The organism is Arthrobacter sp. UYP4 (genome assembly GCF_057291175.1).
Genome location: NZ_JBXAVU010000001.1, coordinates 453,447 through 510,437, shown reverse-complemented (window position 1 = coordinate 510,437; position 56,991 = coordinate 453,447). Strand labels below are relative to the sequence as shown.

General features: G+C 69.2%; 50 protein-coding genes and 1 riboswitch (2 of these 51 running past the window's edge). Of the genes, 10 read left to right on the top strand and 40 right to left on the bottom strand.

Going from position 1 to position 56,991, the window contains the following annotated elements:
- From AC0Z9V_RS02360 to AC0Z9V_RS02325, 8 genes are all read right to left on the bottom strand, one after another.
- Window positions 1–1,251, bottom strand: the 5' portion of a protein-coding gene (locus AC0Z9V_RS02360; protein WP_485140599.1) for an acyl-CoA dehydrogenase family protein. It extends 54 nt beyond the left edge of the window; only the first 1,251 of its 1,305 coding nucleotides appear in the window; it begins with the start codon at window positions 1,249–1,251; its stop codon lies beyond the left edge, outside the window.
- Window positions 1,252–1,259: 8 nt separating this feature from the next.
- A complete protein-coding gene (locus tag AC0Z9V_RS02355) occupies window positions 1,260–2,699 on the bottom strand; it encodes an NtaA/DmoA family FMN-dependent monooxygenase (RefSeq protein WP_133080528.1) in 1,440 nt (479 codons plus the stop codon).
- Window positions 2,696–4,435, bottom strand: a complete 1,740-nt coding sequence (locus AC0Z9V_RS02350) for a dipeptide ABC transporter ATP-binding protein (RefSeq protein WP_485140598.1) — start codon at window positions 4,433–4,435, stop codon at window positions 2,696–2,698. Before AC0Z9V_RS02350 ends, AC0Z9V_RS02355 begins: the two co-directional genes overlap by 4 nt.
- On the bottom strand, window positions 4,432–5,355 hold the full coding sequence (locus AC0Z9V_RS02345) for an ABC transporter permease (protein ID WP_485140597.1): 924 nt from the start codon (window positions 5,353–5,355) through the stop codon (window positions 4,432–4,434). The genes AC0Z9V_RS02350 and AC0Z9V_RS02345 overlap by 4 nt, the downstream gene beginning before the upstream one ends.
- Window positions 5,352–6,284, bottom strand: a complete 933-nt coding sequence (locus AC0Z9V_RS02340; RefSeq protein ID WP_208739420.1) for an ABC transporter permease — start codon at window positions 6,282–6,284, stop codon at window positions 5,352–5,354. Before AC0Z9V_RS02340 ends, AC0Z9V_RS02345 begins: the two co-directional genes overlap by 4 nt.
- On the bottom strand, window positions 6,285–7,946 hold the full coding sequence (locus AC0Z9V_RS02335; protein WP_485140596.1) for an ABC transporter substrate-binding protein: 1,662 nt from the start codon (window positions 7,944–7,946) through the stop codon (window positions 6,285–6,287).
- Between the two features lie 140 nt (window positions 7,947–8,086).
- Window positions 8,087–8,215, bottom strand: a riboswitch (SAM riboswitch).
- 149 nt (window positions 8,216–8,364) lie between these two features.
- A complete protein-coding gene (locus AC0Z9V_RS02330; RefSeq protein WP_459268324.1) occupies window positions 8,365–8,790 on the bottom strand; it encodes a VOC family protein in 426 nt (141 codons plus the stop codon).
- Between the two features lie 196 nt (window positions 8,791–8,986).
- Window positions 8,987–9,532 carry a DUF427 domain-containing protein gene (locus tag AC0Z9V_RS02325; RefSeq protein ID WP_485140595.1) on the bottom strand — a complete coding sequence of 182 codons (546 nt, stop codon included), beginning with the start codon at window positions 9,530–9,532 and terminating at the stop codon, window positions 8,987–8,989.
- 53 nt (window positions 9,533–9,585) lie between these two features.
- Between AC0Z9V_RS02325 and AC0Z9V_RS02320 the strand changes: the two genes are divergently transcribed.
- Window positions 9,586–9,882: a hypothetical protein gene (locus AC0Z9V_RS02320; RefSeq protein WP_485140594.1), complete on the top strand. Its 297-nt coding sequence runs from the start codon at window positions 9,586–9,588 to the stop codon at window positions 9,880–9,882.
- Here AC0Z9V_RS02320 and AC0Z9V_RS02315 read toward each other — a convergent pair.
- Window positions 9,874–10,365, bottom strand: coding sequence for a pyridoxamine 5'-phosphate oxidase family protein (locus AC0Z9V_RS02315; RefSeq protein ID WP_485140593.1), 492 nt, complete (start codon window positions 10,363–10,365; stop codon window positions 9,874–9,876). The two genes, AC0Z9V_RS02320 and AC0Z9V_RS02315, sit on opposite strands and share 9 nt — an antisense overlap.
- Window positions 10,366–10,635: 270 nt before the next feature.
- On the opposite strand from AC0Z9V_RS02315, the gene AC0Z9V_RS02310 reads away from it, so the two are divergent.
- On the top strand, window positions 10,636–12,318 hold the full coding sequence (locus tag AC0Z9V_RS02310) for a GAF domain-containing sensor histidine kinase (protein WP_485140592.1): 1,683 nt from the start codon (window positions 10,636–10,638) through the stop codon (window positions 12,316–12,318).
- Here AC0Z9V_RS02310 and AC0Z9V_RS02305 read toward each other — a convergent pair.
- A complete protein-coding gene (locus AC0Z9V_RS02305; protein WP_485140591.1) occupies window positions 12,284–12,955 on the bottom strand; it encodes a response regulator in 672 nt (223 codons plus the stop codon). The genes AC0Z9V_RS02310 and AC0Z9V_RS02305 overlap by 35 nt on opposite strands.
- Window positions 12,956–13,231: 276 nt before the next feature.
- Between AC0Z9V_RS02305 and AC0Z9V_RS02300 the strand changes: the two genes are divergently transcribed.
- Complete coding sequence (locus AC0Z9V_RS02300) at window positions 13,232–14,101, top strand: universal stress protein (RefSeq protein ID WP_485140590.1); 870 nt, start codon at window positions 13,232–13,234, stop codon at window positions 14,099–14,101.
- A 65-nt stretch (window positions 14,102–14,166) separates the two neighbouring features.
- On the opposite strand, the gene AC0Z9V_RS02295 is transcribed toward AC0Z9V_RS02300, so the two are convergent.
- From AC0Z9V_RS02295 to AC0Z9V_RS02260, 8 genes are all read right to left on the bottom strand, one after another.
- Window positions 14,167–14,622, bottom strand: coding sequence for a universal stress protein (locus AC0Z9V_RS02295; RefSeq protein WP_485140589.1), 456 nt, complete (start codon window positions 14,620–14,622; stop codon window positions 14,167–14,169).
- Between the two features lie 772 nt (window positions 14,623–15,394).
- Complete coding sequence (locus tag AC0Z9V_RS02290) at window positions 15,395–15,964, bottom strand: DapH/DapD/GlmU-related protein (RefSeq protein ID WP_485140588.1); 570 nt, start codon at window positions 15,962–15,964, stop codon at window positions 15,395–15,397.
- A gap of 248 nt (window positions 15,965–16,212) precedes the next feature.
- Window positions 16,213–16,788 (bottom strand): signal peptidase I, encoded by a 576-nt coding sequence (gene lepB / locus AC0Z9V_RS02285; protein ID WP_485140587.1) that lies wholly within the window; start codon window positions 16,786–16,788, stop codon window positions 16,213–16,215.
- Window positions 16,775–18,385 carry a multicopper oxidase family protein gene (locus AC0Z9V_RS02280; RefSeq protein ID WP_485140586.1) on the bottom strand — a complete coding sequence of 537 codons (1,611 nt, stop codon included), beginning with the start codon at window positions 18,383–18,385 and terminating at the stop codon, window positions 16,775–16,777. Before AC0Z9V_RS02280 ends, lepB begins: the two co-directional genes overlap by 14 nt.
- Window positions 18,386–18,514: 129 nt before the next feature.
- Window positions 18,515–18,907 carry a hypothetical protein gene (locus AC0Z9V_RS02275; RefSeq protein ID WP_485140585.1) on the bottom strand — a complete coding sequence of 131 codons (393 nt, stop codon included), beginning with the start codon at window positions 18,905–18,907 and terminating at the stop codon, window positions 18,515–18,517.
- Between the two features lie 92 nt (window positions 18,908–18,999).
- Window positions 19,000–19,434: a cupredoxin domain-containing protein gene (locus tag AC0Z9V_RS02270; RefSeq protein ID WP_485140584.1), complete on the bottom strand. Its 435-nt coding sequence runs from the start codon at window positions 19,432–19,434 to the stop codon at window positions 19,000–19,002.
- 195 nt (window positions 19,435–19,629) lie between these two features.
- Window positions 19,630–20,184 carry a COG4315 family predicted lipoprotein gene (locus tag AC0Z9V_RS02265; RefSeq protein ID WP_485140583.1) on the bottom strand — a complete coding sequence of 185 codons (555 nt, stop codon included), beginning with the start codon at window positions 20,182–20,184 and terminating at the stop codon, window positions 19,630–19,632.
- Window positions 20,185–20,494: 310 nt separating this feature from the next.
- Window positions 20,495–21,058 (bottom strand): hypothetical protein, encoded by a 564-nt coding sequence (locus AC0Z9V_RS02260; protein WP_485140582.1) that lies wholly within the window; start codon window positions 21,056–21,058, stop codon window positions 20,495–20,497.
- Window positions 21,059–21,216: 158 nt separating this feature from the next.
- On the opposite strand from AC0Z9V_RS02260, the gene AC0Z9V_RS02255 reads away from it, so the two are divergent.
- On the top strand, window positions 21,217–23,550 hold the full coding sequence (locus AC0Z9V_RS02255) for a fibronectin type III domain-containing protein (RefSeq protein ID WP_485140581.1): 2,334 nt from the start codon (window positions 21,217–21,219) through the stop codon (window positions 23,548–23,550).
- Between the two features lie 349 nt (window positions 23,551–23,899).
- On the opposite strand, the gene AC0Z9V_RS02250 is transcribed toward AC0Z9V_RS02255, so the two are convergent.
- The 3 genes from AC0Z9V_RS02250 to AC0Z9V_RS02240 all read right to left on the bottom strand — a co-directional run bounded on the left by AC0Z9V_RS02250 (window position 23,900) and on the right by AC0Z9V_RS02240 (window position 29,284).
- The gene (locus AC0Z9V_RS02250; RefSeq protein ID WP_485140580.1) at window positions 23,900–25,306 is read right to left on the bottom strand and encodes a sensor histidine kinase; all 1,407 of its coding nucleotides are present in this window, start codon (window positions 25,304–25,306) and stop codon (window positions 23,900–23,902) included.
- A 22-nt stretch (window positions 25,307–25,328) separates the two neighbouring features.
- Window positions 25,329–26,678 carry a response regulator gene (locus AC0Z9V_RS02245; protein ID WP_485140579.1) on the bottom strand — a complete coding sequence of 450 codons (1,350 nt, stop codon included), beginning with the start codon at window positions 26,676–26,678 and terminating at the stop codon, window positions 25,329–25,331.
- A 209-nt stretch (window positions 26,679–26,887) separates the two neighbouring features.
- On the bottom strand, window positions 26,888–29,284 hold the full coding sequence (locus tag AC0Z9V_RS02240; RefSeq protein ID WP_485140578.1) for an ATP-binding cassette domain-containing protein: 2,397 nt from the start codon (window positions 29,282–29,284) through the stop codon (window positions 26,888–26,890).
- Window positions 29,285–29,443: 159 nt separating this feature from the next.
- Here AC0Z9V_RS02240 and AC0Z9V_RS02235 point away from each other — a divergent pair, with 159 nt between their 5' ends.
- Window positions 29,444–30,100, top strand: a complete 657-nt coding sequence (locus AC0Z9V_RS02235; RefSeq protein ID WP_485140577.1) for a peptide deformylase — start codon at window positions 29,444–29,446, stop codon at window positions 30,098–30,100.
- A 22-nt stretch (window positions 30,101–30,122) separates the two neighbouring features.
- Here the strand turns inward: AC0Z9V_RS02235 and AC0Z9V_RS02230 are convergent, their stop codons facing one another.
- Window positions 30,123–32,165, bottom strand: a complete 2,043-nt coding sequence (locus AC0Z9V_RS02230) for a S9 family peptidase (protein WP_485140576.1) — start codon at window positions 32,163–32,165, stop codon at window positions 30,123–30,125.
- A 68-nt stretch (window positions 32,166–32,233) separates the two neighbouring features.
- Between AC0Z9V_RS02230 and AC0Z9V_RS02225 the strand changes: the two genes are divergently transcribed.
- The 4 genes from AC0Z9V_RS02225 (at window position 32,234) to AC0Z9V_RS02210 (ending at window position 35,273) form a co-directional block, all read left to right on the top strand.
- Entirely contained in the window at window positions 32,234–33,106 is an 873-nt protein-coding gene (locus AC0Z9V_RS02225) for a putative RNA methyltransferase (protein WP_485140575.1), read from the top strand.
- Window positions 33,107–33,207: 101 nt separating this feature from the next.
- Window positions 33,208–33,684: an NfeD family protein gene (locus AC0Z9V_RS02220; RefSeq protein WP_133083114.1), complete on the top strand. Its 477-nt coding sequence runs from the start codon at window positions 33,208–33,210 to the stop codon at window positions 33,682–33,684.
- Between the two features lie 80 nt (window positions 33,685–33,764).
- Window positions 33,765–34,697, top strand: coding sequence for an SPFH domain-containing protein (locus AC0Z9V_RS02215; protein WP_133083113.1), 933 nt, complete (start codon window positions 33,765–33,767; stop codon window positions 34,695–34,697).
- 228 nt (window positions 34,698–34,925) lie between these two features.
- A complete protein-coding gene (locus AC0Z9V_RS02210; RefSeq protein WP_043445375.1) occupies window positions 34,926–35,273 on the top strand; it encodes an RNA polymerase-binding protein RbpA in 348 nt (115 codons plus the stop codon).
- A 54-nt stretch (window positions 35,274–35,327) separates the two neighbouring features.
- Here AC0Z9V_RS02210 and AC0Z9V_RS02205 read toward each other — a convergent pair whose 3' ends face one another.
- The 18 genes from AC0Z9V_RS02205 to AC0Z9V_RS02120 all read right to left on the bottom strand — a co-directional run bounded on the left by AC0Z9V_RS02205 (window position 35,328) and on the right by AC0Z9V_RS02120 (window position 56,134).
- Entirely contained in the window at window positions 35,328–36,053 is a 726-nt protein-coding gene (locus tag AC0Z9V_RS02205) for a polyprenol monophosphomannose synthase (protein WP_485140574.1), read from the bottom strand.
- A 428-nt stretch (window positions 36,054–36,481) separates the two neighbouring features.
- The gene (locus AC0Z9V_RS02200; RefSeq protein WP_485140573.1) at window positions 36,482–38,122 is read right to left on the bottom strand and encodes an amidohydrolase; all 1,641 of its coding nucleotides are present in this window, start codon (window positions 38,120–38,122) and stop codon (window positions 36,482–36,484) included.
- A gap of 44 nt (window positions 38,123–38,166) precedes the next feature.
- A complete protein-coding gene (locus AC0Z9V_RS02195; RefSeq protein WP_485140572.1) occupies window positions 38,167–40,986 on the bottom strand; it encodes a DEAD/DEAH box helicase in 2,820 nt (939 codons plus the stop codon).
- Between the two features lie 103 nt (window positions 40,987–41,089).
- Window positions 41,090–41,875, bottom strand: a complete 786-nt coding sequence (gene tatC / locus AC0Z9V_RS02190; protein ID WP_485141264.1) for a twin-arginine translocase subunit TatC — start codon at window positions 41,873–41,875, stop codon at window positions 41,090–41,092.
- A 60-nt stretch (window positions 41,876–41,935) separates the two neighbouring features.
- Window positions 41,936–42,292, bottom strand: a complete 357-nt coding sequence (tatA, locus tag AC0Z9V_RS02185) for a Sec-independent protein translocase subunit TatA (RefSeq protein ID WP_485140571.1) — start codon at window positions 42,290–42,292, stop codon at window positions 41,936–41,938.
- Between the two features lie 36 nt (window positions 42,293–42,328).
- Window positions 42,329–42,679, bottom strand: a complete 351-nt coding sequence (locus AC0Z9V_RS02180) for a hypothetical protein (RefSeq protein WP_485140570.1) — start codon at window positions 42,677–42,679, stop codon at window positions 42,329–42,331.
- 9 nt (window positions 42,680–42,688) lie between these two features.
- The gene (locus tag AC0Z9V_RS02175) at window positions 42,689–44,677 is read right to left on the bottom strand and encodes a helix-turn-helix transcriptional regulator (protein WP_485140569.1); all 1,989 of its coding nucleotides are present in this window, start codon (window positions 44,675–44,677) and stop codon (window positions 42,689–42,691) included.
- 109 nt (window positions 44,678–44,786) lie between these two features.
- The gene (locus tag AC0Z9V_RS02170) at window positions 44,787–45,182 is read right to left on the bottom strand and encodes an FKBP-type peptidyl-prolyl cis-trans isomerase (protein ID WP_133083106.1); all 396 of its coding nucleotides are present in this window, start codon (window positions 45,180–45,182) and stop codon (window positions 44,787–44,789) included.
- 45 nt (window positions 45,183–45,227) lie between these two features.
- The gene (locus AC0Z9V_RS02165; protein ID WP_485140568.1) at window positions 45,228–46,163 is read right to left on the bottom strand and encodes an FKBP-type peptidyl-prolyl cis-trans isomerase; all 936 of its coding nucleotides are present in this window, start codon (window positions 46,161–46,163) and stop codon (window positions 45,228–45,230) included.
- Window positions 46,164–46,306: 143 nt separating this feature from the next.
- Window positions 46,307–47,668: a Pup--protein ligase gene (gene pafA / locus AC0Z9V_RS02160; RefSeq protein ID WP_133083104.1), complete on the bottom strand. Its 1,362-nt coding sequence runs from the start codon at window positions 47,666–47,668 to the stop codon at window positions 46,307–46,309.
- Window positions 47,668–48,417: a proteasome subunit alpha gene (prcA, locus tag AC0Z9V_RS02155; RefSeq protein WP_459268296.1), complete on the bottom strand. Its 750-nt coding sequence runs from the start codon at window positions 48,415–48,417 to the stop codon at window positions 47,668–47,670. Before prcA ends, pafA begins: the two co-directional genes overlap by 1 nt.
- A gap of 3 nt (window positions 48,418–48,420) precedes the next feature.
- Window positions 48,421–49,245: a proteasome subunit beta gene (gene prcB / locus AC0Z9V_RS02150; RefSeq protein ID WP_133083102.1), complete on the bottom strand. Its 825-nt coding sequence runs from the start codon at window positions 49,243–49,245 to the stop codon at window positions 48,421–48,423.
- A 3-nt stretch (window positions 49,246–49,248) separates the two neighbouring features.
- Window positions 49,249–49,452: a ubiquitin-like protein Pup gene (locus tag AC0Z9V_RS02145; protein WP_133083101.1), complete on the bottom strand. Its 204-nt coding sequence runs from the start codon at window positions 49,450–49,452 to the stop codon at window positions 49,249–49,251.
- A gap of 46 nt (window positions 49,453–49,498) precedes the next feature.
- Entirely contained in the window at window positions 49,499–51,064 is a 1,566-nt protein-coding gene (gene dop, locus AC0Z9V_RS02140; protein ID WP_133083125.1) for a depupylase/deamidase Dop, read from the bottom strand.
- A gap of 77 nt (window positions 51,065–51,141) precedes the next feature.
- Window positions 51,142–52,899, bottom strand: a complete 1,758-nt coding sequence (arc, locus tag AC0Z9V_RS02135) for a proteasome ATPase (protein ID WP_485140567.1) — start codon at window positions 52,897–52,899, stop codon at window positions 51,142–51,144.
- A gap of 156 nt (window positions 52,900–53,055) precedes the next feature.
- Window positions 53,056–54,129 (bottom strand): tRNA (adenine-N1)-methyltransferase, encoded by a 1,074-nt coding sequence (locus AC0Z9V_RS02130; RefSeq protein ID WP_485140566.1) that lies wholly within the window; start codon window positions 54,127–54,129, stop codon window positions 53,056–53,058.
- 74 nt (window positions 54,130–54,203) lie between these two features.
- Window positions 54,204–55,358, bottom strand: a complete 1,155-nt coding sequence (locus AC0Z9V_RS02125; RefSeq protein ID WP_485140565.1) for a site-2 protease family protein — start codon at window positions 55,356–55,358, stop codon at window positions 54,204–54,206.
- On the bottom strand, window positions 55,355–56,134 hold the full coding sequence (locus AC0Z9V_RS02120) for an HAD family hydrolase (RefSeq protein WP_133083097.1): 780 nt from the start codon (window positions 56,132–56,134) through the stop codon (window positions 55,355–55,357). Before AC0Z9V_RS02120 ends, AC0Z9V_RS02125 begins: the two co-directional genes overlap by 4 nt.
- Before the next feature lie 105 nt (window positions 56,135–56,239).
- Between AC0Z9V_RS02120 and AC0Z9V_RS02115 the strand changes: the two genes are divergently transcribed.
- Window positions 56,240–56,991: the 5' portion of a PAC2 family protein gene (locus AC0Z9V_RS02115; RefSeq protein ID WP_485140564.1), read on the top strand. It continues 136 nt past the right edge of the window; 752 of the gene's 888 nt are visible here — the first part of the coding sequence; the start codon lies at window positions 56,240–56,242; its stop codon lies beyond the right edge, outside the window.

Below are 56,991 nucleotides of genomic sequence, written 5' to 3'. Positions count from 1 at the left end.
GAACCGTGCCTTGTAGATGGCGGGATTGTGCGAGGAGATGGTCCTCGCATTGCGCCAGTGCCGATCGAGCGCCCTGCCCGCCGACGTCGCCGAGGCACCGCCGACCTCGAAGAGGTGGGTGGCCGCACGGAGGACCTGGTCGACGGAGACCACCTGTGCCTGGCTCACGGCGACCTCCGCCTCGTCCACGGAAGCCCGGGCGGCGTCCTCCCCCGGATCCTCGCCGGCAGGTCGGGCATCCGCCGTCCCGCCGTCGGGAGACCCGCCCTGGCGCACCTCGGTGACCGCCGTGAAGGCGGTGTCGAGCGCGTCGGCAGCCGCCAGTACGACCGCCCGGGCGGAGAAGGCCAGACTGGAGACCTCACCGAGGACCTGCAGCACCTGCGGGTCCTCGCGCGGCAGGGGGGTCGGTGCGTTCACGTAGGAGCGTGTCCGCGGCCGCACGAAGGCCGCTGCATCACCTGCCGCCGCGTGGGCTATGCCGGCGAGGGACGCCACGAGCACCAGCTGGAAGAAGGCATGGACGTGGCTGGGGGCGTCGGGGGAGTAGGAACGCACGTCGCGTGGGTCCACGCGTACGTCCGTGAAACGGGTGGTGCCGCTGCCGGTCAGTCTCTGCCCGAAACCGTCCCAGTCGTCGATCCGGTCGACTCCCGGAGCCGTGGCCCGGACGGCGTACCCGACGCGCTCGCCGTCGCGCACGGCGCTGCCGGCGATCCAGTCCGCGTAGAGGCTGCCCGTGCTGTAGTACTTCGTCCCCGTCAGGGTCTGCATGTCGCCGGTTGTCGACGGGGTGAGGGACGTCCGGATATCCCGCAGGGACGTGCCGGACAACTCGCTCGAGGCGTTGCCCACCATGGCCCCGGCGGCGATGTCCAGCAACCAGCGGTCGCGGTGCGCCGAACGGGGCTGGATCAGTGTGCCCTCGACGTAGGCGAAGTGCCCCCGCCACAGCTGGGTCAGGTTGGAATCCGCGGCGGCGAGTTCCGTCAGCAGGACGAACAGCTGACGCAGACTCGCCCCCGATCCGCCGTATTCCACCGGCACCCGCAGGGCGCCGAACCCTGCTTCCTTCAGGGCGTCCACTTCCTCGAAGGGCAGTGTCCGGTTCCGCTCACGTTCGGCGGCGCTCCCTGCGATGCGGGCGAAGACGGGGCGGAATCTGTCGAGCAGCACCTCGGTGGCGGGTGCCTGGTGCGGGCCGGACGGGAACCCGCCGTTGCGCGGCTGGGCGTTGATGATCGTGGACACCGGCGCTCCTAGGCGTAGGACGGGGCCGAGGCCCCGGTAGCGGCGGCCGCGATGGTGCCGGCATCGGGACCGAGGTGGGCACCGTTGCGGTACCTCGCCCCTGGGTGCTGGTCGAAGAGCCTCGTGGTACCGCGACCGAACAGGCGCTCGCGGAGGGTCGACTCCTCGTAGGACCTGCGGTAGAGGCCGCGCTTCTGGAGTTCGGGGATCACGAGTTCGATGAAGTCCTCGGCCGTCCCGGGCGTGAGGAACTGCCGCAGGTTGAAGCCGTCGAGGTCGGTGCCTTCGACCCATCGCTCGATCTCGTCCGCGACCTCGCCGGGCGTCCCGATCGCCACGAAGGGGCCACGGTCGAACCTCGTGATGCGTTCGAGGGCCTGACCGACCGTCGTACCCGCCGGGTGCCGCCTGTTGCTCGGCTGCCGGTCGCGGCCGGGCCGGTCCTCACGCGCGAGGATGTCGTCGATCACCTCGTCCGGGCGGTAGGCGGCCAGATCGATGCCCCCACCTCCGGCGTGGGCGAGATAGCCCTCGGCACTCGAGAGGCGCCGGTACTCGTCCGCTTTCCGCTGCGCCTCCTTGTGCGTGCGGCCGACGATGACGACGGCGCCGGCGAAGGCTTTGATGTGGTCCGCCCGGCGGCCGTTCTCCACCGCGAGCCGGCGGAGGTCCTGCACGTTCTCCCGGTAGGCGGCGGCATCACGTCCGCCGACGAAGACCCCCTCGGCGTGCCTGGCGGCGAACGCCTTGCCCGCCGTCGAGCTTCCTGCCTGGAACAGCACGGGTGTGCGCTGGAGCGACGGCGCGCTGAGGTGCGGTCCGGCGACGGAGAAGTGGGGACCGCGGTGATTGATGTAACGGACCTTAGTCGGATCCGTGTAGACGCGGCGGTTCCGGTCCTCGACCACGGCGTCGTCGTCCCAGGAACCTTCCCACAGCTTGTAGAGCACCTCGAGGTACTCGTCGGCGATGGCATAGCGCTGGTCGTGCTCGACCTCGTCCGCGAGACCGAAGTTGCGCGCGGCGTTGGGCAGGTACGAGGTCACGATGTTCCAGCCGAACCGCCCCTTCGTGAGGTGGTCGAGTGTCGAGGCGCGGCGCGCGAACGCGAACGGCGGCTCGTAGGTCGTGGAGAACGTCGCCGCGAAACCGAGGTGTTCGGTCACCGCCGCCATGGCCGGGATGATCAGCAGGGGATCGTTGCTCGGGATCTGCACTGCTTCGCGGAGTGCCGTCTCCGGTCCGTTGCGGTAGCCGTCGTAGGTCCCGATCACATCCGCGAGGAAGACGCTGTCGAACAGGCCTGCCTCGAGGAGTTTGGCGGTCTCCACCCAGAAGTCGAGGTCGTTGAAGCGGTGCCTGTTGTTCTCGGGGTGGACCCAGAGTCCGTGGGAGATATGGCCCACGCAATTCATCTCGAACAGGTTGAAGGCGATCTGGCGTGTCATGGGTGGACCTGGTCCTTCCGGAATGCGGGGAGCTGGGGGATGGCGTTGATGAGCTGTCGCGTGTAGTCGTGCTGCGGGGCATCGAAGACGTCGTCGACGGGGCCGTGGTCGAGGATGGCGCCGTCCTTGAGGACGAGGACCTCGCTGCTGACGTGCTGGATGACGCCGAGGTCGTGGGAGATGAAGAGGTAGCTCAGGGAGAAACGGTCCTGCAGGTCCGTCAGGAGGTCGAGGATGCGGGCCTGGACGGTGACGTCGAGGGCGGACACCGGCTCGTCGCAGATGATGACCTCGGGATCGGCCGCGAGGGCACGGGCGATGGCGACGCGCTGCCGCTGGCCCCCCGAGAGGTCCAGTGGGCGGCTGCGTGCCCTGTCCGCGGGAAGGCCGACGAGGTCCAGGAGTTCGAGGACCCGCGCCGCGAGGGCGCCCCGGGGAGTGCCGGCGGCGGCAGCTGCCTGCCCCACGACCTGACGGACCGTCTTGCGCGGGTCGAACGACTGCAGCGGATCCTGGTAGATCATCTGGACGGACCGTCGCGCCGGGAGGTCCCGGGAGGCGCGGTGCTCCTGCCAGGTACGGCCGTGCAGTCGCACGGCACCCGTGTCGGGCGCCTCGACGCCCAGCGCGATGCGCGCCACCGTGCTCTTGCCGGAGCCCGACTCGCCCACGATGCCCAGGGTGGTCCCAACGCGGAGGGCGAAGGACACGTCGTCGACCGCTGTACGTCGGCGCCCGTCGGGCCCGGGGTAGCTCTTGCCGATGCCCTCGACCGTCAGCAGTCCCGGCGGGGACGTGGCTGCGTCGTCCCGGCTGCCGACCTCCGTGGACGTCGTGGCCGGCGTTCCGGGTCCGGGGACGGACCGGGCACCTCGCGTGAGTCGGGAGCCGCGCGACGTCCTCGACGGGATGGCGGCCAGCAGCCCCTGCGTGTAGGGATGCCGGGGATCCTGCAGGACGGCCTGGACGCTGCCCTCCTCCACGATGACGCCGTTGCGCATCACGGCGACGCGGTCGGCGAGGTCTGCGACGACCGCGAGGTCGTGACTGACGACGAGCATCCCGGTCCGGGCGCCCTTCAGCTGTCCGAGCAGCCGCAGGACCTGGGCGGCGATCGTCGCGTCCAGCGCCGTCGTCGGCTCGTCCGCGATGAGGAACCGGGGCCCCGCCGCGATGGCGGAGGCGATCAGTGCCCGCTGGCGGAGGCCGCCCGACAACTGGTGCGGGTACTGGCTCGCGCGGACCTCGGGTTCCGGGACACCGACGGACGCCAGGAGCTCCACGACGCGTCGGCGACGCCCCGTGCGGTCGAGGGTGCTGTGCAGGCGGAGGACCTCGCCCACCTCAGCGCCCACGGTCCGCAGGGAATCGAGTGAGGACAGCGCGTCCTGCAGGATGAAGCCGGCCTCCCTGCCCCGCACGCGGCTCCACTGCCGTTCTCCCCACCCCGACGCGTCCCGGCCGTCGAAGCGCAGGCTGCGGGATCCGACGTGGGCGCCGGGTCCGGTCAGTCCCACCAGGGTCCGGGCTGTCACCGACTTGCCGGATCCGGACTCGCCGACGAGCGCCAGGCATTCACCCGGCCGAATCGCCAGGCTGACGTCCCGGACGACCTCCCGCCGGTGGACACCACGGCCGAAGGAGACCGTCAGTCCGTCGAGTTCGACGACGGGCGGCGCCGCTCCGGCCGGTGCGGCGATGGCGGCGGCGGGTGTGAGGATCGGTGTGGAGCTCATGCGAGCCTTCCTTCGGAGCGGCGCCGGAGTTCACGCCCGACGACGGTGATGGACAGGACGGTGGCGACGAGGAACGCTGCGGGGATCGTGATCATCCAGGGGGCGTTGGAGATGAAGTTGCGCCCCGCCGAGAGCATCGCACCCCACTCGGGGGCCGGGGGAGGCGTGCCGAGTCCGAGGAAGCTGAGGGACGCACCGGCACCGATGGCGGATCCCACCCCGATGGTCGCCAGAACCAGCACCGGCTTGATGACGTTCGGGACGATGTGCGTCAGGACCACGCGCCAGGCGGGCAGCCCCAGCGTACGGGCCGCCTCGACATAGCCGGAGCGCCGGACGAGGTGCGTCTGCGCCCTGGTGATCCGGGCGTAGTAGGCGATGCTGCCCGCCCCGATCGCGAGGATCGCATTCTCCGTGCCGCCGCCGATGATGCCGATGACCACCAGAGCGAGCAGGATCTCCGGGATGGCGAGGGTGACGTCGAGGAAGCGCATCACCGATGCCTCGACCAGGCGCCCGTTGAGCCCGGCGAGGAGACCGATGGCCGTTCCGCCCAGCACGCCGATCGCCGTCGCGCCGAGACCGATGTACAGCGAGGTGGCAGCACCGTGCACGATCCGGGAGTAGTTGTCCGCGCCGGAGTCGTCGGTACCGAACCAGGCCGTCCCGTTCGGCGCTTCGAAGCTCCGGGAGGGATCCACCGCGTACGGATCGGCCGGGGAGAGCAGACCCGGTGCCAGGACCGCCGCCGCGAGCCACAGGAGGAAGGCCGAGGCCAGCAGGATGCCGGGCCTGATGCGTCGCGCTCGCCGGGCGCGGACCCCGCGGTGGACGGGGTGGACGGGGACCGTAGGAGAAGCCGGAGGCATCGGCGCCAGGGGAACCGCGTCGGGGGGAGCAGTGCGCGAGGTGATGCTCATGCCGTCACCACTTTCGGGTCGATGAGCGTGTAGAGGAGGTCGATCACCAGGTTGACCACCACGTACACCGCGGCGGAGAGCAGCACGATGCCGATGATGACGGGGAGGTCCTTGTTGTAGACGGAGGCCAGTGTCAGCGAACCGATGCCCTGCCGGCTGAACAGGGTCTCGACGATCACCGATCCGCCGAGGAGCGCGGCGACGACGAATCCCGACATCGTCATCACCGGGATGGCGGCATGCCGGAGTGCGTGCCGCACACGCACCGGGAGGTCGCGCATCCCGCGGGACCTCGCCGTGAGGATGAAGGGTTGCTCCAGGACGTCCTCGAGTTCGTTGCGGAGGACCTGCGAGAGCGTCCCGAAGACGGCGAGGCCCAGCGTGAGCGCCGGCAGGACCAGTGCCGCCACGCCCTGGTTGCCGCCGATCGGGAACCAGCGCAGCGAGAACGAGAAGACGATCAGCAGGGCGAACCCGATGATGAAGGTCGGTGTCGCGGCGAGGACCACTTCGACGCCGGAGACGATCGACCGGATCCAGTTCGCCCGCTGCGCGGACAGGACGGCGACGGCGAGGGTCAGCGGGAGGGCGACGGCGACGGCGGCTGCCGCGAGCGCTGCCGTCGCGCCGATCTGCTGGCCGATGGCATCCGTGACGGGCAGCCGGAGCCGGTAGGACTGGCCCAGGTCACCCTGCAGCAGGTTGCCGAGGTAGCTGCCGTACTGCACGATGAACGGCTGGTCGAGGAGGTAGTCGCTGCGGACCTGGGCAAGGGTCTCGGCCGTGGGCCGCGCGTCCGGACCGCCGAGGATCAGCAGAGCGGTGTCGCCCGGGATCAGGTAGACCGCGAGGAAGGTCAGCGTTGCCGCGCCCCAGAGCACGCCGATGCCGACCAGCAGGCGCGTGAGGATGCGTCGGAGGATCGGCACCTACTCCGCCTTCCACGCGTAGGTCAGGACGGGCACGGGGTGGGACGTGTCGACGGCGACATCATGGACCGTCTTGGCGTACGCGAACTGGCTCGGATTCTCGTAGAGGGGCACGCCGGGCACGATCTCGAGCAGCCGGTGCTGCGCCTTCGAGTACGCTTCCTCAGCCTCGGCTCCGTCGTCGGACCCGCGGGCCGTCAGGAGCAGTTCGTCCAGGGCCGGATCGTCGACGTAGGACGAGTTCTGGCCGATCCGTTCGCCGGTGATCTCCGAGGAGTGGTACCGGATGAACAGGACGTCGGTGGTGTTGGTGTGCCACACGCCGGCCAGCGCGTCGTAGTCACCGGCGTAGCGCAATTCGCTGAGCTGCGCCTGCGGCAGCTGGATGATCTGGAGGTCGAAGCCGACCTTGCGGGCCTCGCCCTGCAGTTGGACCAGCAGGGGACTCGGCGTCGAGCTCTCCACCGTCGGTACCTCGACGACCAGCCGTCGGCCGTCCTTCGTGCGGAAGCCCTCGCCGTCGCGCTCGGACCAGCCTGCGTCGTCGAGCAGCTGGTTCGCGCGCTCGGGATCGTGGGTGAGCGTCCCCTCGACGGTCGGGTCGTAGTACTTGCTCTCCTTCGAGAGGAACCCGTCGATCGGCGTGTAGGTGCCGAAGCCCAGGCTCTCGGTGACCGCAGCGGTGTCCACGGCGGCGGCGAAGGCCTGGCGGACGGCGAGGTCGTCGAACGGCGCGCGGCTGAGGTTGAAGCTCAGCACGTAGGGGCTGCCGGTGCGGGGGAGGTTCTCGTAGGTGAAGTTCGGGTCTGCCTGGACAGCCGCCGCGTTCTGGGGCGCGAGGTTCTCGGTCAGGTCGTACTGCCCGGAGACGAGGGACTGGTGCCGGATCACCGGCTCGCCGACGAGGGTCACCTCGACGCCGTCGAGATATGCCTCGCCGTCACCCTCGAGCCACTCCGGCGCCCAGTCGTAGCCCTCGCGCTTCGTGTAGGTGATGCTCTGGCCCGGCTGGTAGTCCGCGACGGTGAAGGGGCCGGTCCCGATCGGCTGCTGGCACAGGGTCTCGGGAGCCTCCGCGATGGCCTTGCCCGAGTTCATCCCGAGCCAGGACTGCGCGAGGGTGTAGAGGAACGGGGTGTAGGGGTATTCGAGGTGGGCCTCGAAGGTGTACTCGTCCAGGACCGTGCCGTCCACGTAGGGGGCGATGTACGCGGCGGCGAGCGGTGACTTCGTCGCGGGGTCCCGCATGTGCTCGAAGTTCTGGCCGAGGACCTCCGCGTTCCACGGCGAGCCGTCGCTGAAGGTGACGCCCTCCTTGAGGTGGAAGGTGTAGGTCCTGCCGTCCTCCGAGATGTCCCATGATTCCGCGAGGTAGGGCGCGATGTCCCCGTTCTCGTCCAGCGTCACCACGTTGTCGTAGATCAGGCGTCCCAGGAACTGCTGCTGGGTCGCCGAGATGCCGTGGCCGTCCAGGCACCCCGGTTCGGCCGAGATCGACACGTCCAGGACCCCTCCGGACACGGGCTCACCGGCCGTCTCCGAGGTGGAGGCCGCCGGTCCGGCGCAGCCACTGACAAGGGCCACCAGGGCAACGGCCGATAACGTGGTGAGCCGGCGGACCGGCCGGTGATTCCGGGCAGGGGGAATTACGGATGCATTCATGGAGAATTCCTCTTGAGGGGTCCGGTGCCGCGCACGGCGGAATTCACCGGAAAAGGGGAGAAAGGAGCAACAGGATGCGCTGGACGCGCAGGGCCTGCTAGGGGAGGGGGAGGGCGTTACAGCTCACGGGAGTGCCTTTCGGTGTGCTCTTGCCCGCGCCGGACGGGCACTCACGTGCCATGGCGAAGGCCGCTTCGTCATCCGAACCACCCAGGAACATGGGGTTGGTGTGCGGTCCAGTCGGAGCTTTCCGACCGCATCTCTTGAAGCTGAATTCAATATAGGCAGGGAGACGGGCGGTCCTGCGAATAAGAAGAAATATGACCGGGACGTGCGATACCCGCGCATTGTCCCGTCGAATACCTGGCGGACAGGGAATACGACAGCAGGGGAGCCGGTGCCGCACCTGATTCCGGCATCAGCCGATGACGACGGCCCCGTCGTCGTCGATCCGCCAGCCGGGGTTGAAGGCGATCTCCCAGACGACGTCGTTCGGGTCCCGGACCAGGGCGTGGAAGATGCCCCCGAAGGAGCCGTCGCGGGGCTCCTTGAGGATGGTTCCGCCGGCGTCCGCCATCCTGGCCACCAGCCGGCGGACCTCGTCGGGGCTGCCGACATTGTGCGACAGCGTCATCCCGGACGGTCCGGGCGCCGCATCGAGCCCGACGTCCTGCGCGAACTTGTCGGATCGGAACAGCCCCAGGAGCAGACCGGGCGCCACCTGGTAGAAGATGATCTCCTCCGGGACGTCGAGCGCAGGGGACCAGCCCAATCCGCTGTAGAACGATCGCGCGGCGTCGAGGTCGCGGGTGGCGACCGTGACGAAGTGCAGTTGCTGGTCCATGGCGCGAGCATAGTCGGCACGGCCGGTGCCCTGGGCCTTTTCGGACAGGACCGGGGGGTGCGGAGACACTTGACGCCGCGGCAGGCCTGAGACCGCGACGGTTCTCGGCGGGGAAGCCCACGTCACCCCGGGTGCTCAGGTCACCGCCGACGCCACGTGCCGGCGTCGATCACCGCCCGTGACACGACCACCGATGTCACGACCACGGGGTGAGGGCACGTTCCTGCTGCTCGCCGTCGATGACGAGATCGAGCCGCTCGTCGAGGAACGCGACGTAGTCCTGCACCTCGGCCGCGTCACTCAGGGGGTGTTCGTACTGCCACGCGATGTCATCCACCCTCTTGTCTCCCAGCAGGGCGGAGTACCAGGTCGCGTAGCCCTTGTACGAGCACATGGACCGTGTCGAGCTGGGCTCGAGCGGCGCCACGACGTCCTCGACCGGAAGGTAGTACCGGGCGGGCAGGGTCGTCTCGAACAGCATCCGCGCCCGGGTGGTGTCGGCGAGGATGTGTCCGTCGAGCATCAGCTGCACGTGTCGGGAGGTGCCCCGGATGTCGATGCGGCCGTACGGGTCGTGCGGATGGCTGATGATCTCGTCGTCCTCCTCGAACCAGCTGTCGAAGTCGGCGAATGCGAGGATCACGTAGTCGTCGAGGCCGGGGTCGCGTGCGCGGAATCCGGACGCGACGGCCTCCGTTCCAGCGACGCGTATCCCCACCGGCTCGCCCGCGGTCGTGCGCACGTCGAAGGGGGATCCGCGGGTCCAACACGGGAATCGTCGACAGGTCGGGCAGCATGAATCCGACCGGACCGTTCTCGGGTGGCGGTGGGATGCGGGGCGAGATCTCGGCGCGGATGTCCTGGTACGGGACGGCGTACCCGGGCACGACCCTGCGCGGCTCCCACACGAGCATCGCGTGCGTCGTGTCCACGACGGTCTGTCCGCCGAGCGTGGCGCGGACGCGCTTCGCGGTCGGCTCGTATCTCAGCTTCTGGAGCAGTTGCCCCATCACGTCCCGCATGAGCACACCGGTAGCATCGGTGTCGTGGTTGGCCGGGGGTACGGGAGGGCTCGACATGCACTCACGGTAGACCTGCGTCGCCGCTGCCGATAGAGGCCGATGGCGGCGGCCGCAGCAGGCGCACCGGGACCGAGTACGGCGGATCGGGTGAGCGTCGGACAGGCTGCCCGTACCCGACAGCGACTAGTGGGTGGTGTGCAGGCGGCGCCCGCGCACATGGGCGGGCGGTCAGGGCGAAGAACAGGTCGCGCAGGCCGGGCGCCCACGGCTCCTCGGCTGCTGTACCCCACAACGTGGTGAGGAGTTCAGGATCTTCGACGCGGGCCGCCGGCCCGTTCACCAGGACGGTCCAACCGCTCTGCGTGGTCCTGTCCGTGGAATGGGTCTGGACTGCAGCGTGCTCCAGATGGCTGGTGGCGATGATGCCGTCGGCCCTGGTCCTGACGTACACGCGTTCATCGAGCACGAAGTAGTTGACGGGGAAGATATCCGCAGCCCCTCCCGGAAGAATCCCAGCCGCCCCGTCGACTGCGTGGTCGCCAACGCCCAGCATTGCGACGGCGTGAGTGCGTCCGCGGCATGCATCAGGGCCGAAAACCCCTGATGTGCCCTCCATCAGCCGGACCGGCGGCGGCATCCGCCCAGCACCCGACGAAATCACCTCTGAGCAGATCCCAGCATTCGTGAGCAGCACGAGCTTCCGTCCGTGCAGGTCCTGCGTCCATGGACCGGGAGTACGAAGCGGGCGCCACGCCGACCGGGGTCCGCCGACCCTGTTATCGTCCAACGATGAGGTCTCGTCCTGATCGACGGAGCGTGCGGCATGGTCACCTACCCTGAGGAGCCGCCCCTGGGTGCGGTTGTGCAACCGCCGGCTCCGGCGGGGGTGGAGAACCTCCTGGCTGCCTTCGCCGCCATCGCGGACGACCTGGGGCTCGACACCGTCCTGGAACGTGTCATCGAAGCGGCGTGCCAGCTGGTCGATGCACGCTTCGGTGCCCTCGGCGTCGTCGGTCCGGACCGGAGGCTCAGCCACTTCATCACCGTCGGTCTCCAGGAGGGGGAGATTCGACGGATCGGTCCGCTCCCGACGGGGCACGGCGTCCTGGGATTGCTGATCACCGAGCCGCACCCCGTCCGTCTCTCGGATCTGCGCGAGCACCCCCTCGCCTATGGATTCCCGGCCCATCACCCTCAGATGACGTCGTTCCTGGGCGTGCCGATCCGCATCCATGACCGGGTGTTCGGCAACCTGTACCTGACGGAGAAGAACGGGGGGACGGATTTCTCCGCCGCAGATGAGCAGCTCGTGGTCTCGCTCGCCTCCGCCGCGGGCGTCGCGATAGAGAACTCGCGCCTCTTCGAGGAATCGAACCGGCGGACACGATGGCTGGAAGGCGGGCTCAACGCGGTGAGGGAACTCCTCGGGGAGCACGACGGATCCAGCAATGACCTCGAGATCACCGCTACCCATGCACTCGACGCCTCGCACAGTATCCTCGCCGCCGTCCTCAGGACGTTCGGCAACGAACGGGAGATGATCTGCGAAGCCGTCGACGGCGTCGAGGCCGCGGCCCTCCTGGGACGACGAAGCCACGATGCCGGACTGATGGACCGGCTGCCGACCACCCTGTCACCGGTCCTGCTGGATGCTGAGGACGTCGCGGCGGTACTCCCCGGGGCTGCGGCAGGCACCATCGGGACGGCACTGTGCTGCAGGCTCGCCGGCGCGGGGGACCGGCGTTTCCTCGTCATCGGCCGCCCGCCCGGCGCGACGCCCTTCTCGGATGTCGATCACGGGATGATGCGCACCTTCGCCTCCCATGTGTCCCTGGCCCTCGAACTGCTGCGGATCCACCGGCAGCGGGAACAGGAAGCTGTCTTCGGCGACCGGGACCGGATCGCCCGGGACCTGCACGACCTGGTCATCCAGCGGCTCTTCGCGGCCGGCCTGAGCATCCAGAGCCTGCGGAAGTACACTCCGGATGCGGAAGCGCTGAACCGCATCTCGGCAGTGACGAAGGAACTGGATGCGACTATCAGGGAGCTGCGCGACACCATCTACTCGCTCCGCTCCGTCCCGCAGGTCGCCCCGACCTTCACCTCCACGGTGTTCTCCCTCGTCGCCGATGCCTTCGACGGCCACGACCTCGACCCGGTCCTGCAACTCTCCGGCCCCCTGGATACGTCAGTGGACGACGAGCGAGCCGACCATGTGCGGGCCGTGCTGCTCGAGGGGCTGGCCAATGCGCTGCGTCATGCCGAGGCGCGCACGATCACCGTGATCCTGCGTGCACGGTGCGGACGCCTCGAGTTGAGGATCACCGACGACGGCCGCGGGTTCGAGAACCCCGGCCGGACGAGCGGACTGGCCAACATGAAGCGTCGCGCCGAACTGTGCGAGGGCACGGTGTCCATCACCAGCACCGTGGGTGGAGGGACCGACGTCCACCTCGAGATCCCCCTGGCTGCTAGCGGTATCTCGGTTCCGCCGGCCTCGAGATGAACACCGCCGCCTGCGTGCGGCGCTGGAAGCCGAGCTTCGACAGCAGCGACGACACGTAGTTCTTCACGGTCTTCTCGGCCAGGAACAGTTCTGCGCCGATCTCCCGGTTGGTCAGGCCGGCGCCGATGAGAGCCAGGACCTTCTTCTCCTGGCTCGTCAGTCCCGCCAGCCGCGGATCCTCGACCGGAGCATCACGAAGCCCGGCGATGATCCGTTCCTTCACGCCTGCTGCGAACAGGGATTCACCCGACGCTGCGCGACGGATCTTCTCGATCAGGTCCGAGCCCAGGATCTCCTTCAGGATGTAGCCGGACGCCCCCGCCAAGACGGCGCCGCGCACCGCCTGATCGTCGTCGTAGCTCGTCAGGATCACGCACGACAGCGAGGGATCGATCGAGCGCACGTCCCGGCACACCTCGATCCCCGTACCGTCGGGCAGCCTCGCGTCGAGGATCGCGACGTCCGGTGACAGGGCGGGGATCCTCCGGGCAGCCTCCTCTGCGGAGTCCGATTCACCGACCACGGTGAAGCCCTCGCCCTCGAGCAACTCCCTCAATCCCCGTCGCACGAGTTCGTGATCGTCGAGGAGGAACACCGTGATCCGTCGGTCCTGTATGTCACCTTCGGCCTTGTCCATGTCCGACTCCTCTGAAAGGCCGGGCTCCGACCGGCTGAGCGCGTCCTGCACCCGCACCATCATCACCTGCCGCCCCCTGTCGCAGCAGGGTCCAAGGACCCGGAAGAGGAGATGGGACTTTCGGCCCTATCTCTGCGCACCGGCCCGGCCGACGATGAACGCCTAGGAGATTGCCGCACCCAGGGAGCAGGACACCACCATGGACACGCCCACTTCACCCCGTCTGCCTCGAGTCGACGGTGAGCCCTCCGCTTCGCGACCCCTCATGGTGCCGGCATGATCCGGGGCACCGAGGATGCCGACACCAGCGCGGGTCAGGTCCAGCGCAAACCCGTGGTCGTCGGGTACGACGGCTCGGACGGCGCGAAGCGCGCGGTCCTCTGGGCGGCCCACTACGCCTCGGCGGCACAGCTTCGGCTCGTCGTCGTGCACTGCTGGGTGTGGCCCCTCTTCACCCATGACCTCGGGCCCGTGACGGGCGTTCAGGACAGCGGCCTGCGCCGGGAGGCGGAGAAGCTCGCCGACGAGGGCCGCGATCTCGCCGCGGAGGCGGAACCACACCTGGATGTGCGGAGGCGCCTGATCGTCGGACTACCGGCCGGGAACCTCACCGCGCTCTCTCAGCAAGCCTCGCTCCTGGTCACCGGAACCCGCGGACTCGGCGGTTTCGCGGGCCTGTTGGTCGGATCGGTGAGCTTCCATCTCGCGTCCAGCGCGTCCTGTCCCGTCGTCGTCGTCCGCGAGGCCCGCACCGACCACGACGCCGTACTGGTCGCCGTCGATGGATCGCCGGAGAGTGAGAGAGCCGTGGCCGTGGCGGCCGATCTCGCGGCAAGCCTGCGGACGTCGGTGCGGCTCCTGCACGTCCAGCAGCACCGCAGGCACGCACCCTCCGGCCCGGTGTCCGCGGTGGGGGACGAGGCCTTGGAGCGGGCCTCCGCCCTGCTCAGCGAGCATACGGGTATCGCCGTGACCCGGGACCTCGTCGTGGCGCGTTCCGTGCCGGGACTCATCCTCGAGGAGGCACGGAACGCCGCCGTCGTCGTCCTCGGCGCAAAGGGCACCAATACCCTGGGAGTACGGCTCGGTTCCACGGTCCATGCCGTCCTGCACCATGCGCGAGGCAACGTCGTCGTCGTCCGGTGACGCGCCTGCATGCTTCGCTTTCAGCCGTGCCGGACGTACTGCGGTCGACAGCCGGAGGAAGCACATCACGCCTCGGACGCTGCGTGATGCGCGTCCTCGCGGATGACGAGGACAGGGCAGTGCGCATGGGATACGCAGGCACTGCTGACGGACCCGAGCAGAAGGCCGCGGAAGGTGCCGTTGCCCCTACGGCCGACGATGAGCAGCACTGCGGACTCGGAGGCCTTGACGAGGGCCTTGGCCGGGTGGGCGAACACAACCGTGCTCTCGAAGCCTGCCGGCCGGTCCTCGCCATACGCAGCGGAGAGGGCCTTCTCCAGGTCGCTGCGTGCGGACTCCGAGAACTCGCTGCTGCCGAGCGGCATGAATCCCGGATCCGCTGCCGGGTAGTCCCAGGCCGCGACTGCGAAGATCGTCGCGCCGAAGGTGGGGGCGAGCTTCTCGGCATACCGCAGTGCTTCGACGGACTGCTCGGATCCGTCGACTCCGACAACGATCTGAGGAACATCCCTTCTGGTCACGGCAACTTCTCCTTCTCCGATGCGATGATTCCGGTGAATCGCGCTGTCCTAGAACGATGCCTCCTGGTCCACGTCCCGGGTAGGGTCATTCGTCCCGACCCGGCGCAGCACGCCAGATCTCCGGAAGACCGGGGAGATGCGGTCGGGGCGCGTCGTCCGGGTCCGGTCCCTACCGGCGCCTCGGGCGACGGACGGCGGGGGAGGAGGGTCACCGCACGTCCGCCTGCGGGCCGTCGGAGGACGATCCCCGACGTGAACGGCTCGGTTCCGCGCCTCCTACCGACCGAAACAGCCTCAGCCCGATGGTGGCACGGGCCGGAGTCGAGCCCCGCACTGTGGTGTCCTCGACGCCGGAGCACGACCGATCGCGCTGTTGGTCGCCATAGATCCTCGGATGACCCTGTAACCGGCAGCTGCGCATCGGGATGGGCAATGCTGCTCAGCGGGCGACCGGAATGCCTGCCCCCGGGATGATCGTGTGCACCCCCATGCCGGGCAGCCTGCAGATCGACGAGCATCGTTCCCGGCCGGCGGTGCCCATGGACGTGAATGTGCCGGGGAGTGACGGGGAGGGGTTTTTGCCCCTTCCCGGACCGTTACCTGACATAATGTAGATTATCGGCAAACTTGGTGTACCGGCGAGAGGGGCCGTTGAGACGCAGTTCCTCGAGGTCCTGTCCGGGCGTGGATGCCTCCTCGCGAACGGATACGGGTGGTCCGCGTCAGGGACTGCTTCCGGGCCCATTCGGTGGGTCGGATGTCCACGGCTGCGTCAGTCCGAGACGTATCGGACGACCTTTGCCGGTGACCCGACGACGATCGCGTTGTCAGGCACGTCCTTCGTCACGACCGCGGCAGCCGCCACGACGGCGTTCCGTCCGATGGTCACCCCTGGCAGGATCGTCGCATTCGCTCCGATCCACACGTTGGCCCCGAGGACGATCGGTGCCGGGAGCAGGTCGGCACGGCGGCTCGGAGCGAGATCGTGGTTGAGCGTCGCGAAGACCGCATTATGTCCGATGAGGCAGTCGTCCCCGATGGTGATCCCGCCCTGGTCCTGGAACATGCACCCGGCATTGATGAAGACCCGACGTCCGATGGTGATGTTCCTGCCGAAGTCGGCGTGGATCGGAGGGAAGACAGTCACCGACTCGTCGACCGGTGTGCCGATCAGCCGGGACAGGAGCCGACGGACCTCTGCCGGGTCTTTCCACCCGCTGTTCAACTCCCCCGTGATGCGCAGGGCCTCCTGACTGGTCCGGTGCATGACCGCGTGGAGAGGTGAATCTCCCGGAATGGTTCTGCCGGCGTTCAGTTCGATCAGCAGGTCATCCAGTGTCACGTCGTCCTCTTCCGGTACCGGTCATGGGATGGCCACGGTAACAGGCCACCCTGTGACCTCGCAGTCCCGTCTGCCCGCAGATTCGGCAGAAGCATGACGTCGTCCGCGGTGGTGCGGCGCCAGTGCCACTCCCCTGCCGACGTGTGGACGGTGTCGCCGGGGTGGAGTTCGGTGAGGTCCTCGCCGCAGGCGTGCGCCGGATGCCGGACCGATGCGGGAATCGAGTTGCTCCCCCTGCGGGAGCGCGCCTATTTCCGGCCGGTGAGCAGAGTGCCCCGGATCGAGGTGAGAGGCACGGCTCCGAAATCCCGGGAATCGATGGAGACGCCGCGGTTGTCGCCCAGCACGAAGACACTCCCGGTCGGCACCGTCACAGGGCCGAAATAGGTCGCGTCGATGCGGCTGTGGTCGACGAACGGCTCCGCTATCGCGACGTCGTCGACGTACAGTTCAGCATCACGGATGGCGACGGTCTGCCCCTCCCCTGCGATGACCCGTTTGATGGCGGTCCGGCCGTCGAGTGGGTTGGTGAAAGCGACGACGATGCCGGGCCGGATCGAGTCCGCACCGGCGGAGGGTTTGTAGAGGAGCACCACGGCACCGGATGCGATGGTCGGTTCCATGCTGTCGGAGGACACGGTGACCGGTTCCAGGACCCATGCCCGCAGGGCAAGGACGAGGAGCAGGGGAATCAGTGCCACCACCAGGACGCGGGGTCGGCGTCTCTCCACCGCTTCCGCCCCCGGCGACAGCTCCGGCGAACGCACCAGGATGGGGCGTCTCCTGTCCTGGGGCATTCCGTCGCCCGGCTCAGTCGTCGTCATCGTCCCATTCGGCTCGGGCCGCCGTCATCGGATCGTTGGGGTCGTAGTCGGTCTCCTTCAGGCCCACGCGGAACTGGGCCATCATGTCGTGGTCCTCGTGCGGCAGGTTGTGGCAGTGCATCATGTAGACGCCGGCGTGGGGGGAGAATTTCATCAGGAGCCGGACGGTCTCGCCTTCACCCACGTACACGACGTCCTTCGGGCCACGCTCGTAGGAGAACGCTGCGCTCCCGTTGCGGCTGAGGATCTGGAAGTCGACCAGGTGGATGTGGAGGGGGTGGAACCACCCGCCCGAGCTGTTCTCGACCTCCCAAATCTCCACGGAGTCGACCGCCGGATCGGCGACGACCTTCTTGTACCCGCTGGCGATGACGTCCTGCCAGCTGTCATCGTTGATGGTCCACATATTGGTGACGTCGTTGCGCTTGACCCGGAACCTGCGGGTCCTCACCGACTGCGCGGCCGTCAGTGACATGGCTTCACTGCCGACCAGGGTCGTGGGGATGCGGTTCCACGTCGGGTCGGTGGTGTCGACGGCTTCGTCGGTCACGTCGAACGCCATGATCTTCCCCGTGTAGTCGTAATCCACGTTGTTCTTGTTCGAGAGGTTGCGGAGCTCGATGCGCTGCCCCGTCCTGTACTTGCGGAAATCGATGAGGACCTCGTACCGCTCCGCGCCTGCATGGCGGTAGTTCGCCACGCCCTGTGCCTTCGGGATCAGGCCACCATCGGTCCCGACGATCACGAGGGGGTCCCCCGTGCTGAGCGTTGGTCGTAGGGAGCGTGAGATGGAGCAGTTGAGGATCCTGAAGCGGTACACGCGCTTCTGTACCTTCATGACGGGCCATGGCTTCCCGTTGACCAGGATCACGTCCCCCCACAGCCCGGAGTGGGTGTTGTCGTCGTAGCCCAGGGAACCGTTCTCGGCGAACATCGCGTCGCTGACGGTCAGGGCAACGTCGTACCGGCCCTGCGGCAGCAACTGGCGTTCGAGGGGATCGTGCATGTGGTACTGCGCGGCGAGGCCGGAGTACGCGTTCTGAGCGGTGAAGTGGACGCCGTGGTCGTGGTACCAGAGCGTGCGGGCCGGCTGGAAGTTGGGATACCGGTAGTCCTTGTAGAATCCCGGATTCGTGATGTCGCTGGCGTAGCCGTCGTACTGCGGGAGCGACGCGGACCCGTGCAGGTGGGTGGACGTGGACAGGGCGTGACCGTCCAGAGGGTGCTGGGCCGGCAGCTGGTTGCGGACCCTCACGACCGCCTTCGTGCCCTGGTCCAGGCTGATGGTCGGGCCCGGGAATATTCCGTTGTACCCGAGGATGGGCGTCGTCAGCCGCGGCAGGATCTGGGCCGTCGCGGCCTTCTCCGTCACCTGGTAGTAGTTGACGGGCAACCCGTCGGCCGGGTCGATCCCTGTCGTGTACGGCTGGAGGAACGGGGCCTGGACGAAGGGCACCTGGAACGGGCGCGGCATCTGGCTGTCGCTCAGCCGGCTCGCCGACTTGGCGTCCACCGACCCGGTCGGAAGTGTGGCGGCGCCTGCCCCGAGGACTCCGAGTCCCCCCAGCAGCAGAACCTGACGGCGTGTGGTTGACATTGCGTTCCCTTCGTTCAGTACGACGACTGTCCCGCACCCACGTTGGAGATACCTCGCGCCGGGCCTCCGATTACTTGGAGAAACCCTTGAATCCGCTGCGATGTCCCAAGGAACGGCACCTGCCGTGTCTCACAGGGTCCGGTGTCGGTGCAGGAGGACGAACCCGAGAACCGCTGAAGCGCCCGCGATGGCTTCTGCTCCTGCGGTCAGGCTCTTTTTCGCATACCACACGGGTTCGTACATCGACGGGATGAATCCGATGTCCGGGACCTGCATATACCGGTAGAGGACGACCGCGCCCAGCGCGGAGAGTGCCACCACTGCCGCGAGCGCGAACGCTGCTCGGCTGCTCCTCATGAGCACGTACAGTGCGGCGAGCATCGCGACGACGGCCTGGATCCGGAAGAGGGTGCCCCCGCCGATTCCTGCCGGTGCAGCCTGCTGGAACCCTGGTGCGAGTTGGAAATGGATGACGGCGCTGACGATCAGACCGGCACCGGCCAGGGTGCGTAGGGCGATCATCGGCAGGCGACGTCGCGCCGATCCCCCGGTGGTGGACTCCTGCCGCCTGGAGGGTGCACCTCGCCTGTTGCCGGACGGAGCTCCTGTCCCGCTCATCCGACGACCAGGGTTCCGGACATCGCGGGGTGGTAGACACAGATGACCGCGTACTCGCCGGCTTCGTCGGGTGCGGTGAACGTCGCCGTCCCACCGGCGGCGACATCGACGTCGAACCCGCCGTCGTCCTTCGCCGTGACCGTGTGCGGGGCGTCGTCCTCGTTGACGACGGTCACCGTGGTGCCGGGGGCGATGGCCTCGGGCATCACGTATTCGAAGTCCGCGATGGTGATCGTCGCTCCTTCGGTGGGCACAGTGTCCGCCGAGCCGGCGGGCGTCGGACCTGTGGCGGCCGGTGGTGCGGGCGCTGCGGCCTCGCTCGATGCGCCGGCCGCCGCCGTGGCGCGGGGCTCGGCGTCGGAGCCGCAGGCGGTGACGCCGATGAGCGCAGCGGCGACCATCAGGACCGACAGTCGGTGACGTGCTTTCATGGCATTTCTCCCAGTCGAAGGGGTGGGCTGTCCAGGCAGAGGGGACGTGGTCGTGGCGGGAGGCGGGAGGGACAGAAGTCGCCGGCAGCTCCGGGCCGGTTCTGCGAAGGAGAACCCGCAGCGGATGAGCTGCCCGACGACTTCCGGCACCCGGCGGCCCCGCTGTCGCGAGGTGCCGCCGTCACCGCGGAGGATCTACTGGATCATCGTCCCGTCGGGAGCGACGACGTACCAGACGTCTCCGACAGCCTGTCCATTGGTGTCACCAGCGGCCAGGTCCTTGTTGAAGTAGTAGATCGGCATGCCGTTGATGGTCATCTGCAGTTCGCCCTCCGGGGTCTCGATGGTGCCGACGTCACCGGTGACACCCTCCACCTCCGGAGTGTCGGTCTCGCTGATCACCGGCGGCCAGGCGACGAGGCAGTCATCCGTACAGGCGCTGACCCCCGACTCGGCGACATCCTTGGTGAAGTAGTAGACCGACATGCCGTCGGCGTCGACCACGATCTCACCCAGGTCACTCGTGGCCACGCCCAGCGTCGTCGGACCGGTCGCCGCAGGCGCGCTGGCCGTTGCCTCGGTCGTCTCCGCCGCCTCCGTGGTCTCCGCCGCCTCGGGGGTCTCTGCCGGCGCCTCCGTGATTTCTGCCGCCACTGATTCAGTGGCTTCCTGGGCGGACCCGGAGCAACCGGTGAGAGCCATCATGGTCAGGGCGACCCCGGCCACTGAAGTGGAAAGTTTCCTACCCATGAGTTCGATCCTCCTGATCATCCCGGCGGGGCCGGGCCCGATGGAGATGTCCTACTGCCACCCCCACTCAGGAGAACACTGCAACTCCATTCTTGGATAAACCTTTGGACGCCTCTGTCAAGCGGAAGCCCGATGAGCGTCGAGCTCCCAGCATGCATTTCGCCGTGCCAGGGATTCCGATGCTGGGATGTCTCTTCTTGTCGGGCGGATGAGCGAATGCGGATCGATCGCGACCGCATTCCAAGGTTCTTGCACGACGAGGACCGCGCAGCCCTCCACGTCCCGTGCCGGTCGGGATGACGACTGCCTGCTACTCGCCCCGGTGGTGGCCCTCCCCCAGGGACAGCCCGGGTCCGCCCGGCACCTGCAGGGTCAGATCGATGGCTCGATCCGGCAGCTCGAACACGAGGACGGCGTCGATGGTCTCGCCCTGTCGAGCCGTCGAAGGAGCGGGAGAGGACCAGACCGCTTCCCAGGTCTCCGCGCCGAGCGCAGAGACGGTGTACCGGGACGGGTCGAAGGACAGCCCGTCCTCCTCCATCGCCGTCAGCTCCAGCAGGATCCGGACACGATGACTCCCGTCAGTGGCCGGCTCAGCGAGCGCAGCGGACGGTGACGGAGGTGACCAGCCGTCGACCTCGATCGGTAGGACTCCCTGGATGCGCCCCAGACCACCATCGACGGTGGCCGATGCGCCCAACAGGGCCGGAGGCGTCCGCGGAGCAGCCATCAGAACACTCCCGACCACCGCCCCCACAAGCAGGAGCAGGGCGACCGGCATGAGAAACCTGATGCGCCGGCGCGATGACGGGGAACGGGGCGGTGAGGCAGGACCGTGCAGCGGCGCGGGGCGGGACCGGGTTGTGGATACCATGCCCGCCAGTCTTCATCGGACTCCTAGGGAATCCCTAGGAATCGGCATTCCCCCTATCCGTCGGAGAGGACAGGCGACCCACCCGGGGTCCGACCTCGGCACGGATCGGGAAGGGGGCCAGCAGTATTTCCCCAAGGTGGTCGACCTAGCTTGTGTCCATGAGTGAACCCCTTACTCACGCAACGAGGATCAGTGAGGCCGTCATGAAATCTGCATTCCACGAAAAGGGACAGCCGAAGTCCCGCGTCCAGCATTACGGGCGGACCGCGGTTGTCGCGACGGTTTCCGCCGTCCTCGGCACCACGTCCCTTCTGGCGGTCCCCGCCGCCAACGCGGCCGTCCCGACCTTCCCGGACAACGTCGTGGTCTTCCCCGACCGTGATTTCGTCACCATCGAGGGCTACCAGGACTACGTAGGACAGACCGCCACGGTGGAGGTCCGCCGGCCCGGCGTCGGCATCGTAGGCTCCGCGAAGAGCGTCGTCGCCGCCGGTGACGTGGCTTTCGAGATCAACCACCCCGGCGGGGTGTGCTGGGGCGCGGGGACCGGACTCAATGTCACCCCTGACATCCTGCCCGGCGACAACGTCTCCATCACGTTCGCCGGCACCGAGGCAGGAACCACCACGGTCCAGGACGCCTTCGTCACGTCCGACTCCACCCTGGAAGGCAACACCCTGACCGTTCGGGGCCACGTCGGGTCGGGCGTCAACACGAGCCAGATGGAACAGCGGATCGTCGAGCCCGCGCTGAAGGACACCCCGGTCGGGCGCCGCGATGTCCGTGCGGCCCCGGGAGAACTCGCCCAGGAGGACGGCTACCAGTCCCGCCTCCAGTTCGGCCTGGACGGCCCGGACACCTTCACCGCCACCTACATCTTCGCCGACCGGGCGACGGCCGAGATCGCGGGAGACGCCGGCGGCGAGCGCGCGATGTCCTGGCAGGTGGAGGACGCCGATGCCAACCGGCAGGGCCTGACCATCGCCGAATTCGGGGAGCTCGGCGGCCCCGGGATGGGCGGCTGCCCGAACGGACCCCTGCAGTCGGGCCCTGCAGGACCCACCAGCATCATCGCTGCGAAGGTCGGTGGCGACCTCAAGGTGAACTGGACCCCCGCTCAGGCCGTCCCCGGCACGCCGGCCATCACCGGTTACCGCGTCACAGCGGTCGCCAAGACCGTGTCCGGGAGCGAGCAGGCCGAATCCGGTGTGCGCATCAGCAACCCGAAGGCCTCCAGCACGACCATCCGGGGCCTGAAGGCCGATGAGGAGTACGACGTCTACGTGGCGTCCGTCAGCAGCGTCGGCGAGACCTTCCCGGCCAGCCACGCCATCCCGGCAGAGGACACCGACGCTCCGACCGTGACGGCCACGCCCAATGGTGGGACCTTCCCGACCGCGCAGAAGGTCACCCTGACAGCCAGTGAAGCAGGCAGCGACATCTACTACACCCTGGACGGCACGGACCCCGTCTCCGGCGGCGTGAGCGCCCCCCACGCGCTCCTGTACACCGACCCGATCGACGTCGCCCGCACCAGCGCCGTCACGTTCGCCGCGATCGATCCCTCCGGAAACGTCTCCGAGAACGGGAACGTCACCTTCACCATCACCGACGATCCCGTACCTGCCGCTCCGGTCTTCACCGCAGCACCGAAGGCAGGGCAGGGAACAGCGGAAGTGTCCTGGGCAGCACCCGACGCCGGGGCACCGGGACTCACCATCGACGGCTACTCGATCCAGGCCTACACCGCCGACGGCGTAGCCTTCGGCGCTCCCAGGACGGTCGCCGGGACCGTCACCACACTGGTCTACGACGGGCTGAACGGCGACACCGCCTACCAGTTCACCGTCAGGGCCACGAACATCAACGGCACCGGACCGGAATCGGCCAAGAGTGACCCGGTCACCGTGCAGGGCGCCCTGGTCGCCAACGCCGGACCGGATCAGACCGTCGCACGAGGCACCAGCGCCACTGCCGTCACCCTGGACGGCACCGGCTCCACCACCACCGGCGCGACCTACCTCTGGGAGCAGGTCCTCACCGGACCCACCGATCCGGACAAGGTCACCCTGGACGCCGGCACGACCCTGAAGCCGACGTTCAGCCTGCCGGTCTACCGGACGCCGATGACCAACAAGCCGCTCACGTTCAAGCTGACGGTCACGGCGGGCGGAAGCACCAGGACCGACGAGGTCAAGGTGACCCCCGTTCCGGACAGGGTCACCATCGGCCTGGCCCAATGGAAGACGGGCGACCTGCGCATCGGAGGCACGAGCAACGTCGTCGGCGGGACGATCACCGTCCGGGTCGGCGGCCCCACCGGCCGGATCCTGGGGACAGCCCCGGTCACCGCTGCAGTCGCTCCGGAGACCGGTGGGGTCTACAGCCTGCGGCTGCGCAATGCCGCTGCAGGCACCACGAACCCGGGCAGCGTGTGGATCGAGTCCACGGTGGGAGGTACCGCCGGTCCGACGACCGTCGCGAACAGGTAGACCGGTGGGATAGACCATCGACCGTCCACCACCGGGGTCCGGTTGCTCCCGCAGTCTGCGGGCAGCAGCCGGACCCCGATGCGTCGTCCTCGAGGTGGCGCCCGAGGGTTCCCGCACTGCGAGCGCGGAGCGGACTGGCACGACCTCCGCCACGAAGGTCGGAGGACCCTTGCCGCCGGCCCCCACTGCAACCGACCGTCCGGGGCGGGTGCACCGTGAGGAGGCCTGGATCCGGCAACGGGCCGGACGATCACGGGAGGCACCGGGGCGCCCGGCCGGGAGACCACCCGCCCGGCACAGAGGCACGGGCGGGACAGGCACCTCTGGGTCGAACGATCGGGAGCGGGAGTCAGGTGGCCGGCAGCCGGGCCGTGCCCTGGCTCGGGGATCTGACGGGACGCCTGCGCGCGCGGCGGACTCCAGGCGCCGTTCCACCGAATGCCGCGGTGACGCAGGTTCCGACCCCGAGCGTCGAGGTGATGTCGAGGGAGCCGCCCGCCTGCCGGATGGTGTCGCCGAGGATCCTCAGGCCGAAGTGGCCCTCCGGGCGTGCCTCGTCCGTATCGAAGCCGACTCCGTCGTCCGACACCGTGATCTCTGTCCGCTGGCTGGACTGCCGGATCCGGATCTCCACCGATTGTGCCGAGGAATGCCTGGTCGCGTTGACCAGGGCTTCGCGCGCGACCCGGTAGACCAGGACCGTCTGATCCCGGTCCAGCACCAGCTCGTCCGGGATCTCGACCAGAAAGGCGATCCCGCGCTCCACCAGGGGCGTCTCCAGCCTCATGAGGGAGGCCTTCAGCCCCAGTTCTTCGAGGTCCGGCGGGTAGAGTTCCGTGGTCATGGCACGGAGGAGACGGACGTCGTTCTGCAGCATGGTGCGGGCGTTCGTGAAGACGGGGCCCATCGACGGCGGGCCCCGGCGTTCCTCCGATTCCAGGGCGTACGCGAGTCCGGACAGGTCCTGGATCACTTCGTCGTGGAGTTCGCTGGCGATCTGCCGGCGCTCCTGGTCGGAGGCCTCTATCGCGCAGCGCAGCAACGCGGTGCGCGTCGCCTGGTGGTCCTGGATCCTGCGGGCCAGGCGCACGGCCGGGATGAGTTGCGCCAGTTGCAGGACCGCCAGGGACAGCAGGGTCGGCGGGATCATCCCCATGAGCACTGCGTACTGCTCACGGCGCACCGCCTCACCGGAGGAGTAGGTCTCGAAGATCATCGGGTCACCGGTCTGCGAGGTCGAGCGCACATAGACCTCCACGAGTTCACCCGAACCGTCCTCGAACTCGTTCTCCTCCCCGGTCTGGGATTCCAGCGTGGCAGTCGCCGGCCCGCCGTCGAGCAGCAGGCGTGCCCATTCCTCCTGCTCGAAATCCCGTCCGATGAGCGATGCGGCGTCCGAGTAGACCACCCTGCCCTGCTCGTCCCACACCTTGATCCTCGTCACATTGCCGTTGGCAAGCCAGGGCGCCAGTCGCCGGTCGAGCCGTTCCAGCGCGACGGGATCCCGGGCGAGGAGCTCACGGGTGATCAGGGGCCCGACCACGTTGTCGGCCAGACGCTGGGTCATGTCCCGGGCATTCATGAGAGCGTGGCGTTCCGCCTCGGCGCGGATCCAGAAGGCCACGGGGGTCGCGACGAGGACGAGCGCCAGGAAGCCGACCGTGAGGAAGCGCGCGACGGCGGACTGCACCTCGCGTCGTTCGACGACGCCAGGGGCTCTCGTCCCGTCGTCGTCGGCCCTGCCGGGGCGGAGCACGCGCACGGCTTCGGGTGCCCGGCTATCTACCGGCGGGATCCGGGGCGGAGCCCGTCATGCTGCCGAGCCGCGCCACCAGCGACGGGTGCACGATCATGTTGCCCGGGCGGGCATGCCGCAGGGTGTCGAGCATGACTCCCAGGGCGCCGTCCTTCGGCAGGAACCCGCAGATTCCCATGCGGGCGGCTTCGCGCAGCGCTTCCTGTGACGGGTTGCCCGTCAGCATGACGATCCGTGCTTCCGGTGTTTCGGCGAGGATGCGCTCGGCTGCGTTGAGTCCGGAGCCGTCCGCGAGGTACAGGTCCATGACGACGACGTCGGGCCGCAGTTCCCGGAACATCGACGCAGCCGAATCCACCGATGTCGCAGCCCCCACGCTCGTGAGGTCGGGTTCGCGGTCCAACGCACCCGCCAGCAGGTCCGAGAAGGTCGTGTGATCGTCGACGATGAGGATCCGCAGACGTCCCGTCTCCTGCCGGGTGGCCGGCGGTGCGTCGGGGTGGCTCTCCGTCGTCGGATGGACGGGTGCAGGGCGTGCCGGCGGCCCGCTGGACGGCGCAGTGCTCGTCAGCAGCCTGGCGTGTGCCTCCTTGAGGAGTCCCGTGGGTGCGCAGCCCAGTTCCTCATCCATGATCCGGCGGCATCGATCGAAGGCCCGCAACGCTTCCGTGTTTTCCCCGTTCTGCTCCAGACCCAGGACCAGCGTGGTCCATGCCCGTTCGTTGAGGGGGTCCTCCCGTGCGGCGGCACCGCTCCAGGCGATCGCCCTGCCCACCTCGCCCACGAGGAGCGCCGACTCCGCGGCCAGCACGCGGGCACGGCCCACCCGCTCCTCATGCAGGGCGCGCTCCTCTTCGGCCCAGCCCGGCAGCAGCTCGTCCCCGAGCAGCGGAGAGGCTGCCAGTTCGAGGGCTTCGGTGAGCAGTTCCAGCGCTGCATGGGGCGCTGCCACGGCGGCCTGCTCGGTCAGCGTCGTGAAGCGCTCCAGATCGAGGTCCACCATCGTCCGGTCGATCACGTAGCCGCCCGTGACCGTCCGCAGGGGACCCGTCCGGCCGGCTCCTGGCTGCAGGCGCCGTCGGAGGACGCTGACATAGCTCTCGAGGGTCGGCAGGGCGACGGCCGGATGATTGCCGTTCCACAGCAGATCGATGATGCGGGTCTTCGACACCGCCGATCCGAAGTTGAGCAGGAGGATCTCGAGCACCTGACGGGGCTTGGGGCCACCGAGATCGCCTGCCGTGAGCTCTACGTCTCCGCGGCGGATGGTCAGCGGGCCCAGCACCGAGATCTCGAGCGTGGACGACTCTGCGGCGGCCTCCGGAACGTGATTGGAAACGCCTGGTTCCTTCGCCAGCTCCAAGGTGATCACAATGTCCTCCCCCAGCTCGTTGAGTACTATGCCTCCATTGAAGGGGAGGGAGAACCGGACCGACACGAGTGGTGGCTACGCATTACGCGGGTCCGGCTACCCGCATTCGGAGTGCTCGCCGGCGGCAGCACGTCCCGGCGTCGCCGCCCTGCACCGCCTGCTCGCTACCCGCCCGGAACCCCGTCCGGCCACCTCGGGCGCGACCTCGTTCACCCGGCCGGACGGCCCACGTACTCGGCGAGGTGCCGTCCGGTGAGCGTCGCCCGGGAAGCGACGAGTTCTGCCGGCGTTCCTTCGAAGACCACCTTCCCGCCGTCGTGCCCCGCTCCGGGTCCGATGTCGATGATCCAGTCCGCGTGCGCCATCACCGCCTGATGGTGCTCGATGACGAGAACGGACTTGCCGGCGTCGACCAGGCGGTCCAGCAGGCCCAGCAGATTCTCGACGTCGGCCAGGTGCAGGCCTGCCGTGGGTTCGTCGAGGACCAGGATGCCGCCCTTCTCCCCCATGTGGGTGGCGAGCTTGAGGCGCTGGCGCTCGCCGCCGGACAGCGTGGTCAGGGGCTGGCCGAGGCTCAGGTACCCGAGCCCGACGTCGGAGAGCCGGCTGAGGATGGCATGGGCGGCGGGCACCCTGGCCTCGCCGGCCCGGAAGAACTCGGTGGCCTCGGTGACGGGCATCGCCAGGACCTCGCTGATGTCCTTCCCGCCGAGCGTGTACTCGAGCACCTCGGCCAGGAACCGCTTGCCGCCGCAGACCTCGCAGGTGGTCGCGACGCCGGCCATCATGGCGAGGTCCGTGAAGATGACGCCTGCGCCGTTGCAGGTGGGGCAGGCGCCCTCGGAGTTCGCGCTGAACAGGGCCGGCTTGACGCCGTTTGCCTTCGCGAACGCCTTCCGGATGGGCTCCAGCATGCCGGTGTACGTGGCGGGGTTGCTGCGGCGTGAGCCCTTGATGGCCGTCTGGTCCACCGCGACGACGCCGTCCCTGCCGGACACGGAGCCGTGGATCAGTGAGCTCTTGCCCGAGCCCGCCACGCCCGTGATCACGCACAGCACGCCCAGGGGTATGTCGACGTCGACGTCCTGCACGTTGTGCGACGTCGCTCCCCTGATCTCCAGTGCGCCGTTGCGGGCGCGCACGCTCTCCTTGAGCGAGGCGCGGTCGTCGAGGTGCCGGCCCGTGAGCGTCCCGCTGTGGCGCAGGCCCTCGACGGAACCCTCGAAGCAGACCGTGCCGCCGGCGGTCCCGGCGCCCGGACCGAGGTCGACGACGTGGTCGGCGATCTCGATCATCTCCGGCTTGTGCTCGACGACCAGCACGGTGTTGCCCTTGTCCCGCAGGCGCAGGAGCAGGTCGTTCATGCGCTGGATGTCGTGCGGATGCAGGCCGATCGTGGGCTCGTCGAAGACGTAGGTGATGTCGGTGAGCGACGAACCGAGGTGGCGGATCATCTTGGTGCGCTGGGACTCGCCGCCGGACAGCGTCCCGGACGGGCGGTCGAGGCTGAGGTAGCCGAGCCCGATCTCGACGAACGAGTCGAGGGTCTCCCCCAGCGCCGTCAGGAGTGGCGCCACCGAGGGTTCGTGGAGGTCCCGTACCCAGGCGGCGAGATCGCTGATCTGCAGGGCGCACGCGTCGGCGATGCTGAGCCCGGCGATCTTGGAGGAGCGCGCGGCCTCGCTCAGTCGGGTGCCGTCGCACTCGGGGCACGTGGTGAACGTGACGGCCCGGTCGACGAAGGCGCGGATGTGCGGCTGCATCGCCTCGCGATCCTTGGACAGCATCGACTTCTGGATCTTGGGTACCAGGCCCTCGTACGTGATGTTGATGCCGTCGACCTTGATCTTGGTCGGTTCCTTGTGGAGCAGGTCCTGCAGTTCACGCTTCGTGAAGTCGCGGATGGGCTTGTCGGCATCGAAGAAGCCGCAGCCGCCGAAGATCCGGCCGTACCACCCGTCCATGCTGTAGCCGGGGATGGTCAGCGCGCCCCCGTTCAGGGACTTCGTGTCGTCGTAGAGCTGGGTGAGGTCCATGTCCGTCACCGAGCCCATGCCTTCGCACCGTGGGCACATGCCGCCGGTGATGGTGAAGCTGCGCCGCTCCTTCACCGTGGTGCCGCCACGCTCGAGGGTCACCGCGCCGGCACCGCTGATCGAGGCGACGTTGAACGAGAAGGCCTGCGGAGACCCGATCCGGGGGTTCCCCAGCCGGGAGAAGACGATGCGCAGCATCGCATTGACATCGGTGGCGGTACCCACGGTGGACCGGGGATTGGCGCCCATGCGTTCCTGGTCCACGATGATCGCCGTCGTCAGCCCTTCGAGGACGTCGACCTCGGGGCGCGCGAGCGTCGGCATGAAGCCCTGCAGGAAGGCGCTGTAGGTCTCGTTGATCATGCGCTGCGACTCGGCGGCGATGGTGTTGAAGACGAGGGAACTCTTGCCGGAGCCGGAGACGCCCGTGAAGACGGAGAGGCGGCGTTTCGGGATGTCGATCGAGACGTCCCTCAGGTTGTTCTCGCGCGCCCCCTGCACCCGGATGAGGTCGTGCGTGTCGGCTGTGTGGAGCTGGGGCTGCTGGACGTCCGTGGTGGCCGTGGTCATCGTGTCTCCATCGTTCGGGGGCCGCTTCCGCCGGTGGTCTGCCGGGAGCCGCGGCACAGGAACCAGCCGCGGGCAGCACGTCTGATTGTCCGTCGTCGATGCGGAACCGGCAATGGGGTGGGCACCCGTTGCTGTCCGCGATTGTGCTTTGCTGGTGGGATGAGTACCGATACCTCACGCAACCAGGTCCGGCCCGAGCTCCCGGCCGGAGCCCTCCGCGAGCAGGTCGAGGCCGTCCTGTCGGTGGACCAGCCCCGGATCGTGGCCGCGGGCGACCCGGTGCTGCGCCGGCCGGCGGTCGACGTCGACGGACAGCTCGACGACGACACCCTGGGCCGGCTCATCGCCACGATGCGCCGCGTGATGCACGCCGCGCCCGGAGTGGGTCTCGCCGCCCCGCAGATCGGCATCCCCCTGCGGATCGCAGTCCTCGAGGACGAGGGCGTCCAGGACCCGGTGGTCGCCCAGGCCCGTTCCCGCACCCCCCTGCCGTTCACCGTGCTCATCAATCCCGCCTACGAGGCCGTGGACCACTCCCTGCACGCGTTCTACGAGGGCTGCCTGTCGGTGCCCGGCTACCAGGCCGTCGTCGAGCGCCATGCCCGTATCACGGCCACCTACACGCAGCCGGACGGCGTCACGGTCACCGCCGGGTTCGAGGGCTGGCCCGCGCGCATCGTGCAGCACGAGACGGACCACCTGGACGGCCGGCTCTACCTGGATCGGGCGATCACCCGATCCCTCAGTGCGAACTCGGAGCACGGCCGCTGGGCGCAGCCGACCGTCGACGACGCGCGGCGGGGCCTCGGCTTCTGAGGCCCCGCCGCGCCGCCGCCGGCTACTGCACCGCCGTGGCGGGCGGGTTCGCGTCGGTCGGCAGGTACCTGGCCCACCACCTCAGGATGTGGTCGAAACGCTGCCTGCGGTGCCACGGCGATCCCGACCTCGAGAGTTCGTGGGTCTCGCCCGGGAACACCAGCATCTCGGTCTCCACGCCCTGCTTCTTGAGCGCCGTGTAGTACCGCTGCGCCTGTTCGATGGGGCAGCGGAGGTCCTCCTCGGAGTGGATGACGAACGCGGGGGTCCTCACCTGCCCGATCTTCGCGAAGGGGTTCTGTGCCTCGACACGCGCCGGGTCCGTGCCGGTGTATGCCTCCGAGAAGAACCAGCCGATGTCGGAGGACCCGACGAACGACGGCGGATCCAGGTAGCCCCGCTCGACGATCGCCGCCTCGAAGCGGTGGTCGTGCGCGATCGTCCATGCCGTCAGGTACCCGCCGTAGGATCCGCCCATCACACCGAGGCGGGTGGCGTCCATGGCCCCGAAGTCGGCGAGCGCGCCGTCGAGGTACGCCAGGACGTCGTCGAGGTCCACGGTGCCCATGGCCTCCTTGATGACCCGCCCGTGGGCCTGGCCGTAGCCGGCGGCACCGCGGGGATTGCAGAGCAGCACCGCGTAGCCCGCGGCGGCGTAGACCTGGGCCTCGTCGAAGTAGCCCCAGCCGTACTGCGCGAACGGCCCGCCGTGGATGACGAGCAGCACCGGGTGCGGTCCCTCCCCTTCGGGCAGGACGACCCACCCGTGGACTGGCGTGCCGTCCGGCGCCGGGTAGGTGCGTTCCTGCAGCTCGCCCACCCTCGTGTCGGAGCGCAGGGCGGCCGAGAAGTCCGACAGCGGCCGCAACCCCGACGGCTCGACGACCGCGACGTCACCGGAGGTCGAGGGGTCCGTGTAGGAGACGACGACCGCCTGTCCGGACGCCGCGGCGCCCGTCACCACGGTGGGACCGGTGACCAGGATGGAGGACTCCCCCGACGCCGAGACGCGCAGCAGCTCGCCTCTGCCCTGCGCCCGGTTGAAGACGAGGACGGACTCCGGCCCGTCGGCGACGATCTCCTGGACGTCACCGAGGTCCACGGTCTCGGGATCGGTGAGTCGCCGGACGTTCTGCGGCTCGTCGGTCCGCAGGACGTACAGTGCCGTGTTCCGGGCCACGAAGTCCAGGCCCGACGGCGAGAGATCCGAGGCCAGGAAGAACAGCCAGGCACCGTCCGTGCTGGGCCGGGGAGCACCACAGCCGAGCCGGGTGCCACCGCCGTCGTTCGTCAGCCGTCGGTGGTCGCCCCCGTCGGGCGAGATCGAGTGGATGTCCGAGACGAGCGTGGTATCGGCCTCGGCCCCCAGCGCGGCGGTGAAGTAGATGCGGTGGCCGTCCGCCGAGAAGACCGGCTCGAGGTGGTCCGCGTCGGCCGTGGTCAGCTGGGTGGCCGACGGCACCGCGCCCTGCTCCTCGAGGGCGCCGGGTCCGTCGGCCTGCTCCTCCTTGAGCCGTCCGACAGCGGGGATGTAGGGCTCGGCGTCGAGATCCGGGACCGCCACGGTGAAGAGCTGTGAACGCTTGTCCGTGGTGTAGCCGAGCCCGTTCATCCGGTACTTGTACTGCGTGACGAGCCGCGGATCCTCGAGCCCCGCGCTGACGCCGTCCAGCGTCCCGTAGCGGCCGTGCTCGGGGACGCGCGCGGCGAAGACGACCGTCCGCGAGTCCGGGGAGACGTCGAAGTGGGCGACGCCCAACGGCTGGTCGGTGAGCTGGACGGGCTCCCCGCCGGACGCCCGTGCGGCGAACAGCTGGGGCTTCCCGCCCGGCGCCGCCCGCAGGAACAGGAGCAGTTCGCCATCGGGTGAGTAGCGGGGCGCGGTGTCGCGGAACCCGCGGGTCAGCCGGCGGCGCCCGCCGTCGAGCGTGACCTCCCACAGCTGGCCGACATAGGCGTCGGCGCGGAGGTCGGGGCGGGTCGCGGCGACGACGAGACGGGAACCGTCGGGGTGGAGTGTCGGGGTACCCGTGGTGGTCAGGAGTTCTATCTGGTCTGGTTTCACCCTCCGACTAGACCCGAAACAGTGGCCTGAGTCAACGGTGCGCAGGTACTTCTCCCTAGGATGGGAGGATGCCCGACCTCCCCGACCACCTCCTGCTCTGTCCGGTCTGCGGACAGCCGCTCGGACGGGCGGCCCGCGCGCTCGCGTGCGGCCACGGCCACCGCTTCGACGCCGCCCGCCAGGGCTACTACAACCTGCTGACCGGGAAGGGGACGCCGTTCGAGGGCGACACGGCAGCGATGGTCGACGCGCGGGAGGAGTTCCTGGCGTCGGGCCACTACGCGCCCCTGCGGGAGGCGGTCGTGGCAGCCGCGCTCCGCCATGCCGCGCGGCCGGCGGTCGCGCTGGACGCCGGGGCCGGGACGGGCTACTACCTCGAGGGGCTCGCGGACGCCGCGCCGCACATGGTCCCCGTCGCGCTGGACATCTCGAAGGTCGCACTCCGCCGAGCGGCGCGCCGCCTGCCCGGTGGCATCAGCATCGTGTGGGATGTCTGGCGCCCGCTGCCGGTCGCGGACGGTGTGGTGGACGTCCTGCTCAACGTCTTCGCCCCGCGGAACGCGGACGAGTTCCTGAGGGTCCTCGCGCCGGGCGGCCGCGTCGTCGTCGTGACACCGCGACCCGGGCACCTGGCCGGCCTCGAAGCCGTGGGATCCCTCCTGTCCGTCCCTCCGCAGAAGGCGGACGACGTCCTCGCGGCCTTCGCCGGCGCGCTGGACGAGATTGCACGGCAGGACCTCGACTACGTCATGCACCTGCCGCGGGACCTGGCGCGGTCGGCCCTGACCATGGGGCCCGCGGCCCACCACGCGCGACCCGCCACCGCCGGGACCGCGGCCGGAGCCCCGGACGACCTCCTCGCGGTCGAGGCCCGTTTCACCGTCCAGGTGCTGTCGGCGCGGGGGCCGTCCCGATCCCCCGCGGACGGCACGGAAGGGTAACAACTCGCCCTGCAGGTCCGGCCGACCTAGGTTATGTCACACCCGTTTGCCAGAATGGACGCAAGCGCTGCCGACCGCGGCGGACACGAGGGGGATGCTCGATGGAATGGTTGCTCGCCAACGGCTGGGTCCTGTGGCTCGCCCTGTTCCTGGGGCTCGCCGCCGTGGAGACCCTCACGCTCGACCTGTTCTTCATCATGCTGTCCGTCGGCGCGCTGGCAGCCCTCGTGGCCACCGTGACCGGTGCGGGGTTCGTGCTGCAGATCGTGGTCTTCGCCGTCGTGTCGCTCCTCATGATCCTGCTCGTGCGGCCCGTGGCCGTCCGCCACCTGGAGAAGGGACCGGCAGACCAGCGGAACAACATCGACCGCCTCATCGGCGCCGCCGCCCTCGCCCTGGAACCCGTGACGGCCCACTCGGGCACGGTCAAGATCGGCGGTGACACGTGGACGGCCCGCTCCGCCGACGGTGTGGCGCTTCCCGCCGGCACCCGCCTCTCCGTCGCCAGGATCGACGGCGCCACCGCCGTCGTCGAACCGGTCGCCGACCGTCCCCTGCCTCCGGTCACCGAGGCATAGCGCGCTCCGCCCACGCCTTTTCCGCGTCCTGGCCGCACCTCGGCCCCCGAGGGGCGCACCCACCACAACAAAGGGGATCCATGAACGGCACCGCCGGGACGATCGGACTCACTCTGGTCCTGATCGTCCTCATCATCTTCGTCCTGGTCGTACTCGTGAAGTCCGTCAGGATCATCCCGCAGGCGCGCGCAGGCGTCGTCGAACGGCTCGGCAAGTACCAGCGGACGCTGAACCCGGGACTGACCATCCTCATCCCGTTCGTCGACCGGCTGCTGCCGCTCCTCGACCTCCGCGAGCAGGTGGTGTCCTTCCCACCGCAGCCCGTGATCACCGAGGACAACCTGGTGGTGTCCATCGACACGGTCGTCTACTTCCAGGTGACCGACCCGCGCGCGGCGACCTACGAGATCGCCAACTACATCCAGGCCGTGGAGCAGCTCACGACGACCACCCTGCGCAACGTGGTGGGTGGACTCAACCTCGAGGAGGCCCTCACCTCACGGGACCAGATCAACGGTCAGCTCCGCGGAGTGCTCGACGAGGCGACCGGCCGCTGGGGTATCCGCGTCGGACGCGTGGAACTCAAGGCGATCGATCCGCCCCACTCCATCCAGGACTCGATGGAGAAGCAGATGCGCGCCGAACGTGACCGCCGCGCCGCGATCCTGACCGCGGAGGGTACCAAGCAGTCCCAGATCCTCACGGCGGAGGGCCAGCGCCAGGCCGCAATCCTCGCCGCCGAGGGTGACGCGAAGGCCGCGATCCTGCGCGCCGACGGCGAGGCACAGGCGATCCACAAGGTGTTCGACGCCATCCACAAGGGCAACCCGACGCAGAAGCTGCTCGCCTACCAGTACCTGCAGACATTGCCCAAGCTCGCGGACGGCTCGGCGAACAAGCTCTGGATCATTCCGAGCGAGGTCGGCGAGGCATTGAAGGGCATCGGCAACGTCCTCGGCACCACCACCCCGGACTCCCCCTCCGACGGCCCCGAGGCGGTCACGCGCACCTGAGCCACGACCGATCCCACCCGGAGCTCACCGGTGCCCGGAGGCCGGCTGTATACTTAGGTGTTTACCCCTCCCCCGGCAGGAACATCTGCGCGGTACGGAGTGTTATACGGACAGCTTCCCTTTCGCCCGACGGCGATCGCGGGTACCGGAGCCCGGGTAGGACTTCGGTGAGAAACAGCGGTAACGGCCGACCGGTAGACGGGAGGCCACGGTGACTAGGAGAGAATCATGAGCGATCGCAGCCTGCGCGGCATGCGCCTCGGTGCGCAGTCCATGGAAACGGAATCCGGCGTCGAGCCTGCTCCCCGTCAGCGGGTCGAGTACCGCTGCGAGGACGGCGAGCGGGTCTTCGTGACCTTCTCCTCGGAAGCGGACATCCCGGCCACCTGGGTCTCGAAGACCGGCAAGGAAGCCCTCCTCGTCGACGGGGAGAAGCCGGACACCTCGAACGACAAGCCCGTCCGCACCCACTGGGACATGCTCCTCGAGCGCCGGTCGGTCGAGGAGCTCGAGCAGATCCTCCAGGACCGGCTCACGATCCTGCGTGAGCGTCGCGGAGAGCGCCGCTCGGCGTAACCCGAGACAGCAAGGAAAAAGGCACCCGCCGCGGCGGGTGCCTTTTTCTTGCTGTCAGGCACGCCCGGTCAGCGTGGCCCACCGGGCGGCGAGCCCCCAGCGGGTGACATTGGCGATGGCCTCGAACACGATGTTCCCGCTCATCTTGGATGCGCCGAGCTCGCGCTCCACGAAGGTGATGGGCACCTCGACGATGGTGAGGCCGGCGCGCGCCACCCGGAAGGTCATGTCCACCTGGAAGCCGTAGCCCACGGACTCGACGGCGGCGAGATCGAGGCTCTCCAGCGTCGACCGGCGGAAGGCCCGGAAGCCGGCGGTGATGTCGCGGACGGGTAGTCCGAGCATCAGGCGGGAGTACGTGCTGCCGCCACGCGAGAGGAGCTTGCGGTGGGCCGGCCAGTTGACAACGCTGCCACCGGCGACCCAGCGGCTGCCGATCACGAGGTCGGCCCAATCCACGGCATCGAGGAGGTCCTGCAGCTGCTCGGGTTTGTGGGAACCATCCGCGTCCATCTCCACGAGGACGTCGTAGTCCCGGTCCAGGCCCCACCGGAAACCGGCGATGTAGGCCGCACCGAGGCCCTCCTTGCCCTTCCGGTGCAGCACGTGCACCTGGGCGTCGGCGGCAGCGGCACGATCCGCCAGGTCACCCGTGCCGTCGGGGCTGTTGTCGTCCACGATGAGGACGTCGGACGCGGGGACGGCTGCCCGGAGGCGGGCGAGGGTCAGCGGGAGCGATTCGATCTCGTTGTAGGTGGGGATGATCGTGACGACTCGCACGCAGGTGGGCCTTTCCATCGGGACGCGCATCGCGCAGGGACCGACTCCGTACCGGAGCCAGTCTGCAAGTATAGGCGACCGTCGCGGCACGCCCGGAAAAGGAGAGGCCCGGCTCCCGGGTGGACGGGTCGGCAGATCCACGCATCTTCGTACCGATGCCGTCACGCATGGCGACACCGTTTTCTACTGATGCGTGGACCTGCCCTTGGAAGTGCCGGCTCCGCCTGGAGGGGCAACACGCGCCATTGGAAAGGCCGATGCGTTGCGCTCGTAGAGGCCGGCCAGGTTTCCTCCCGTGGGAGTTCCTCCAACCCGTAGGGCAAAAGCTTACGTGCTGTGGAGGAGGTGTCAACAGCACTCTGACCTGCGACGACAGGCCTTTGCGCAGGTCAGACGACGGTCGTCGACGGGCCGCGGATTCGGTGGTCCTACGCCGCCGCGAACTCCTCGGCGGCGAACAGACGGCGCCCGTCGTGCACGGTCTCCAGGCACGACGGCGCGTTCTCCGTGTCCAGTGCCGGCAACAGCGGGGTGCCCGCCCGGGGGTCCGTGCTCCAGGACTGGACGCGGTTGTCCGGTGTCTGCACCATGAGCTCGTCCACCTTCCAGACGGCGAAGGACGCCGGGGTGCCGGGCGCGAGCTGTCCCATCATGGGGCTGCGGCCCGAGAGGCGCCAGCCGGCCCTGGTGTGCGCGATGAACGCGGCGCGGGCTGAGATGTTCTCCGCGGCGGTGCTGTGCTGCAGGCAGGCACGCACGGACGCCCATGGATCGAGGGGTGTCACCGGGCTGTCCGATCCCAGCGCCACGAGCACGCCCGCGGACAGGAGGGAGGCGAACCGGTTCATCCCGGTCCTGCGCTCCCCCAGCCGCTGGTCGTACAGTCCGCCCTCCCGGCCCCACAGCGCATCGAAGGCGGGTTGTCCGCTGACGGCGACGCCGTAGTGCACCAGCGCGGCGATCGCGGCATCGTCGGCGAGCTCCACGTGTTCCAGGCGGTGGCGTGAGCGGCGCACCGCCTCGACGCCGAGCTCGCGCGCGGTCGCCTCGAGGCCGCTCAGGACGACGTCGAGCCCGGCGTCGCCGATGACGTGGAATCCCGCCTGGACGGTCTCGGCGGTGGTCGCGAGCAGGTGGGCCGCGACGTCGTCCTCCGTCAGGTAGAGCGTGCCGCGGTTCGCCGGGTCGTCGCTGTACGGTTCGCGCAGGGCGGCCGTCCGCGACCCGATGGAACCGTCGACGTTGAGGTCGCCCGCCAGCCCCGCGAGGCGACCGCCGAAGCCCTGCATCAGCTCGCGCACCTCGTCCCGCGACGAGGCGCGTTGTGCCCAGTACGGGATGACCTCCGGGAGCGCGAGTTCGCCCTGCGCACCGTCGATCGAGAGCAGCACCTCGAGGTCCTCCCGCGGTGCGATGTGCGGAGCGGCCATCTCGGTGACCGCGACGTACCCCCGGGCGGCAGCGTGGCGCAGGGCGGCCTGCTGGTAGGTGCGGCGCTGCTCCGGGGCGAGGTTGCGCGTCGCCTGGCGGGCGGCTTCGTGCGCCGCGCGGACGACGAACCCGTCGTCCCACCCGTCGACCGCGGCGAGGCCGAGTGCCGCGGCGAGGCTCCCCGAGACGACGGCCGAGTGGATGTCGGCCCTCACGAGGTAGACCAGGGCGCCGTGGCCCGCGCGGTCGAGCTCGGCGGCCGTCGGGACCCGCTTCTCCGGCCACTGGGATTCGTCCCAGCCGAAGCCGAGGATCGTGGACGCACCGGACCTCGCCGCAGCGGCGACCGCGCCGAGCAGGTCATCGAGGGAGCGGCAGGAGGCCAGATCGATCGAGCCGAGGGCGATGCCCGTCTCGGTGGTGTGCGTGTGGGCGTCGACGAACCCGGGCGTCACGAGTGCACCGTCGAGGTCCACGGTGCGCACGTCGGGGCCGGAGAGGTTCGCAGCGGCGTGCTCGGACCCGACCCAGGCCACCGTCGCCCCGTCGACGAGCATCGCGGTGGCGAAGGGATCAGCGGGGCTGTAGACGGACCCGTTGCGGTAGAGGACGGGCAGGGGGCGCTTCGAAGTCGGCATGGAGGTGCAGGAGGCTTTCTGTCGTCGGGTGTCCCGAAGGGGGACTACTCACTGATGTTCGAGTATGCCACCACGCCACGACGGACCAGCCTGATCGCCCGCACGCAGGTCTGCTGCAGGCCGCCCGGCAGGTCCGGCACCTTGGCCAGCTGGTCCAGGAGGTCGATGACCTGCTTGGACCACCGCACGAAGTCACCGGCCGCGAGTTCCGTGCCGCTCAGGGCCGCCTGGAGCGATCGGCCCTGCGCCCACTTGAACATCGGCCACACGAGTGAGAGTTCGGGTTCACCGGTCACGGGGAGCCGGTGCTGCTCCTCGACGTCGTTGAGCTGGGACCACTGGCGGATGATGGTCTCCACCGACCCCTCTAGGGACACGCTCGGCATCACGGGCCGGACGCCGCGCTCCTCGCGCTTGGCCTGGTAGACGAGGACCGTGGTGAGGGCTGCGAGTTCGGCGGCGTCGAGCTCGGTGAAGGCGCCCTCCTCGACGCACAGCGCAATCAGCAGGTCCTTCTCGCCGTAGATCCGCCGGAGCTTCTGCCCCGAGGCGCTCACGAAGACGCCGTCGTCCGTGTACTCGAGGTAGCCGTAGTGGGCCAGGACCTCGGAGACGCGGTCGAACGTCTTGGCGATCGTGTTCGTGCGGCCCCGGATCTGCCCGCCCAGCTTGTCGGTCTCGCGGCGCAGCTTGAACCAGCGCTCGGCCCAGCGCGCGTGCTGTTCCCGTTCGCTGCAGCCGTGGCAGGGGTGGGCGCGGAGCCGCCGCCGCAGATCGGTGATGGCACGTTCCTCCGCGGCCGCCGATGCCGAGTAGCCGCTCGCGACCCGGTCGGCACCCCGCCGCGGCGGCCGCTTCTCCTGCAGTGCGTTGCGGAGAGAGGACGTCAGGTCGCGGCGGTCCTTCGGGCTGCGCGCGCTGAAGTGCTTGGGGATCCGGATGCGGGAGAGGACCTCCACGGGACCGTCGAGGTCCTGCACGCCGACGCGGCGGATCTGCGTCTCGAGCGTGAGGACGGTCGGCCGCGGCTCACGCGACGTGTCGCTGTCCAGGACCACGGCGTACCCCTGGCTCCGCCCTCCCGGGACGTCGATGACGTCACCGGGCCGGAGCGACTCCAGCGACGACTCCGCGGCCGAGCGCAGCGACCGCGACTTGTCCCGGGACGCGCGCGACTCGAGGTCGGACAGTTCGCGCCGGAGGTTCGCGTATTCACGGAAGTCGCCGAGATGGCACGTCATGGACTTCTCGTAGCCCTTGAGCGATTCCTCGCGGCTGCGCACCTGCTTGGCCAGGCCCACCACGGAGCGGTCCGCCTGGAACTGGGCGAAGGACGTCTCGAGGATCTCCCGGGACCGCTCCTGCCCGAACTGCGCCATGAGGTTGATGCTCATGTTGTACGTGGGCCGGAAGCTCGAGTTCAGGGGGTAGGTGCGACGCGAGGCGAGCCCGGCCACGGCACCGGGATCCGTGCCCGGTTGCCACAGCACGACGGCGTGGCCCTCGACGTCGATCCCGCGCCGGCCGGCCCGGCCGGTGAGCTGCGTGTACTCCCCCGCGGTGACGTTCACGTGGGCCTCGCCGTTGAACTTGTCGAGCTTCTCCAGCACGACGGTCCGTGCGGGCATGTTCACGCCGAGCGCGAGGGTCTCCGTCGCGAAGACCGCCTTCACGAGCCCGGCCGCGAAGAGCCGCTCGACGATCTCCTTGAAGGTGGGCAGCATTCCCGCGTGGTGCGCCGTGAAGCCGCGGATGAGTCCCTCACGCCATGTCCAGAAGCCCAGGATCTCGAGGTCGTCGCGCGGGATGTCCATCGTGGCCTCGTCGATGGTCTCGCTGATCTCGTCGCGTTCGTCCTCCGTGGTGAGCCACAGCCCGGCGTGGAGGCACTGCGTGACGGCCGCTTCGCAGCCGGCCCTCGAGAAGATGAAGGTGATCGCCGGGAGCAGGTCGGCGCGGTCGAGGGCGCTGATGACCTGCGGGCGCGTCGCACGGCGGACGGCCGTCGTCCGCGGGGGGCCGCCCCGCCCGTTCCGCGGTCCTCCGCGGCGCCCGCCGCCCCAGTTGGCACGATGGTTGAGGCGGATCTCGTTGCTGGCGAGTTCGAGCAGCTCCGGGTTCACGTCGTACTGGTCCCGTGCGCCGGCGTCGGTGCCGGCCGGCGCCGCCTCGTCGAAGGCGATGTCACCGGCGAAGAGGTCGATCAGGCTCTGGCCGACCATGACGTGCTGCCAGAGGGGGACCGGCCGGTGTTCGGAGACGACGACGTCGGTGTCGCCGCGGACGGTGTCCAGCCATGCGCCGAACTCCTCCGCGTTGGAGACGGTGGCACTGAGCGACACCAGCTTCACCTCGGTGGGCAGGTGGATGATCACTTCCTCCCACACCGCTCCCCTGAACCGGTCCGCGAGGTAGTGGACCTCGTCCATCACCACGTACCCGAGGTTGTCGAGGGCGTCCGAGTTGGCGTAGAGCATGTTGCGCAGCACCTCGGTGGTCATCACGATCACGTCGGCGTCCGCATTGATGCTCGTGTCGCCGGTGAGCAGACCGACGCGGTCGTTGCCGTGCACGGCGGCGAGCTCGGAGTACTTCTGGTTGCTGAGCGCCTTGATCGGCGTGGTGTAGAACGCCTTCAGGCCGCGCTGCAGCGCCATGAACACCGCGAACTCGCCCACCACGGTCTTCCCCGCACCCGTGGGAGCGGCGACCAGCACACCCCGACCGGCCTCGAGGGCGGTACACGCCTCCCGCTGGAACGGGTCGAGGTCGAAGTCGAGGGTCTGCTCGAAATGGGACAGCTGTGTCCGTGAGTGTTCCGTGCGGGCCTTGGCTGCTGCGTATCTCTCCGCGGGGGTGCTCATGAAATCCACCCTAGACGTTCGGCTGGGGGCGGGCACCCGGTGTACGCGGTGAGCGATCCCGCGCCGGTCGTGCTTGCGGGACCGGCGCCGGCCGTGGGTCGGGTCAGAGCGCGTCGAGGGGGGTGGCGGTGTCGGCGGTGGCGTCCACGGCCGCTTCCCGGGCTGCGGCGCGGCGGGCCCGGCGCTTGTCGTTGAGCAGGCACAGCCCGATCGCGAGGAAGAATAGCAGCAGCAGGGGGACGGCGAGGTAGAACATGCTCAGGGCGTCCCCGCCGGGGGCGGCCATCGCCGCGAACAGGCACACCAGGAACACCGTGATACGCCAGGCCTTGAGGACCTGACGGCCCGAGACCAGGCCCACCATGTTCAGACCGACCAGGACCACCGGCAGGAGGAACGCGATGCCGAACGCCAGCATCAGCCGGAGCACGAACGTGAAGTACACGGAGACGCTGATGTAGTTCGAGAAGTCCTCCGGCGTGAACTCCGTCAGGACGCGCACCGCGTTGGGGAGGATCAGCCAGGCCAGGGCGATGCCGGCCAGGAACAGCGGGAACGCGACGGCGATGAACGCCAGCGCGATCCGCCGTTCCTTCGTCTTCAGCCCCGGCGTGATGAACGCCCAGAGCTGGTACAGCCAGACCGGGCTGGACAGGACGAGGCCCAGGAACACCGAGACCTGGATGAGCAGGTCGAACGGGGACGCGGCGCTGTCGAAGTTCAGCGACGCCGTCCTGCCCTCCTGGCCGTTGATCGCGATGATCGGTGCGGCCAGTGCACGCAGCACGGGTTCGTAGACGAAGAATCCGGCCACGGTGCCGAGGATGACCGCGATCGCGGACTTGAACAGCCTGTTCCGGGCCTCGCGCAGGTGTTCCTTCAGGGCCATCCGGCCTTCCGGATTGGCCTTCCTGCGCTTGCGGACCTTGGCGGGTGACACAGGGAGGCCCTACTGGCTGGTGTGCGAGGAACCGCCCTGCTGGAACGGTCCCGCCTTCGACTGGCCGTCCCTGTGGCCGTCGGCGCCGCCGCCCGGGTGGTGCGGTGCGGGACGCCCGGGGTTCTGTACAGGAGTCTCGTGGGAGGGGTTGTAGGTCTGCGTCCGGGGGGTGTCGACCACCCGGCCCTCCACGGGCTCCGTGCCGGTCTCGCCGGTGTTGTTCTCGTCCTTCATCTGCTTCACCTCGGACTTGAAGATCCGCAGCGACTGTCCGACGCTGCGGGCCAGCCCGGGCAGTTTCGGCGCGCCGAACAGCACGATCGCTAGAACGATGATGATGACGATGTGCCAGCCTTCGAGCCTCATGTCCGATTCCTCTCGTTGATCCCGCTCCAGTTTAGGTCACAGGTGGGGCATGTCCCGCAGGAGCTGCGGCTGCCGGCGGTCCGAGCGCTTCCGGACGCGCCTGCTGCGGCGGTCTCCACTGCGGCGGGTACGGGCGGCGTCGCGAGCCGCACGGACCTCGGCCGGCGCGGCGAACACCGCCGGCACCGGGATTCCGGGGACGCCCGCGTGCGGCACGGCGGCGCCGTCGTCGGTCGGGACGTCCACCACGAGGCGGTCCATCGCCTCCCCGAATTCACCCAGAGTTCGCATTCCGCGCCGGAAGACGCGGAAGCCGACCACGACGAGGAAGATCACGCTGACGGCTACCAGCGCGACCCACAGGACGATCCACATCCACCAGAGCATGATGCCAGTCTAGGCCAGCGCCTGGTGCGCCCGGGCGGCCTCCAGCCAGCGGAGGGTCTCCTCGCGCAGCTCATCGGGGGCGACGACGGCGGCGGATCCACCGAGGCCCGCCACGAGCCCGGGGATCCAGGAACTGGACGCCACCTTCAGGCGTGCCGCCAGCCGGTCCTCGCCCAGCTCCTGCACGGCGTCCGCGTTGTACTGGGCTGCGATCCATCGCGCCCGCGGTTCCAGCACGAGGGTCACGGCCTGGTCGGTCTCCCCCGACCGGTAGGGCGCCGCCGCTCGCGGGTCCTGTGCGGAGGACGCCTCGTCCGTGGAGGACGTGGCGGGCTGGTCGGTCAGGGTGGCGCTCTGGATGCGGTCCAGGCGGAAGTTCCGCAGGCCGTCGGAGTCGACGCACCATGCCTCGAGGTACCACGTGTCCTGGTGCAGGAAGATCCGGATCGGCTCGAGCAGGCGGTGCGTGATCTCGTCGCGTGTCGGCACGAAGTAGTCCACCTCCACCCGCACCCCGGAGTGCAGGGCCGCCTGCAGGACGTCGAGCGTCGGGTCGATGTCGTCCTCGGTGAGTTTGGTGGCGACGGCGGTGCCGATGTGCGCGGCGTCCCCGGCGGCAGCGGTCAGCTTGGTCTGGGCGCTGACGATGGCCTCGTTGTTCCTCATACCGGGGAGTTCGCGGAGGGCCTGGAGCCCCACGATCAGCGAGCAGGCCTCGTCCATGCTCAACTTCACCGGCTCCGCGAGGTCGCGTGCGTTCGTCAGGTAGATGCGGCCGTCCTCGATGTTCACGTCCATGAGGCCGTCCGGGTAGTGCCGGGGACCGCTGACGAACAGCAGGTCGAGGTCCTTCGTCAGTTGGCCCTCCGTGATGTCGAACCTGCGCGCCGTCTCGCCCACCTCGGCCCCCGGATGCGCGAGGAGGTAGGGCACGAGGTCGAGCAGGCGCAGCAGGTGGTCCTGCGAGGAGGACTTCTTCCGGGGTGCGGGACGTGCGCCGGCGGTGATCTCGACGTCCCGGGGAGCCGTCCGGGCGGCCGTGAGCGCTCCTTCGAGGAGCCGGGCGACCTCCGTCGCCAGCTCCCGGGGCTCCTCCACCCTCGCGTTGGTCCCCAGCCCGGCGATCGTCGCCGCCATCGGACTCGATGCCGCGTAGGGCACGCGGAGGACGTCCCACTCCTCGCCCGTCTGCAGGACCTCGGCGTCCTTGCGCACGCGCAGCACCTGGCAGGAGCCGGGGCGGGCGGCGACGACGGCGGTGCGGTCCGGCTCGCTGCGTGACAGCGAGGACAGCGTGGCGTTCATGTCGAAGGACGCCGGCACGTCGAAGGTGCCCTTCAGGAGGACGGGTTCCCCCGTCATGCGGGACAGGCGGAAGAAGCGTTCGGCCTTGCGGGTGGTGTCGAACCCCACCACGTACCAGTGGCCGAACCGCGCGCCCATCCCCCACGGGTGTACCGTCCGCACCTCCTCACGGCCCGTACTGGCCGCGCGGTAGGGGAAGCGCAGGGGCGTGCGGGAGGTCAGGGCCTGCCACACGATGTCCCAGTAGGGCGCGTCGGTGGTGATGCGGGGCTGGATGAGGGGCGTGAGCTCGACCGCGCCGTCGGTGCTGCGCGAACTCAGCTTCCGCAGTGCCCGGGACGCCGCGGAGTCGAGCGACCCCTGGTCCCACACCCCGGCGGCCAGGTTGAGGACGGCGTATTCCTCCGGCTGGAAGGTGACCCCGCCGAGGCGGTAGTCCTCCGCGCTGATGCGGTACCGCTGCACGGTGTTGTCGTTGTCGAACAGGGCATCCTCGCTGAAGGACTCGAGGGGGATGCCCTGTTCCCGGAGGGCTGCCTTGTCGCGGTCGAAGAGCTTCTCCCGTGCGGCCACCGACGTCGCCTCGCGGTAGAGGTCGATCTCGTCGAACAGTTCCTCCTTCGTGTACCCGCGTCGGCTCGAGAGGAGCATGATCACGAGGGTGAGGAGGCGTTCGGTACGTTTTGCGGACACGGTGAAACCCTATCTTCCCGGGAGAGGCAAAAGGGACGCAGGCCAACCGGTGGTGGCCTGCGTCCCTCCTGGACTGCGATGCCGGAGCTCCGTGCTCCGACGGATCCGGCTAGCGGACGGCGAGCAGGTCCACCACGAAGATGAGTGCTTCGTTCGGTCCGATCGCCGATCCGGCCCCACTGGCGCCGTAGGCGAGGTGGGAGGGGATCTCGAGCCGGCGGCGGCCGCCGACCTTCATCCCGAGGAGGCCCTGGTCCCAGCCCTGGATGACCTGGCCGACGCCGACCCGGAAGTCGAGCGGCGCGCCGCGGTTCCATGAGGCGTCGAACTCCTCGCCCGTGGAGAATGCGACACCCACGTAGTGGGTGGACACGGTGTTGCCGGGCTTCGCCTCGTCACCCTTGCCCTCGATGAGGTCCTCGATCACGAGGTCGGTGGGCACCTCGTGGGCGGGGAAGTCGATCTCCGGCTTCTGCCGGTCGAAATTGCGCTGTCCGAAGGACATGGGTTTCCTTTCCTGGGATTGTCGTCGGTGTGAAGGAGCGCCGGACTACTGCGCGGCTTCCTTGCTGACGATCTCGACGAAGAACACGAGCGTGCCGGATGGCTGGCCCGCCTGTGCCGTGGGGTATGCCCACGGCTCGGGGATCACGAGCAGGACCTTCGACCCGACCTTCTGGCCCGCCAGGCCCTTGGTCCAGCCGGTGATGACCTGGTTCAGCGGGAAGGTCGCGGGCTCGCCGCGGTCGAAGCTGGAGTCAAACTTCTCGCCGTCGGAGTAGGTCCAGCCGCTGTAGTTCGCCGTGATGCTGTCCGTCTCGGCGACGACCTCGCCGTCGCCCTCCTCGAGCACCTTCACGACGAGGTCGTCGGAGGGATCGTTCTCGGGGATGGTCACCTCGGGTGCGCCGTTGTCGGCGAACGTGAACGTGGGGAGCTTGCCCTCCTCGTCGAGCTTCTCGACGTCCTCGGGCGAGAGGACCTCGGGCTCCGGCGGGGGCTGCTCGGCCGAGATGACCTTGAGCACGATCAGCTGCTCCGGAGCGGCGGTCTCACCCTCGGCGGGCTCGGCGGAGGGACGGGTGTAGGCGACCTGCGCCCCGACCTTCGTCCCCACGAGGACCTCGTAGAGCTCGCTGTCCTGCTCCTTGAGCGAGTCGTCCACCGGCAGGACCTGGGGGTCCCCCTGGCTGTAGGTGTCGCCGAGGACCTCGCCGTCCGTGGCGTTGAGGGCGACGAGCTGGTAGCGGATCTGCTGCCCGGCCTCCACCGCGTCCCCTTCGCCTTCTTCGACGGTCCTGGCCGCGACCGCTGTGACGTCCAGCGGCGACTCGAACTCGACGGTCGGCGCCTCCTCGTCGGATCCTCCGCTCACCTTGACAGTGTCGAAGACCTCGGCGGCGCCGGCCGACTTCCCCGTCGTCGTACCGCCGCAGGCTGTCAGCAACAGCAGCAGCGGCAGGAGGATTGCTAGTACTTTTCGCACAGAACCACTTTCGGATTGGTGTCAGTTCAGGCCGCCCGTAGAACAAAGGGCCCTGACAAGCCTAACGGCTCATGGCGTGCGGTTTCTCCTGGGAACACCCTGTGCTGGTGGTTGCACGCGGCCCGCTGCACGCCCCGCAGCCGTCACAACTGCTGCAGGAGTGCTTCCACGCGGTCGTCCACGGAGGTGAACGGATCCTTGCAGAGGATGGTCTGCTGGGCCCGGTCGTTGAGCTTCAGGTGGACCCAGTCCACCGTGTAGTCGCGGTTCGCTTCCTTCGCCCGCCGGACGAACTCCCCACGCAGCCGCGCGCGCGTCGTCTGCGGCGGAAGGTCGACGGCCTCCTTGACGGCGGTGTCGTCCACGACGCGGGCCGCCTCCCCGTGCGCCTGCAGCAGGAAGAACAGACCCCGGGAACGCGAGATGTCGTGGTACGTGAGGTCGAGCTGGGCCGCCTTCGCGGAGTCGAGGTCCTCTCCGGACCGTGCGAGGTACCTGTCGATCAGCTTCTTCTTGATCGCCCAGTCCACCTCGGTGTCGATCCGGTCGGTCCTGCCGGTCTCGACGGCGTCGAGCACGCGCTCCCACAGGTCGAGGATGGCCGGGACGTGGCGGTTGTGGGCGCCGTGCTGGTCCACGAACGCGGTCACCCGGGCGAGGTACTCGCGCTGCATCTCGAGTGCGGTCATGTGGCGCCCGTTGGCGAGCTTGAGGAGCTGCGTCCCGGTGAGGTCGTGCGAGATCTCCCGGATGCTCCGGATCGGGTTCTCCAGCCGGAAGTCCCGCATCATCTCCCCCGCCTCCACCATCCGCAGCAGCAGGTCCACGGACCCGACCTTGAGCAGCATGGTGGTCTCGGACATGTTCGAGTCGCCCGCGATCACGTGCAGGCGCCGGTAGTGCTCGGCGTCGGCGTGCGGCTCGTCCCGCGTGTTGATGATGGGCCGTGAGCGGGTGGTCGCGGACGAGATCCCTTCCCACAGGTGGTCGGCCCGCTGCGAGAACGCGTAGAGGGACCCCGTCTGCGTCTTGAGGACCTTGCCCGCGCCGACCAGCAGCTGCCGCGTCACCAGGAAGGGGATGAGGATGTCGGCGAGGCGTGAGAACTCGAGCTTGCGGGGGATGAGGTAGTTCTCGTGGCTGCCGTAGGAGTTGCCCGCGGAGTCGGTGTTGTTCTTGAAGAGGTAGATCCGCCCGTCGTACCCCTCCTGCGCGAGCTTGCGCTGGGCCTCCGAGACGAGGTCCTCGAGGATCAGCTCGCCCGCGCGGTCGTGAGCGATCAGCTGTGCGAGGTCGTCGCACTCGGCCGTCGCGTACTCCGGATGGGATCCGACGTCGAGGTAGAGGCGGGACCCGTTGGTGAGGAACACGTTGGAGGACCTGCCCCAGCTGACGACCTTCCGGAACAGGTACCGGGCGACTTCCTCGGGCGAGAGCGGGCGCGAGTTGGGCCCTGAGTAGGAGATGCCGAATTCCGTCTCGACCCCGAAGATGCGCCGGTCCATCATGTGTCCTGTTCGTACTGCAGGAGGTTCTCGAGCTCGGGTCCGCCGATGCGGCGGAAGGCGCGGCGGCTGCCGCGCAGGGTGTCGGGGTCGCGTTCGAGGAACGCGACCTCGAGGAGCGAGGGGTCCAGTGCGGCGATTCCGGACGAACCGCCGTCGTTCCCGGTCTGCGCGGAGGATCCGTCGTTCCGCAGGGCGCGGGCGGCGGCGCGGACCGCCTCGGGGAGGCTCAGCTCGGGCGACCAGGGACCTTCGAGGGCGTGGACGACGGCGTCGGCAGCACCGCCCATGACCACGAAGCCGGTCTCGTCCGCGATGGATCCGTCGAACGTGAGGCGGTACAGGTGGTCCTCGTCCTGGCTACGGCCCACCTCGGCGACCACGAGCTCGACCTCGAACGGTTTGCTCTCCGCGGTGAAGACGGCGCCCAGGCTCTGCGCGTACACGCTGGCGAGCCCCCGGGCCGTGACGTCCTCGCGGGCGTAGGAGTAGCCGCGGACGTCGGCGTAGCGGACGCCGGCCTGCCGCAGGCTCTCGAACTCGTTGTACTTGCCGACGGCGGCGAAGGCGATGCGGTCGTAGATCTCCCCCAGCTTGTGGAGCGAGGGCGAGGGGTTCTCGGCGACCAGGGCGATGCCGTCGCGGCAGCTCATCACCACCACCGAGCGGCCGCGGCCGATTCCCTTGCGGGCGAAGTCCGCACGGTCCTTCATCAGCTGCTCGGGCGAGACGTAGAACTGCTGTGTCATGGCCTATGCCTCCCGGCCCGCCGAGGAGCGGGCCTCGATGATGGTGTGCGCCGCGGCCTCGAGCTCCCGCTCGGGGATGCGGCGCGCGCCGGTGCCGTCGACGACGTAGACCACGGGCCACAGGGCCCGCACGGTGTCCGGCCCGCCGGTCGCCGAGTCGTCGTCGGCTGCGTCGTAGAGGGCCTCGACGGCCACCCGCACAGCCGATGCCTCGTCCAGGCGCGGATTCCACAGCTTCTTGAGGGCGCCGCGGGCGAACACGGAGCCCGAGCCGACCGAGTGGTGCTCGTGCTCCTCGTAGCGGCCGCCGGTGACGTCGAAGGAGAAGAGCCGGCCCACGTGCCGCTCGGTGTCGAACCCCGCGAAGAGCGGCACCACCGCGAGGCCCTGCATGGCCATGGGGAGGTTCTGCCGCACCATCGCGGCGAGGCGGTTGGCCTTGCCGTCGAGGCTCATCATCGTCGCCTCGATCTTCTCGTAGTGTTCGAGTTCCACCTGGAACAGTCGGGTGAGGTCGAGGCCGATCCCCGCACTCCCGGCGATCCCCAGGACGGAGTACCGATCGGCCGGGAAGACCTTCTCGATGTGCCGGCTGGCGATGACGTTTCCCATCGTCGCGCGCCGGTCACCGGCCATCAGCACCCCGCCGGGGAAGGTCAGGGAGACGATCGTGGTCGCGTGGGGCGCGAGATGGGACGCGTCGGTCGACGTCCCCGGGCCGAGCGTGCGGTTCGACGGCAGCAGGCCGGGATGGTGGGCGTTCAGGAAGTCGGCGAAGGACGTGGAGGCGGCCCGGGGCACCGCTGCTGCTGCATCGTCCGGGAGCATCCGCTACTGGCCGCCCTTCTGCACGAATCCGCGCACGAATTCCTCGGCGTTGGACTCGAGGACACCGTCGATCTCGTCGAGCAGGTCGTCGACACCCTGGGTCTGCGCGGAGTCCTGGGCGGCCGGCGCTGCCGGGGCGGGATCGGGGAGCTCCTCCTCCGATGCGGAGGACGTCCCACCGGTGTTGATGCGGTCCTGTGTCGCCATGACGGCCACCCTTTCCGTGTTCGTGATCAGTTCGGTGATCAGGTTCCTATGGTGCCACGCGGCGGTCGGGGCCGCTCAACAATCGGGCGAGGAAATCCTGGGCGTCGGCTGCTGTATCGAACAACTCCTCGGTCAGTACGGCCGTGCCCCGGAGCGGCTCGCGTGTCTGCACGCGCTGCAGCCGCCGCTCCCCCGCCAGCTCGAAGATCAGCGAGTCCCAGCTCGCACCGACGACCTCCGCCGGATACTCGGAGATGCAGCGGCCGCGGAAGTAGGCCCTGGTGTCGCGCGGCGGCTCGACGGCTGCCCGCGCCACGTCCTCGGGGCGCACGAGCAGGTCGACGTCGCCCCGGCGCGCGAGCCGCTGGTAGATGCCCTTCTCCGGCCGCAGGTCCGCGTACTGCAGGTCGATGAGCGCGAGCCGCGGGTCCGTCCAGGCGAGTCCGTCCCGCGTGCGGTAGGCCTCGAGCACTTTCAGCTTCGCGATCCAGTCCACCTGCCGGGCCGCCGCAAGAGGTTCGCGGCGCAGGGTCGCCAGCAGTGCCTGCCAGCGTTCGACGACGTCGCGGGTCTGCTCGTCGGCGTCCTCCGGCACGGCGCGCGTCACCGCCTCGCAGTAGATCTCCTGAAGGTCGAGTCCGGAGACGCTGCGGCCGTCCGTCAACCGGACCGTGGCCGCCAGCGACGGGTCGTGACTGATGGTGCGCAATGCCTGCACGGGGTCCTCGAGGGTGGGGACCGGCGCCAGGCCCTGCTCCACCAGCGCCAGGACGAGGGAGGTGGTGCCCAGCTTGAGGTAGTTGGACACCTCGTTCAGGTTGGCGTCGCCGATGATCACGTGCAGCCGGCGGTACTTCTCGGCGACAGCGTGCGGCTCGTCGCGCGTGTTGATGATGGGGCGCCGGACAGTGGTCTCCAGGCCGATCTCGTTCTCGAAGAAGTCGGCACGCTGGCTGATCTGGAATCCGGGTTCCTGGTTCAGCGGGCCGATGCCCACGCGGCCGGCGCCGCAGATGACCTGCCGTGAGACGAAGAAGGGCAGGAGCGCTTCGGCGAGCTTCGAGAACGGCACGCTCCGGGGAACGAGGTAGTTCTCGTGCGAGCCGTAGGAGACGCTCTTGTTGTCCGTGTTGTTCTTGTAGAGGATGACGGGCGAGAAGCCGGGGGTGGAGCCGATCCGGGTCATGGCGGCCGCGGCGACGTGGTCCCCCGCCCGGTCCCACAGGACGGCGTCCAGCGGATTGGTCACCTCGGGCGAGGAGTACTCGGGGTGGGCGTGGTCCACGTAGAGCCTCGCACCGTTGTTCAGCACGAGGTTCATCAGCACCGCCGCCTCGGCCGGCTCCCCCCGTTCGAGGGCTATCTGTTCCGCGCTGAGTTCCGCGGGTTCGTCGGTCAGCTGGCTGGGATGCGCGGCGGCCCGATCCATCCGGAACCCGCGGGCGTCCGTCAGCGGTGTCTCGTCCGTGTAGTCCCAGCGGGTGCCCGCGAGGTTGCCGAGCCCCTCCCTCAGAGTCGCCGCGTAGGCGTTGACCACCTGCGAGGACAGGAGCGTGGGATTCGCCGAGGGAAGGGCGGGCGCGATGATCCCGTACTCGGTCTCCGTCCCCATGACACGGTGGACGGAGACCCCCTTGCCCACGGCCGGCAGCGCATCCGTCCCACCGGTCCGTCGTCCACCCGTTTCGATCACAGATACTGGCCCGTGTTCGCCGTCGTCTCGATCGACTTGCCCGGCTCCTGCCCGGCCTTCCCCTGGACGATCGTCCGGATGTAGGTGATGCGCTCGCCCTTCTTGCCCGAGATGCGTGCCCAGTCGTCCGGGTTCGTGTTGTTCGGCATGTCCTCGTGCTCGCGGAACTCGTCGACCACGGCCCGCATGAGGTGCTCGATGCGCAGGCCCTTGCTGCCGTCGAGGAGGAGGTCCTTGATGGCGTACTTCTTGGCGCGGTCCACCACGTTCTGGATCACCGCTCCGGAGTTGAAGTCCTTGAAGTAGAGCATCTCCGTGTCCCCGTTGGCGTAGGTCACCTCGAGGTACTCGTTCGACTTGTCCGTCGAGTACATCTGTTCGACGGTCCGGCGGATCATCTCGGAGATCGTGGTCTGCGGGTCGTTGCCGTTCTCCGCGAGGTCGTCGGCATGCAGGGGCAGGTCGGCGGTGATGTACTTCGCGAAGATCTCGGCGGCGCCCTCGGCGTCGGGCCGCTGGATCTTGATCTTCACATCGAGCCGGCCCGGCCGCAGGATGGCCGGATCGATCATGTCCTCACGGTTCGAGGCGCCGATGACGATCACGTTCTCCAGCTTCTCGACACCGTCGATCTCGCTCAGCAGCTGCGGCACGATGGTGGTCTCGACGTCGGAGGAGACGCCGGTGCCGCGCGTGCGGAACAGCGAGTCCATCTCGTCGAAGAACACGACGACGGGACTGCCGTCCGACGCCTTCTCGCGGGCACGCGCGAAGATCAGCCGGATGTGGCGCTCGGTCTCCCCGACGTATTTGTCCAGCAGCTCGGGGCCCTTGATGTTCAGGAAGTAGCTGCGGATCTGTTCGAGGCCTGCGCGCTCCGCGGCACGTGCCGCGAGGGAATTCGCGACGGCCTTCGCGATGAGCGTCTTGCCGCACCCGGGAGGGCCGTAGAGGAGGATCCCCTTGGGCGGCTTGAGGCCGTGTTCGCGGTAGAGGTCGGGGTGGAGGAACGGCAGTTCCACGGCGTCGCGGATCTGTTCGATCTGCGGACCCAGTCCGCCGATGTCCCCGTACGCGATGTCGGGCACCTCCTCGAGCACGAGGTTCTCCACCTCGCTCCGGGGCACCTTCTCCAGGCCGTAGCCGGATTTCGTGTCCACGGCCAGCGCATCGCCGACCCGGATCCTCTCGGCCTGCAGCGGCCCGCTGAGGCGGATGACGCGCTCGTCGTCCGTCCGCCCGACGACGAGGGCACGATCGGCTCCCAGGAGTTCCTTGACGGTCACGATCTCCCCGGCCCGCTCGAAGCCTAGGGCCGCGACGATGGTCAGCGATTCGTTGAGCAGCACCTCCTGGCCGGGCGTGAGCTGCCGCACGCTGATGAGCGGGCTGACGGTGACGCGGAGCTTCCGCCCCGACTGGAGGATGTCAGCGGTGTCCTGCACCGTCGCCTCGGTGGTGGTCCCGGGCTCTGCCGGCCGCTTCGGGTTGACCTGCATGACCGTCGCGAAGCTGAAGGGCGCTGCACCCTCCTTCTCGAGGGCGGCCTTGAGCCGGACGATCTCGGTGCGGGCCGATTCCAGGGCGCTGACGAGCTTGCCGTTGTTCTGGGTCGCGGAGGCGAGCTGCCGGTCGATGTGGCGCAGCCGGTCCCGCAGGATGTTGAGCTGACGCTGGGCCACGGCGGTGTCGGCGGGAGCCGGGGTGATGCCGCGCGCCTCGGCGGCGGGAGCGCTGTCTTCGGAGTCCGTCATTTCGGTTCGCCACCTCGTGTTCGACCTTCGGCTGTCTTTCGACCTTAGCGCAGACGTCAGCGCACGGCGTGCAGTGTTAACGCCCGGCGTCCGCGGACCTCTCCCCTGTTCCTGCCCGCCGCAAATGCTGTATCACCCCCGGTGCGCCGGGCTCCCCTACTCGACCGTACCGCCGTCGGCGATCGCGTCGCGGCGGGCCTGTGCCTCCTCCGAGGGCAGGGATCCGCGCTGGATCGTGGATGCCGCGTCCCGCGCCACGCGCCGGAGCCGTTTGTCCGAGACTTCGCGTTCGCCGACGGCCTGCGGTGTCCACGCGTTGAGGTCCTCCTCGCTGAAGCCGGTCTTGGACGGCCTGCGCTTCGGGGTGAATCCGACGGCGCCGTCGGCGAGCCTGCGCGTGGTGAGCAGGAACCCCGTGTGGGCCACCATCCGGTGGTCCGGACGGACGGCCAGTCCTTCGAGGTGCCAGCCGCGCACCATCGACTCCCAGCCCTCGGGCTCGGTGAAGCGTCCGTCGGCGCGGATGGCCTCGGCGGTGCGGGAGAGCTGCGTGACGGTCGCGACGTAGCTGATCCACACGCCGCCGGCACCGAGGACGGTCGCGACGGCGTCGAGGCACTCCCAGGGCGCGAGCATGTCGAGGACGACGCGGTCCACGGACCCCGGCTCCTCGTGCTCCACGACCTGCTCCTGGAAGTCGCCGAGGGTGATCTGCCACGCCGGGTGGGGCCCGCCGAAGATCGTCTCGACGTTGCCCCGTGCGATGTCGGCGAACTCCTCGCGCCGCTCGAACGAGCGGAGGTACCCGGAGTCGCCGACGGCCCGCAGCAGCGAGATGGAGAGCGCGCCGGAGCCGACACCCGCCTCGACCACGCGGGCCCCGGGGTAGATGTCGGCCATGGTCACGATCTGGCCGGCGTCCTTCGGGTAGACGACGGCGGCACCGCGGGGCATCGACAGCACGAAGTCGGACAGGAGCGGACGCAGCGCCTGGTACAGCTGCCCGGTGGTGTTCTCGAGGATGGTCCCCTCGGTGGCGCCGATGAGGGCGTCGTGCTGCAGGAAGCCCTTGTGGGTGTGGAACGCGCCGCCGGGGGTCAGGGTGATGGTGTTCATCCTGCCCTTCTCGTCCGTCAGCTGGACGCGCTCGCCCGGGCGGAAGGGGCCGCGGCGGGCTGCGGCGCCATGGGGGCCTGCCGGTGCGTCGGGGGGTGTGGGGGTGGAGCTCATGGGGGATCCTTCGGCGAGGGCCGGCAGGACCGGCATGGATGAGGTGGAGATGGGTGGGCGATGCCCCGGGGCCCTCAGGCGCCGGGGGTGGTCTTACCGGTGATGGCCTGTACGACCGTCCGCTGGTGGAGCAGGCCGGTCACGGCGCCCTGGCGGTTCACCACGGCGTACTCGCTGCCCTCGAGGCGTGCGAGGAACTGCACGAGTTCCTGCCCCTCGGCCCACTCGGGCACATAGGCCCCTGCGGCGAGGCGACGTGCGGTCGCATTGACCGCCGTCGTACCCGCAGCCTCCTCGGGGACGGCGAGCAGTGCGGCCTCGTCGACGACGGCCTCCGGGACCCCGGATGCGCCGGTCACGACGACGGCGGCGCCCGGGTTCTCCCGGAGCAGGCGGCGGGCGGCGAGCACCGTGGTGCCGGCGGGGAGGCCGAGTGCGCGCTGCTGGAGCCGTCCCGCGCTGATGGCGGGCAGGCGCTGACGCATGCGTGCGTTCTCGATGGCGGACGTCGCCCCCAGCCACAGGAAGGCACCCATGACCACGGCGATGAGGATGACCGTCAGGTCCGGGCCGCGCCCCTGGAGCAGCGGTACGCCGACCACCACGCCGAGCAGCAGGACGACGATGATGCGCCCTGCCCACCCGGCGGCCACGGTGCCCTTCTCCTGACTGCCGGTCGCCTTCCACACCGCGCTCTCGACCAGGCGGCCGCCGTCGAGCGGCAGGCCGGGCAGGACGTTGAACGCGGCCACGAGGAGGTTGGCCCAGACCAGGATGGTGACGAGGAGGTAGGACACGGAGCCGGGCGTCATGGCCTGGAGCAGCGCCCACCCCAGACCCGCGAGGACGAAGTTGGCGGCGGGGCCGGCGAGCGCGACCGCCAGGGACCGGCCGGGCGAGGCGTTGAAGCTCGCGAACTGGGTGTGTCCGCCCCACAGGTTCAGGACGATCCGCGTGGTCGGCCAGCCGAAGGCACGGGCGGTGAGGGCGTGGGCCAGTTCGTGGATGAGCACGGACGCGGCGAGGAGCAGGGCGTACCCGAGGGCGACGCCGTAGGCGCCGGGCCCGATCTCCGGGAAGGCGCCACTGACGCGGGGCCCGAAGACGAGAACGATGAAGGCCGTGATGACGAACCACGACCAGGCCAGGACCACCGGGATGCCGGCGATGCGCCCGAGGGAGAGCCCGGGGCTCGCCTCCCTCGGGGGAACCTGCTGTCCTCGACTCATGCGCCGTTCCCCGCGCCCTCGGACCGGCTGTTCCCGGGCAGGAGCGCGGCGAGGTCGGCCGGCGTCCGTCCCTCGAGGGTGTCCCAGTCGGTGCGGCGGTCGTCGGGCGGCAGCGGCACGAAGTGGGGGACGGCGAGCGTGACCAGTCCGGCGGCGAGGGCGGAGGTGACGCCGGGAAGGGAGTCCTCCACGGCGACGACGCGGTCCTTGCTGAGGCCCGGGTGGTCCGCTGCGAGCAGGTCGAAGCCCAGCTGGTATGCCTCCGGGTCGGGCTTGCCGGCACTCACGCGGTCCCCCGTGACGAGGTGGGAGAAGGTGCCCTCGGGCAGCCGCGCGGCGACCGCACCGGCGAGGAGGCTCTCCGACATGGTGACCATCGCACAGGGGACGCCTTCCGCGCGGAGGGCTGCCAGCAGCTCCCTCGCCCCCGGGCGCCAGGGCACCTCCGTGCGCACGTCCGCCGCCACACGCTCCGTGAGGTGTTCGATGATGGTACGGACGTCGAGGTCGACGCCGGCCTGCTGGAGCTGCCCGGCGGAGTACTCGAGGGCCTGGCCGACGAGCAGGGTGGCCTGCTCGGTGGTCCAGGTGCCACCGTGGGATTCGACCAGTTCCTTCTCGGCCCGGATCCAGTACGGCTCCGTGTCGACGATCGTCCCGTCCATGTCCCACAGCACGCCCTGCAGTCCGCCGAGGTTCCCGTCGGCTGCGGAGCCGTCGCTCCGGAGGGCGGTGCGGGGAAGGGTCTGGACGCTGCCGGTGGGGTGGTTGGCCATACCTTCCAGTCTACGGCGACCCCTTGACAGGCCCGCACATCTGCTCTGCGCGTAGCCGCGGAACCCCGCCTGACATGGTCGCGCACCGGGGTTTAGGGTGAGAACGTGGACAGCTTCGAAGAGAACCAGCCCAGTGGCGTACAGGACCTTTTCCAGGATGCCGGCGAACCCGAGCGCCGCATCACGATCATGCTCGCCGCGTTCGAGGGTTGGAACGACGCCGGCGAGGCGGCCAGCGACGGACTGAAGTACCTGGGCCGGTTCTTCGGCAGCGAGCGCATCTCGACCATCGACGCCGACGAGTTCTACGACTTCCAGTTCACCCGTCCCATGATCAACCGGAACTCCTCCGGCCAGCGACGCATCAAGTGGCCCAACACCCGGATCAGCAAGGCCGTCGTCCCCGACTCGAACGTCGACCTGATCCTCGTCAACGGCGTCGAGCCCTCCTACAAGTGGCGCGCCTACACCGCGGAGCTCGTCGCGCTCGCGAAGGAGTTGAGTGTCGACTGCATCGTCCTGGTCGGCGCGCTGCTGGCCGACGTGCCCCACTCGCGGCCCATCCCTGTGACGGTCACCTCGGACGACGACCTCGTCCGTGAGAGCCTCGACGTCGAACCGTCCACCTACGAGGGACCCATCGGCATCGTCGGTGTGCTGGCTGAGATGGGCCTGCTCGCGGACATCCCCACGATGTCGCTGTGGGCGGCCGTACCGCACTACGTCGGTCAGTCCCCGTCGCCGAAGGCGCAGCTGGCCCTCCTGAACAAGCTCGAGGAGATCCTGCAGATCACGGTCGACACCCATGTCCTGACGGAGGAGTCCGAGGCGTGGGAACGGGGCGTGGACGAGCTCGC

Coding starts and splice junctions, on each gene's coding strand:
- AC0Z9V_RS02355 (WP_133080528.1), bottom strand. CDS start 2,699: ATGACACGCCAGATCGCCTTCAACCTGTTCGAGATGAATTGCGTGGGC.
- AC0Z9V_RS02350 (WP_485140598.1), bottom strand. CDS start 4,435: ATGAGCTCCACACCGATCCTCACACCCGCCGCCGCCATCGCCGCACCG.
- AC0Z9V_RS02345 (WP_485140597.1), bottom strand. CDS start 5,355: ATGAGCATCACCTCGCGCACTGCTCCCCCCGACGCGGTTCCCCTGGCG.
- AC0Z9V_RS02335 (WP_485140596.1), bottom strand. CDS start 7,946: ATGAATGCATCCGTAATTCCCCCTGCCCGGAATCACCGGCCGGTCCGC.
- AC0Z9V_RS02330 (WP_459268324.1), bottom strand. CDS start 8,790: ATGGACCAGCAACTGCACTTCGTCACGGTCGCCACCCGCGACCTCGAC.
- AC0Z9V_RS02320 (WP_485140594.1), top strand. CDS start 9,586: ATGAATCCGACCGGACCGTTCTCGGGTGGCGGTGGGATGCGGGGCGAG.
- AC0Z9V_RS02315 (WP_485140593.1), bottom strand. CDS start 10,365: ATGCTGGGCGTTGGCGACCACGCAGTCGACGGGGCGGCTGGGATTCTT.
- AC0Z9V_RS02310 (WP_485140592.1), top strand. CDS start 10,636: ATGGTCACCTACCCTGAGGAGCCGCCCCTGGGTGCGGTTGTGCAACCG.
- AC0Z9V_RS02305 (WP_485140591.1), bottom strand. CDS start 12,955: ATGGACAAGGCCGAAGGTGACATACAGGACCGACGGATCACGGTGTTC.
- AC0Z9V_RS02300 (WP_485140590.1), top strand. CDS start 13,232: ATGATCCGGGGCACCGAGGATGCCGACACCAGCGCGGGTCAGGTCCAG.
- lepB (WP_485140587.1), bottom strand. CDS start 16,788: ATGACGACGACTGAGCCGGGCGACGGAATGCCCCAGGACAGGAGACGC.
- AC0Z9V_RS02280 (WP_485140586.1), bottom strand. CDS start 18,385: ATGTCAACCACACGCCGTCAGGTTCTGCTGCTGGGGGGACTCGGAGTC.
- AC0Z9V_RS02275 (WP_485140585.1), bottom strand. CDS start 18,907: ATGATCGCCCTACGCACCCTGGCCGGTGCCGGTCTGATCGTCAGCGCC.
- AC0Z9V_RS02270 (WP_485140584.1), bottom strand. CDS start 19,434: ATGAAAGCACGTCACCGACTGTCGGTCCTGATGGTCGCCGCTGCGCTC.
- AC0Z9V_RS02265 (WP_485140583.1), bottom strand. CDS start 20,184: ATGGGTAGGAAACTTTCCACTTCAGTGGCCGGGGTCGCCCTGACCATG.
- AC0Z9V_RS02260 (WP_485140582.1), bottom strand. CDS start 21,058: ATGGTATCCACAACCCGGTCCCGCCCCGCGCCGCTGCACGGTCCTGCC.
- AC0Z9V_RS02255 (WP_485140581.1), top strand. CDS start 21,217: ATGAGTGAACCCCTTACTCACGCAACGAGGATCAGTGAGGCCGTCATG.
- AC0Z9V_RS02240 (WP_485140578.1), bottom strand. CDS start 29,284: ATGACCACGGCCACCACGGACGTCCAGCAGCCCCAGCTCCACACAGCC.
- AC0Z9V_RS02235 (WP_485140577.1), top strand. CDS start 29,444: ATGAGTACCGATACCTCACGCAACCAGGTCCGGCCCGAGCTCCCGGCC.
- AC0Z9V_RS02225 (WP_485140575.1), top strand. CDS start 32,234: ATGCCCGACCTCCCCGACCACCTCCTGCTCTGTCCGGTCTGCGGACAG.
- AC0Z9V_RS02220 (WP_133083114.1), top strand. CDS start 33,208: ATGGAATGGTTGCTCGCCAACGGCTGGGTCCTGTGGCTCGCCCTGTTC.
- AC0Z9V_RS02215 (WP_133083113.1), top strand. CDS start 33,765: ATGAACGGCACCGCCGGGACGATCGGACTCACTCTGGTCCTGATCGTC.
- AC0Z9V_RS02210 (WP_043445375.1), top strand. CDS start 34,926: ATGAGCGATCGCAGCCTGCGCGGCATGCGCCTCGGTGCGCAGTCCATG.
- AC0Z9V_RS02200 (WP_485140573.1), bottom strand. CDS start 38,122: ATGCCGACTTCGAAGCGCCCCCTGCCCGTCCTCTACCGCAACGGGTCC.
- AC0Z9V_RS02195 (WP_485140572.1), bottom strand. CDS start 40,986: ATGAGCACCCCCGCGGAGAGATACGCAGCAGCCAAGGCCCGCACGGAA.
- tatC (WP_485141264.1), bottom strand. CDS start 41,875: ATGGCCCTGAAGGAACACCTGCGCGAGGCCCGGAACAGGCTGTTCAAG.
- tatA (WP_485140571.1), bottom strand. CDS start 42,292: ATGAGGCTCGAAGGCTGGCACATCGTCATCATCATCGTTCTAGCGATC.
- AC0Z9V_RS02180 (WP_485140570.1), bottom strand. CDS start 42,679: ATGCTCTGGTGGATGTGGATCGTCCTGTGGGTCGCGCTGGTAGCCGTC.
- AC0Z9V_RS02170 (WP_133083106.1), bottom strand. CDS start 45,182: ATGTCCTTCGGACAGCGCAATTTCGACCGGCAGAAGCCGGAGATCGAC.
- pafA (WP_133083104.1), bottom strand. CDS start 47,668: ATGGACCGGCGCATCTTCGGGGTCGAGACGGAATTCGGCATCTCCTAC.
- prcA (WP_459268296.1), bottom strand. CDS start 48,417: ATGACACAGCAGTTCTACGTCTCGCCCGAGCAGCTGATGAAGGACCGT.
- prcB (WP_133083102.1), bottom strand. CDS start 49,245: ATGCTCCCGGACGATGCAGCAGCAGCGGTGCCCCGGGCCGCCTCCACG.
- AC0Z9V_RS02145 (WP_133083101.1), bottom strand. CDS start 49,452: ATGGCGACACAGGACCGCATCAACACCGGTGGGACGTCCTCCGCATCG.
- dop (WP_133083125.1), bottom strand. CDS start 51,064: ATGGGGACGGAGACCGAGTACGGGATCATCGCGCCCGCCCTTCCCTCG.
- arc (WP_485140567.1), bottom strand. CDS start 52,899: ATGACGGACTCCGAAGACAGCGCTCCCGCCGCCGAGGCGCGCGGCATC.
- AC0Z9V_RS02130 (WP_485140566.1), bottom strand. CDS start 54,129: ATGAGCTCCACCCCCACACCCCCCGACGCACCGGCAGGCCCCCATGGC.
- AC0Z9V_RS02125 (WP_485140565.1), bottom strand. CDS start 55,358: ATGAGTCGAGGACAGCAGGTTCCCCCGAGGGAGGCGAGCCCCGGGCTC.
- AC0Z9V_RS02120 (WP_133083097.1), bottom strand. CDS start 56,134: ATGGCCAACCACCCCACCGGCAGCGTCCAGACCCTTCCCCGCACCGCC.